Raw genomic sequence first — 57,671 nt, forward strand, 5'->3', positions numbered from 1 at the left:
CAGTATCGATTCCATTGTTGACCATCATGCGTTCATGATTGCGATGCGTTGCCGTCGTCACGCTGCCACTTCAGATTGCCAGGCGACTATGCGACATCGCGTCAGGTGGCGAGGTGCGCAGCATCATCAGATACACGTACCATGACGCTGCACGACGCATGGCGGTTGTCGCGACGCATGAGGGTCAGCAGCACCGCGCGTCGCGCCACAGAGCCAGTTCGTCCACCGATCAACGCTGAGCCTTCGGTTGCGCGCGACCCGGTTGAACCACCCATCCGTTAGTCGCATGGCGGCGCCACCGCCACGAGGCAACCAAACGATGAATAATCCGACATCGACGTATAACTCGCTGACCACGACGGCCAGAGCCGCTGGAAGTTGCCTCGCGTCACGCTGATGTCTGTCAACCAGCTGACCATTTGCTGCATCGCTACCGATCGTCAATGTCGTTGATGGCCATGATAGGTATCATCGCGTAACACCAGCACGTGAGCTGAAGCATTGGGTGCTATGTTGTGGTAAGCCATGCGGCGTTGACCTTCACGTTACCGTGGTCAGCATGCCGTCAGACGATCCACCATGCAGAGCTGTCGCAGAGTAGCGAACGTATCGCTCAGCGATAATCGCGACACGCGATGCAGCGCTGCCAGCCATGGACGATAAAAACCGTCTTCGCCGGTCAGCGTTGAGTGATGCGCCAGCGCTTTGCATGTCACCTGTTCATTCGAGCACCTTGATGCGACTTCCTTCGTTGCGTGCTGCGGAGATGCGATCAGTCAGGCCCGTCGGTACGACCAGCCATCGTCGGTACCATGACGTTGCCAGGCGATGACGCGGCATGTTGATGACGGTGTCGTCTTCTTCGGGGATCGATGAGAGTTGACCGCCAGGCCACCGCCATCGCGGCGGTGATTTCGGCTGAGCACGCACACCACCGTCAGTACGCTTCATGATCTTCTTCGGTGACGCCGCCAAGCCAGGACGGCCATGCCAATCCACGATCGGCCCACACGTTTACGCCGAACGTGTTCACCACACCTGGTGACTTCATGCCGGCATCCATCATGGCGCGATGGATGCACATAGATCGATCGCCACGTACCAGATACCTTTGATGTCGACTACCGACATTTGCCAAGCCGACGGCTCGCCACGAGACGGTGGAGGTACCAGCATCCGCGCATTGACGATCGCCATCGCGGCGCCGTGCGAGGCGCAACACGACGTGGTTGCCAGATTGCCGTCGTGTACTGCGGGCATCAGCTTGCTGATATCAGCGTTCATTGGCTTCGACATTGGTGCCGCCAGCGCGTTGTAGTGACGGCATGGAGTGACCACGGTACCGAACATACCATCAGCGATCGTTGATGGCCATGCCATGATGCATGGTGTGAGTGCCTGCGATGGACGAAGCGTTGCGGAGCTGGCTTCCAGCATTGAGTGTGCGGCGTCAGTTGAAGCCAGGTTATCCAGCATGCTCGCGTTGGCGCTGATGAAGGAGAGCGGCGATTGGCGATACCGAGCAGCGGTGGATGAGCACACTGGCATGCGCTGACTTTTGGTTCAGCAGCGTGTGACGATGCACTTCGGCTCCAGTCCCGGAGAGGATGGTAGTGGCCAGCCACATGATTGTTGCGTTGCCTTCAGGCTGAGCTACCGATGACTGATCGACGAGATGTCCTGCGCGGTAGTTGCCACCAGCACGACGTGCTCATCACGCGGCATGAGTGCATTCCGTTGACCAGGACGACTGGTTAGTCCTGAGCACGTGATACCGTTGGTTACATGAGCAAAATATCAACCTTAAGCGAGATGGTTGCAGGGCCTGGCAACAGTCAGTCAGCGCTGTCATACCATGCGCCCGTGCGCTGCGGTGCTGGTGAGTGGTCGATGCGATGCACATACGGCACCTCCTTTGAGTGATCGGTTGTGCTGAAGCCACGTGTCTTCCTGAGACGTCAGACGATTGACGTCGCCAAGTCGATACATAAAGTACCATGCAGATAATATCGTCACCACCAGACCGCATGACGTTCAATGGAATGCCTGATGCCAGATCGTCCGACTTTACGTGAGTAGCCTTCCAGCCCGGCCGAGACGCACCATACCTGTTGATGGACGTCCATGCAGCGTCAGGCCAGCTCATCGTCTGTCACGCCAGCACGGAGTTGAGAGAACGTCATTATCGTCCAGTTATGATACAGGTTGACGATGATCGTGTCGCAAAGCGTCATCCATGATGCCGAAGATAAACGTTCCATGCAAACGACCATGCGTCAGAGAATATCTCTCCAGCGATCGTCTTCCAGATCAGCCTGTACTGATAGTCCATCAGCCAGACCAGCCTAGCACATGCGTTGAGAGTAGTGGCAGTGGCGAGTGTCCGTCATCATCGTCCAAATCAGCCAGTCCAGTACCACGACCGCTGCTTACCAGATGAGGCTGACTCAGTTCAGTGTCGCGTGTCGATCGGTATCAAGTCTGCATCGATGGATGAGCAGAGCGTCAGGTGTACCGGTCCGAGAGCATTCATTATACCGTCCATGATGAAGGCAGGCCAGCGCGCGCGACCACTGATCAGTTCACGGCCAGTTGGTGCGCGTGCTGGCGTATAACGCGACAAACATCCTGTCGGTACATAGCAGGCGTCGAGCGAGCGGCATGCATATTCATCGCCCGCTGATTAACGATGCCATCCGCCGTTAGCGATGCGAGAGCAGAGTTCACGCATGTCACTGTGCAGCGACCTTAGTCCGCCTGCAAGACCACGGTCGTCGTAGCGATCGCGTTCGACCAGCCAGCTCGCGCATGCGACTGCCGTTGCCAGCCGGCAGCTGGCGATCACGTCATAACGATCGGTAATGAGATCATGCGCGCCGACGATCGTGAGCTGATCACCAGCGCCTTGGAGGTGGGCGAGCCGCTGCGTCGGACTCGGCGACCGCCGAGCGCCAGCTCAAGCGCCGCGAGACGCGCATGGTCAGCAAGGCCAACCGCCTTGAGGACATCATGGCCCAGATGGCCCAGGGCGCCGAGCAGCAGACGCTCAACATCCTGGTCAAGGCCGACGTGCAGGGTTCGGTGCAGGCGCTACGCGAGTCGCTCAGTCAGATCGGCAACGAGAACGTGAAGGTCAACGTGATCGCGGCCGGCGTCGGCGGCATCACCGAGTCCGACGCCACACTCGCCGCCGCCTCCAAGGCGCTGGTGATCGGCTTCAACGTCCGCGCCGATGCGTCGGCGCGCAAGGTGATCGATACCTCGGGCCTCGATGTCCGTTACTTCTCGATCATCTATGACGTGATCGACCAGGTGAAGCAGGCCGCTTCGGGTCTGCTGGGCAAGGAAATTCGCGAAGAGATCATCGGCATCGCGCAGGTGCGTGAAGTGTTCCGCAGCTCCAAGTTCGGCGCGGTGGCCGGTTGTATGGTCATCGAAGGCACGGTCAAGCGCAGCAAGCCGATCCGCGTGCTTCGTGACAACACCGTGGTCTTCCAGGGCGAACTGGAGTCGCTGCGCCGCTTCAAGGAACTAGTCGACGAAGTGCGCAACGGCATGGAATGCGGTATCGCCGTGAAGCAGTACAACGACGTCAAGGCCGGTGACCAGATCGAATGCTTCGAGCGTATCGAGGTGGCCCGCACGCTGTAATGGTGGATGGCCCGGGATCGGGCCGTCGCCTCCAGCGGTGGTTTTATCGGCGGGCGATGTGGATATCCACATCGCTCGCTTCGTTTTTCGGGACTTGCCATGCCGGTGTGTCCCCGTTGAAAGGAGTGCGTTATGCCTTCTCGCGATTTCAAGCGTACCGACCGTGTCGGCGCCGAGCTGCGCCGTGAACTGAGTCAGCTGGTCCACGCCGCCGTGCGCGATCACGGCCTGCCTTCAGTCAGCGTATCGGACGTGGAAGTCACTCGTGATCTGGACTGGGCCACGGTGTGGGTTACAGCTCTGCAGCCGGAGCGTTCCGTCGAAGCCATGAAGGCGCTCAAGGAGCTGGCGGTTGAATTCCGTCGTGAGCTTTCGCGCTCTATGCGTCTGCGTCGAGTGCCGGAACTTCGTTTCAAGTACGACGACTCGGTCGACAAGGGCGAGCGTATCGAAAGCCTGCTGCGGCAAGAGGCTGCGCGCACGCCAGCGTCGGACGAGGAAGGCGAAAGCTCGAAGGACTAAGGATCAGCACGTCCCCATGAAGCGTCGTATCCGTTTTCGCGACCTGCACGGCATCGTGTTGCTGGACAAGCCGTTGGGGCTGAGCTCCAACGAGGCCTTGCAGGTGGTTCGCAAAGGTATTTTCCGGGCGGAGAAGGGCGGCCACACGGGCGCACTCGATCCGCTGGCCACCGGCCTGTTGCCACTGTGCTTCGGCGAGGCCACCAAGCTTGCCGGCATGCTGCTGGGCTCGCGCAAGGCTTATCTGGCTGAGTGCAAGCTGGGTGCTACCACCAGTACGGCTGATCTCGAGGGCGAGATCGTGCTGGAACGACCAGTGCCCATGCTCTCGGACGCGGCTATTGAGGCCGCGCTGGTCAATTTGCGTGGACGCATCACCCAGGTGCCGCCGGCTTATTCGGCCATCAAGCGGGATGGTGAGCGGCTTTACGTCAAGGCGCGACGTGGCGAGGCGGTCGAGGTGCCCGCACGCGAAGTGGATGTGTATCGGCTGGATATGCTCTCCCGCTCGGACGATAGCCTGACCCTCTATGTCGAATGCGGTTCCGGCACCTACGTGCGTAGCTTGGCCGTGGACCTGGGCGAAAACCTGGGTTGCGGAGCTCACCTGACGGCCCTGCGCCGCCTGTGGGTGGAGCCGTTCAGGGAGTCGGCCATGGTGACGGTTGAGCAGCTTCAGGCGGCAGCAGAGCGGGGTGACGATGCCCTGCTGGCGTTGTTGTTGCCGGTGTCGGCCGGGCTGGAGGGCTTGCCAGCGTTGAGGTTGGATGCGGAACAGACCCTGGCCGTCTCACAGGGTCAGCAGATTCCGCTTGATCCTTCGATGAGCGGGCAGGTTGCAGTGTTCGCCGAGGACGGTCGCCTGCTGGTTCTGGGCGAGGCGGGGGGCGGAAAGCTGCACATCGTGCGGGGTTTCAATCTACCCTCGACCGTCCAGCTTCGCAGTTGACCATGACGGTCTTGTTGTCATAGGGCTCCGGTCGCTACAATACGGAGCTTGTTCCAAACTTTTCATTCATCTCAGGCGAAGCTTGCGCAACGTCATCGCGTGACGTTGCGCAAGCTTCGCACCCGTTTTTTTAGGAAGAATCACATGTCCCTTACCGCAGAACAGACCGGCAAGATCATCGCTGACTTCGGCCGCGTGCCGAACGATACGGGTTCGCCGGAAGTGCAGGTCGCCCTGCTGTCGGCTCGCATCGACCACCTCACCGGCCACTTCAAAGAGCACAAGCAGGATCACCATTCCCGCCGTGGTCTGCTGAAGCTGGTCAACCAGCGCAAGCGTCTGCTGGCGTACCTGAAGGATCGTGACCTGGCTCGTTACCAGGGCCTCATCGAGCGCCTCGGCCTCCGTCGCTAAGGTTGATGTTTTGCGTTCATCCGTGAGCGCAAAAGTCAAAAAGCGGTCATTCATGGCCGCACTTCCCAATTCAGGAAAAGACAGTGGCGAAAGTAACCAAGTCATTCCAGTTCGGTAATCACGAAGTCACACTGGAGACGGGCGAAATCGCCCGCCAGGCTTCCGGTGCCGTCATGGTCAGCATGGGCGGCACCGTCGTGCTGGTCACCGTGGTGGCCAATGCCAAGGCGAAGGAAGGTCAGGACTTCTTCCCGCTCACGGTCGATTACGTCGAGAAGTTCTACTCCGCGGGTCGTATCCCGGGTGGCTTCTTCAAGCGTGAAGGCCGTCCGACCGAGAAGGAGACGCTCACCTCGCGTCTGATCGACCGTCCGGTGCGTCCGCTCTTCCCGGAAGAGTTCAAGAACGAAGTGCAGGTCATCGCGCAGGTCGTCTCGCTGAACCCGGAAGTCGACGGTGACATCCCGGCTATGCTGGGTGCCTCCGCTGCATTGAGCCTCGCCGGTATCCCGTTCAAGGGCCCGATCGGCGCTGCCCGCGTCGGTTACGCCAACGGCAAGTACCTGCTGAACCCGACTGCCACCGAGCTAAAGACCTCCGAGCTCGATCTGGTCGTCGCCGGCACGTCGAATGCCGTGCTGATGGTGGAATCCGAAGCCAAGCTGCTGTCCGAGGAAGTGATGCTCGGCGCCGTGGTGTTCGGTCACCAGCAGCTGCAGGTGGCCGTCCGCGCCATCGCCGAGCTGGCCACCGAGGCGGCCCGTCCGTCCATGGCATGGTCCGCTCCGGCCCGCAACGAGTCGCTGATCGCCGCTCTCACCGGTGCCGTCGGCAACCAGTTGGAAACCGCCTTCCAGGTGCGTGACAAGCTGCAGCGCCGCGACGCCATCGCCGCCATCAAGAGCGACGTGCTCGCTTCTCTGGCCGCCGATGTCGAAGCCAAGGGCTGGGACAAGGCCGAGTTGTCGAAGGAATTCGCCGAGCTCGAGTACCGCACCATGCGCGACGGCGTCCTCAAGACGAAGATCCGCATCGACGGTCGCAACCTGGACGACGTTCGCCCGATCACCATCCGCGTCGGCGTGCTGCCGCGCACTCATGGTTCGGCACTGTTCACCCGCGGCGAAACCCAGGCGCTGGTCGTGACCACGCTCGGCACCACCCGCGATGCGCAGATCATCGATGCGCCGGAAGGCGAGTCGAAGGATCCGTTCCTGTTCCATTACAACTTCCCGCCGTTCTCGGTGGGCGAGGCCGGTCGCTTTGGCGCGCCGAAGCGTCGCGAAATCGGCCACGGCCGTCTCGCCAAGCGCGGCGTGCAGGCCGTCAAGCCGAGCATCGAAGAATTCCCGTACGTGGTGCGCGTGGTCTCGGAAATCACCGAGTCCAACGGTTCCTCGTCGATGGCTTCGGTGTGCGGTTCGTCGCTGGCCATGATGGATGCGGGCGTTCCGCTGAAGTCGCCGGTTGCCGGTATCGCCATGGGCCTGGTCAAGGAAGGTGGCGACTTCGTCGTGCTGTCGGACATCCTGGGTGACGAAGATCACCTCGGCGACATGGACTTCAAGGTGGCCGGTAGTGCCGATGGCATTTCTGCGCTGCAGATGGACATCAAGATCGACGGCATCACCGAAGAGATCATGAAGGTGGCGCTGGAACAGGCCAAGCGTGGTCGTCTGCACATCCTCGGCGAAATGGCCAAGGTGATCAGCACCGCCCGCACCGAGATGAGCGAGTTCGCCCCGCGCCTGCTCACCATCAAGATCCATCCGGACAAGATCCGCGAAGTGATCGGCAAGGGTGGCGCAACCATCCGTTCGATCACCGAAGAGACCGGTACCACCATCGACATCAGCGATGACGGCACCGTCATCATCGCCTCGGTCAACCGCGAAGCGGCCAACGCTGCCAAGGCGCGTATCGAGCAGATCGTCTCCGACGTCGAGCCGGGTCGCATCTACGAAGGCAAGGTTGCCAAGCTGATGGACTTCGGCGCGTTCGTGACCATCATGCCGGGCAAGGATGGCTTGGTGCACGTCTCGCAGATCTCCAGCGAGCGCGTGGAGAAGGTCTCCGACAAGCTGAAGGAAGGCGATATCGTCAAGGTCAAGGTGCTCGAAGTGGACAAGCAGGGCCGTATCCGCCTGTCCATGAAGGCCGTGACCGAGGACGAGGGCGCTGGCGCCTAAGTCGTCGCTTCAACGCTTTGACAAAGGCCCGGCGAAAGCCGGGCTTTTGTTTTTGAGGCCCGCATAACTGGCAGCTGATGCTGCGTCGCAATATCGCCGATTATTCGCTGAGGACTAATACGCTTTTTGCGTCTCCTGCAACAGGCTTTTGCTAGGATGGCTGGAGCATCATGAGGAAGCGGGCATGGCTGAGCAGGCGAATGATTTTCTGAAGGATTACCAGACGATGGCGCAGCAATCGTGGGATGCCTGGACTCGTTACCTGCAGCAACATAGCGCCCCATCAAATCCCTTCGGGGGTGGCGCGTCTCCCTTCGGTTCCTCTGGTGCTGGCGACGACTTCATGGCGCGTAGCATGGCCGCCCTCAAGGGTTACGGCGATTGGCTCCAGGGCGCAGCGAGCAGCGGCTTGGGGCAAGGTCCGGCGGCCGATTGGCAGCAATCGCTGCAGAATCTGTTTTCCAACTTGGGCGGGCAACCGTTCGCGAACGCTTTCGCTAACATCGATAGCGAGGCCGCAAAAAGTTTCGGGCAGCTGTGGCAGTCGTGGTTCCAGGCCAATCCTTCGGGCGTGCCCGGCATGAAGTTCGATGTCGAACACTTCGCTGCGTTCGGTTACACGCGTGAACGCCAGCGCCTGCAGCAGGCACTGACGACCGCCATGCAGAACTACACGGAATGGGCTGGCAAGTACCAGACCCTCATCCAGCGCGCCAATACCGAAGGCTTCGAGCGGCTGCAGGGCAAGCTCGCCGATTTGACCGATTCGTCCAAACAGATCGAATCACTCAAGGCGCTTTACGATCTGTGGGTGGACGCGGCGGAAGAGGCTTACGGGCAAATTGCCTTGTCCGAAGAATTCCGCCATGCCTATGGCGAAATGGTGAACGCACAGGGCCGCGTGCGTCAGTTGCAGCAGTCGCAGCTTGATGCGTTGTGTCGTGATCTAGGGTTGCCTACGCGCAGCGAGGTCACCGCCCTGGGCAAGCGCGTGCACGAACTGCGTCGCGAGGTGCGCGAGCAGCGTGGCACGCAGGGCAACGAAGAAATCGCCATTCTTCGTGCCGAAGTGGCGGCGCTGAAGCGGCAGCTCGCTGACAAACAGCAGCCGGCGAAGCCAGTCGAGAAGAAGATACCGTCGCGTAGCGGCAAGCGCGCAACGGATGAAGTAGTCGCCGTGCGCCGCCCCAAGGCAGCCCCGGCCGTCGCCGCCCGCAAATCCGTCGCTCGCGGCGTCAAGCGCAAGTAAGGAGTTCTCATGTATCCACCGCTTCGCCTCGACCCGGCTGCGTTGATGGGCGAGATTTCCGCTTTCCAGCGCAAGCTGACGGCGGGCATGGACAACCTCAAGCATCAGCGCGAGCCCGAGTATGCGAATACGCCGCGCGAGCTGGTGTATCGCGAGGACAAGCTGTCAGTCTGGCGCATGAAGGGGCAGGGCAGGCCGACGGCGAAAACGCCGACGCTGATCGTCTACGCGCTGGTCAATACAGTGTGGATGACGGATCTGCAGGAGGACCGCTCCATGGTCCGCAACCTGCTCGAACAGGGCGAAGACATCTACCTGCTCGACTGGGGCTATCCCGACGCAGTCGATCGCTGGCTGACCCTGGACGATTACATCAACGGTTATCTCGACCGTTGCGTGGATGCGGTGCGCAAAGCTGCGGGCGTTGACGCGATCAATCTGCTTGGCATCTGCCAAGGCGGCACGTTCTCGCTCTGCTATACCGCGACGCATGGCGAGAAGGTCAGAAACCTTATCACCATGGTGACACCGGTGGATTTCCAGACGCCGGACAACATGCTCTCGAGCTGGTCGCGGCAAATGAACGTCGACCTGTTCGTCGACACCATGGGCAATATCCCTGCCGAATTGCTCAATTGGGTTTATCTCACCTTGAAGCCGGTTCGTTTGAACCAGCAGAAATACGTGGGCCTGGTCGACATCCTCGACAATCCGAAGGAGCTGCAGAACTTCCTGCGCATGGAGCGCTGGATCTTCGATTCGCCGGATCAGGCGGGCGAAGCTTTCCGCGAGTTCATCAAGGAGTTCTACCAGCAGAACAAGCTGATCAAGGGCGAGTTGATCATCGGCGGTAAGCCGGTGGATCTCAGGCATGATCACGCAGCCCGTCCTGAATATCTTCGCCGAGCAGGATCACTTGGTTCCGCCCGATGCCTCGCGCGCGCTGGGTCGTCATGTCGGCACCACCGACTACACGCAGCTGGCCTTCAAGGGCGGGCACATCGGCATCTACGTATCGAGCCGCGCCCAGCGCGAGGTGCCGCCGGCTATCCACCAATGGCTTAGTACGCGAAACTGAGCCCTCTACGCGACCATCAGGGCAGGGGCATGGAAAAACGTCTGCATCGATCGCTCACGGACAGGAAGATCGCCGGTGTCTGCGGCGGTGTCGCCGAGTACCTTGGCTGGGATTCGACGTTGGTCCGGCTGTTGTGGGTCGTCCTTACCCTGCTGGGTGGTTCTGGCGTGCTGATCTACATCGTGTTGTGGATCGTGATGCCCGAAGGCGCCTGATCATACGGCTGGCGCATTGCTGCGCCGCCGCCTTTTCTTTCATCGCATCAACCAAAGTTGTTCTATGGACTACGACCGTTACGACCGCATCCGTGCCGTGCAATGGCAGGGTGATCATCTCCGCTTGCTAGATCAGCGCCTGCTCCCGCAGGAGGAACGCTGGATCGACTGCACCAATGCTGCCCAGGTCACGCAGGCCATCAAGGATCTCGCCGTGCGCGGCGCGCCGGCCATCGGCATTGCCGCTGCCTGGGGCGTGGCATTGGCTGCAAAGCAGGGTGAGGCGCTGGAATCGGCGCTCGCCATGCTTCGGGCAGCGCGCCCCACCGCGGTCAACCTGATGTGGGCGTTGGATCGCATGAAGGCGCGCATCGCCGCAGGCGCCGATGCCGTCGCGCTAGAGCGCGAAGCTCAGGCGATCCAGGACGAAGACCTTGCCGCTAACCGCCACATGGGTGAGCTCGGCGCGGGACTTATCGCTCCACAATCGGGCGTGCTGACCCACTGCAACACGGGCTCGCTCGCCACCGCTGGTTTTGGCACGGCGCTTGGCGTGATCCGCGCAGGCGTGGCCAGCGGCCGCATCGAGCAGGTGTATGCCGGTGAGACGCGTCCTTGGCAGCAGGGTGCACGCCTCACCATGTGGGAGCTGGTGCGCGATGGCATTCCTGTCAAGCTCATCGCCGACTCCGCAGCCTCGCACCTGATGCGTTCCGGCGAGGTGCAATGGGTGATCGTGGGGGCGGATCGCATTGCCGCGAACGGTGACACCGCCAACAAGATTGGCACCTACCAGCTCGCCATCGCGGCACGCCACCACGGCGTGAAGTTTATGGTCGTAGCGCCATCGTCCACAGTCGATATGGCAACGGCGTCGGGGGCAGACATCGAGATTGAGCTGCGTGACCCGGCGGAACTGCTGGCGGTGGCGGGTCGCCGAGTCGTGGTGGAGGGCGCAGAAGCCTGGAATCCTGTGTTTGATGTGACGCCTGCTGAGCTGATCGATGCGATCGTCACCGAGCGCGGCGTCATCGAGCGCCCGACCGCACAGGCCATGCAAGCCCTGTTTGGTTCATGAAGCTCTCGCGACAGTTCTTTCTCTTCATGATCGGCGGCGTGATCGGCTTCGTGGTCGACGCTGGCATCGCGCAGGCATTGGTCACGTGGGGCGACTGGAGTGCGTACTACTCGCGTCTGGTCTCCATTCCGTTGGCTGCCACGGTCACGTGGTGGTGGAACCGCCGGCAGACGTTTGCCAGCCATGAAAGCGGGCGGGGACTGTTCTCCGAGTGGCTGCACTGGATGGCGCTGATGGGCGTGGGAGCGGTGGTGAATTACGGCACCTACGTCGTTCTGTTGATCGTGTTTCCGACGCTTCACCGGTGGCCCGCCATCGCCACGGCCGGGGGCTCTGTCGTCGCCGCAGTGTTCAATTTTTCGACAGCCCGCCTGATGCTTTTCAAGGACGCCAAAACGTCCGCGTAAACCATTGATTGATATGGTGAAAATTCTGTGAATCCCACGCCAGACGTGGTACACTTCACAGGTTGTTTCCAGGCTGCCCGCGCCTACGCTTCAGGGGAGCGCGCAGGGGCCGTTTTTCTTAGATCAGGGAAGCCGATTGATGGCAGAACTCGCCAAAGAAGTCATTCGCGTCAACATCGAAGACGAGATGCGTCAGAGCTACCTCGATTACGCCATGAGCGTGATCGTGGGACGCGCCCTTCCAGATGTTCGCGATGGCTTGAAGCCAGTGCATCGCCGCGTTCTGTTCGCCATGAACGAACTCGGCAATGCATGGAACAAGCCCTATAAGAAATCTGCCCGCGTGGTCGGTGACGTCATCGGTAAATACCACCCGCACGGCGATTCGTCCGTTTACGACGCCATCGTGCGCATGGCGCAGCCGTTCTCGCTGCGCTACATGCTGGTCGATGGTCAGGGTAACTTCGGTTCGGTTGACGGCGATAACGCCGCCGCCATGCGATACACCGAAGTGCGCATGTCGCGCCTCACGCAGGAACTGCTCGCCGACATCGACAAAGACACCGTCGACTTCGGCCCCAACTACGACGAAAGCGAACACGAACCGCTGGTGCTGCCCACCCGCGTGCCGAACCTGTTGATCAACGGTTCGGCAGGTATTGCGGTGGGCATGGCCACCAACGTGCCGCCGCACAACCTCACTGAAGTTGTGTCAGCCGTCATTGCCCTGATCGACGAACCGTCGCTGTCGATCGAAGACTTGATGCACTACATCCCTGGTCCGGATTTCCCGACCGCGGGCATCATCAACGGCTCGTCGGGCATCATCGAGGCGTATCGCACCGGTCGCGGTCGCATCTTGGTGCGTGCGCGCACCGAGATCGAAACTGAGTCGAACGGGCGCGAGACGATCCTCGTCCACGAGCTGCCATATCAGGTGAACAAGGCTCGCCTGATCGAAAAGATCGCCGAGCTGGTCAAGGAAAAGAAGCTCGAAGGCATCAGCGAACTGCGCGATGAGTCCGACAAGGACGGCATGCGCGTGGTCATCGAAATCCGTCGCGACTCGATGGCCGATGTGGTGTTGAACAACCTGTTCCAGCAGACGCAGTTGCAGGTGACGTTCGGCATCAACATGGTCGCCCTGTTGGACGGCCAGCCGCGTCTGTTGAACCTCAAGGACATCCTCGAGGCATTCATCCGTCATCGCCGCGAAGTGGTGACGCGCCGTACCATCTTCGATCTGCGCAAGGCTCGTGCTCGCGCGCACATCCTAGAGGGCCTTACGGTCGCGCTCGCCAACATCGACGAGATGATCGAGCTGATCCGCACTTCGCCGTCGCCGCAGGAAGCACGTGAGCGCATGCTCGCCCGCAAGTGGGCACCGGGCATGGTGTCCGCGCTGCTCGCTGCGTCCGGTGCCGAAGCGTCGCGTCCGGAAGACATGGATCCGCGTGATGGCCTGAAGGCCGACGGTTACCAGCTGTCCGAAGTGCAGGCTCAGGAAATCCTGCAGATGCGCCTGCATCGCCTTACTGGCCTGGAGCAGGACAAGCTGTCGGACGAATATCGCCAGGTGCTCGAGACCATTCGTGGCCTCATCGAGATTCTGGAAGATCCAGCACGTCTGCTCTCTGTGATCCGCGATGAGTTGATTGCAGTGAAGGACGAGTTTGGCGATGAGCGTCGCACCGAGATCCAGCACTCGCAGGAAGATCTCAACGTTCTCGACTTGATCGCACCGGAAGACGTTGTGGTCACGCTGTCGCACACCGGTTACGTGAAGCGCCAGCCGGCCAGCACGTATCGTGCGCAGCGTCGTGGCGGCAAGGGCCGTTCGGCCTCCGCGCTGAAGGACGAGGATTTCGTCGAACAGCTGTGGGTGGTCAACACCCATGACACGCTGCTCACTTTCACCAGCACCGGTCGTGTCTACTGGCTCAACGTGTACCAGATGCCGGAATCGGGCCCCAACGCACGTGGCAAGCCGATGGTGAACCTGCTGCCGCTGGGCCAGGGCGAGAAGGTGCAGGCTGTGCTGCCGGTGCGCGAATACACCGAAGACCAGTTTGTGTTTTTCGCCACCAAGCAGGGCACGGTGAAGAAGACGCCGCTGACCGAATTCGCCTTCCAGTTGCAGAAGGGCAAGATCGCCATCAACCTCGACGAGGGCGATGCGCTGGTCAACGTCGCGCTAACCGACGGCAACAGTGATGTGCTGTTGTTCGCATCGAATGGCAAGACGGTGCGCTTCGATGAGTCGGAAGTGCGTTCGATGGGCCGTACGGCCACCGGCGTGCGTGGCATGAAGCTGGCTGAAGGAGCCGAAGTGGTTTCGCTGATCGTGGCGGCCGAGGGCGACATCCTCACCGCGACTCAGCGTGGCTACGGCAAGCGCACCATGCTCGACGAGTTCCCGAAGAAGGGGCGTGGCACGCAAGGCGTCATCGGCATCCAGTGCTCTGAGCGCAATGGCACGCTGGTCGCTGCGATTCAAGCCAACGAAGCCCACGAGCTGATGCTGATCTCCGACCAGGGCACGCTGGTACGTACCCGCGTGGCCGAAGTCTCGCAGCTCAGCCGCAACACGCAGGGCGTGACGCTGATTCGCCTGCCGTCTGACGAGAAGCTAGTGAGCGTGGTCCGTCTCGATGCGGAGGTGGAGAACGGTGAAGGCGAGGGCGAAGAGGGCCCGGTCGACACTGCTCCGGACACGCCCGCCAACGGCGATTGATCGCCCGTCATCGGTACTGAAAGAAACCCGGCACAGGCCGGGTTTCTTTTTGCCCCAAGTCAGCCGGGCGTGACCTCGACGGCGTCGACGCGAGAGCTGTAGAACGCCAGATGGTCCTTGATGGCAACAACCGCATCGTAGGGATGTTCATACGTCCATACGGCATTTGTGCCGCGCTCGCCGGCCGACGGAATGCTGTAGTACGAGCAATCGCCCTTGTAGGGGCAGTAGGTGTGGTGGTCCGTACGTTCCAGCAGGGCCATGTCCACATCCTTGCGCGGTATGTAGTGCACCACGGGATAGGACGCTTCCTTCAGGCTCAGCGAGGCGCGGGTGTCGGCCACCACGCTCCCGGCGACACGCACAACGATGTGGTCGGTACTCGGCGTTACTGTGATCGGATGGTCGGGTCCAGGAATACGCTGCTCTTTTGTACTCATGTCGATGACTCCCGTTGCCGTATGTCCGGAGCGCGGACGCTACGCTATGCCGTGGCAAGGAACGGTGGAGAGGGACTCTTTCATGGTGTGAAGCCAACGGTTTGCCATAGCGGTGCGGGCTCGTACACGGCGCCGCCGGCGATGGTCTTGTCCACCTTGCGGGTGTTGTGGATGTCAGCGAGCGGATCGCCGTCGAGCAACACCATGTCGGCGCGCTTGCCGACGGTGATCGTGCCAAGCTCTTTGTCCAGCCCCATGAAGCGTGCGGGCACACTCGTCGCAGCCTGTAGTGCCTCCATCGGAGTGAAGCCCGCCTGCACATAGATCTCCAGCTCTCGGTGGAGCGAGTACCCGGGAATGGCCTGGTCCGTGCCTGCCACGATTTGCAGGCCCTGCCGATGCAGTTCACGCAGCACGGTGAACATGTCCTTGTAATACTCGCTTGCCCGGGCCGCGCGCTCTGGGGGGAACCCCGGGGGCGTCTAGCGCCGTCGCAAGCGACGGCGGCAAATGCGTCACGCCGGGCTCAAGGCTGGACAACGGCGTGGTGCCGGGGTGCATCCAGATTTCGTACAGCGCGATCGTGTCGTCGAACACGGTGTGGTGCTGCTTATAGAGGGCCAACTCATCGGTTACCTTGGCGTTGCTCAGATCCAGTGGCGGCAGCGGTTTGTCTGGTGCCACGTCGATGAAGCCACGCGTGACGAAATCGATGTGATTGATGCTGTCGTAGCCCGCCTTGACCACTTCCGGCGCGGTCATGCCGAAGGGCACATGGCCGGTGACCGTCATGCCGAGTCGATGCGTTTCTGCCGCAATGACTGGCACCAGTTCGGGCTTCATGCTGCTGTAGATCTTGATCTGGCGGGCGCCCACCTGTTTGTAGCGCTGCACAACGGCGATAGCCTCGGCGGGCGTATCTGCCGTGACGGCACCCAGCGTCTTGGGGCCCGTGCTGTCCACCAGGCCGGCGATGAGAATCCGCGGGCCGATGCCGTGCCCCAGGTCCAGTGCGTCACGCACGGACGTGATGAAGTCGAACTCGTTGCCGCAGTCGCGCACCGTGGTGACGCCTGATGCGAGATATACCGGACCCCATTCCACCTGCTCGTAGTGAGCATGCATGTCCCACAGGCCGGGGATGAGGAATTTGCCCGACCCGTCGAGCACGCTGTACCCCGTGAGGGACGCGGGTGTCTGCTTCTGGTCAGGCAAGATGCGTGCGATGACGCCATCATCCACGAGCACCGTGGCATCTCGGCGTGGCGGGGCGCCCGTGCCGTCGATCAAGGTGACATGGGTAATCGCCAATCGTTTTGCCGGAGGTCTGCGCGCGTTGGCGCCCAAGCGCGCGAGCGATGCGAGACTGTCGTTGGCGGCGCGCTGGATGAAGGCGCCGAGGGCGGGCTCATACGATTGGCGCACGGCCTCGAAGTGGTCTTCTTCCGCGTCGCGGGTGACCAGCGCGATGAGCTTGCCGTCGTCGTCCATCCACAGCGTTTCCGAGCCCCATGCCAGGCCAGTCACTTCATAGCCGTGCAAGGTCGTGGAACGCCCCGCCACGTTGACTTGCAGGTCCGTCGTGGGCGTCACATGGATGGGCTCGCCGGGCGGTGCGTCGATGCGTGCTGGCTTGCCCTTGGCCAGCCAGAACCGCATCAGCATCTGCTGCATGGCCACTGGCGAATAGCCGTCCATCAGAAAGGTGTGCTCGTTCGCGGCGAACGTCTTGTGTTCATCGCCGCGTTTAAGCCCGATCTGTTGCTGCGTGGAGTTGAGCGTGAACTCGTCGTGCAATTCCGAGAAGCGCGAGGATTTTCCATCGGTCTTCAGCGACAGAGGATGGGCATCGTCCTTCGCCTGATAGACGGTCTTCAGCGGCACGGCGGTGCCACGATCGGTGAACTTGAAATCGGAAGTGAGTGTTAGTTGTCCGGCGTCGCGATGGATCGCGTAGCGCTCCTCGCCAATGGCTCGGGCGAACTTGTGCAGGACGAAAGTACCCTGTTCATCGGGTACCGCAACTTGTGCGTGGGAGGCCTGCACAAGAAACAGTGGGGCGAGAAGACCAAGGGAGCGGAGGGACGCTTGCTGCATAGGAACTCCACGGCATGAAAGGCGGTTGGAGCACGACAACGTGAAGCGAACGAACGGTGACTGGCAGGAAAGGCGGTGCGTGACGTCGGATGATGCGCGGTGGCGCATCATCCCGTCAGGCCCATTAGTTGGGGATCTGTTCCAGCATGGCTTCAGCCATCGAGACGCGGAACTCGCCCGGTGCTTCGACCTGCAATTGCTTCACTACGCCGTTCTCGGCGTACAGCGCAAAGCGCCTGGCGCGTAGGCCCATGCCGTAGTTGCTGCCATCCAGGTCCAGTCCCAAGGCCTTGGTGAAGTTGCCGTTGCCGTCCGCGAGCATCAGCAGTTCCGGCGGAACGTTCTGGGAAGCCGCCCAAGCCTGCATGACGTAGGCATCGTTCACTGCCAGGCACATCACGTCGACGCCGCGCTCCTTGAACTGGACAAACTGCTGCACGTAGCCCGGCAGGTGTCGGTTGGAGCAGGTGGGGGTGAAGGCACCAGGCACCGCGAACAGCACCACCTTCCGGTTTGCGAAAAGGGCGCCGGTCTGGGCCTGCTCGATGCCGTTGCCAACGACGCGGATTTCGACGTCGGGCAGGGTGTCGCCGACCTGGATGCTCATGGAAGTCGTGCCTGTGAGGTAGGAGAGCAGCGATCCTAGCGCCAGTGGTGGTCATTGTCGCCTTGAATCACGCGGTTTTCGCACCCATTTGGCTGACCATAGAGAGGGTGGCAACGCGTTGCCACGCATCACCGATACAAGTCGGGCGACCTTAACGACAGGCAGGTGGGGCACCATGATTCCCGCCTCGCCAGTACGGGCGGGGAGATTGCCGGGGAGTGGCTGTGGAATTCAAAGACTATTACGACATTCTTGGCGTCAAGCCGGAGGCCAGCGAGACCGAAATTAAGTCCGCTTACCGCAAGCTAGCCAAGAAATACCATCCTGACCGCAACAAAGAGGCGGGTGCGGAGGAGAAATTCAAGGCAATCAACGAAGCCAACGAAGTGCTTCGCGATACCGAAAAGCGCCGCTCGTACGATGAACTACGCGCCGGCGGTTACCGCGGCGGCGAACAGTTCCGGCCACCGCCGGGCTGGGGACAGGGTCACGGTCACGATTTCGGCGGCGATGGCGGCGGCGACTTCAGCGATTTCTTCGAGAGCCTGTTTGGGCGTGGCGCGGCCCCCGGTCATCGTGGGCCGCCGCGTGCGCGCCGTGGCGGCGACGTGCACGCACACGTACAGATCGACCTGCAGACGGCTTTCGATGGTGGTAAGACCCGCCTGGCTCTGCAGGACGGCAGCGGCGGCGAGCGCGTGCTGGAGGTAAAGATTCCGGCCGGCATCCAGCCGGGCCAGGTCATCCGCCTGGCAGGGCAGGGCCATAGCGGCTCAGGCGGTGCGCCCAACGGCGATCTACTGCTGGAAGTGGGCATCCGTGACGATGCGCGTTTCCGCCTGGACGGTCGCAACGTGTTGCACGTGCTGCCCATCGCGCCGTGGGAAGCCGCTCTGGGCGCGACGCTGCCAGTGCCGACGCTTGCTGGCGCGGTGGATCTGCGCATTCCGGCGGGCTCGCAATCGGGCCGCAAGCTTCGCCTGAAGGGGCGCGGGCTGCCGGGGGCGCATCCGGGTGATCAGCTGGTAGAGCTGTCCATCCGTGCACCACTGGCAGATACCGATGGCCAGAAGAAAGCCTACGAGGCCCTGCGCGAGCAGTTCGGCGACTACGATCCTCGCCGCTGAGCGAACGCATGCAACGAAAAACGGCGCCAAACGGCGCCGTTTTTCGTTGCAATGAAACTGCGCCTCAAACGGGCAGCAATTCCTTCAGTGTGGTGACCAGCTCATCTTCCCGGATCGGCTTGGTGACGTAGGCCTTCGCGCCCTGGCGCAGGCCCCACACCTTGTCGGTTTCCTGGTCTTTCGTTGTCACCAGCACGACCGGAATGTGCTGCGTGTCCGGGTCTTTGCTGATGGTGCGGGTCGCCTGGAAACCGTTGAGGTTCGGCATAACCACGTCCATCAGGATCAGGTCGGGGCGTTCGCGCCTCGCCGCTTCGACACCGGCAGCGCCATCCTCGGCGGTCAGCGCTTCATGCCCGAGCTTTTCGACGATGCGCTTGATGCCCAACAGCTGAGACGGCGAATCGTCGACGATCAGGATGCGTGCCATAAGGTGGAGTTCCCCTTGTTGTTTCGTTGGATTCTATGACGTGGCCGCGATGCTTCCAAGTTGAGCGAACGCTCAGCTTGCGCCACCTATACGTACCACGGTACGACCAAACGATTCACCGGCCAACATGCGCGAAAACACGTCAGGCAATTGCTCCATGGTGACTTCGCGGGTGGCGATGCGCTCAAGATGTTGCGGCTTCCAGTCCCCGGAGAGGCGCTCCCACACCCGGTCGCGGATGTCGCGGGCGGTGCCTGAGGACGCGATGCCGAGCAGGCTGGCGCCACGGATGATGAAAGGCATGACCGTGGTTTCCAGGCCGATGCCACCTGCATTGCCGCAGATAGCGACATTGCCGTAGGGCGCAACGAGTGGCAGCAGCCCGGCCAGCATGGCGCCGCCAACGTTATCCAGCGCACCGCCAAAGCGCGCTGAATCCATCGGTTTGCCGCTGAAGGAGAGCTGGTGGCGGTCGATGCATTCGGCCGCGCCCAGGTCGCGCAGGAAGTCGAAGTGCGAGGCCTTGCCGCTGATGGCGTGCACGGCATAGCCGGCGCGCGTGAAGATGTCGATAGCCAGCATGCCCACGCCGCCGGTAGCGCCCGTCACCGCAATGGGGCCATGGGCAGGCGTTTGACGATTGTCTTCCATGCGCAGCAGTGCGAGCGCGGCCGTAAAGCCGGCCGTACCGATGACCATGCCGTCGCGCAGGCTCAACCCCTTGGGCAGGCGGATGGTCCAGGCCGAGGGCAGTCGTACGTACTCGCCGTAGCCGCCGTCGCGCGTTTCGGACAAGCCGCTGCCTGTGCACAGCACGGCATCACCTTCCTTGTAGGCCGGATCGGTGGAGGCCACGACAGTGCCAGCGACGTCGATGCCGCCGTTGAGCGGGTACTGGCGGAGGATCTTGCCTTTACCGGTTCCGGCGAGCGCGTCTTTGTAGTTAACGGAGGAATAGGCGACCTGGACCAGTACTTCGCCGGGGCTCAGTGCGTCCGCGTCGATAGTTTCCAGCGCGCCGCGATAGCCGGCGTCGTCGTTATGGATGCGGAAAGCGCGAAAGGCGCTCGGTGTACTCATGGCCAATCTCTTTATCGTTGCGCGTGAAACCGACGGATCAGGCTTCGACGCTGCTGCGGTCGATCCATTTGGGCATGTAGGAGCCTTGGTAGTGCTCCATCCAGTCGAACAGCTGCTGCATGTCCTGACCAAACCATACACTCTCGCGTTGCTCAGGGCGCACGAAACGTTCCGCCACCATGTGATCCATCATGGCGCTCAACTGCGCGTAGTAGCCGCGCACGTCCAGGAAGGCGCAGGGGTAGCGGTGCAACCCGAGTTGCGCCCAGGTAAGCATCTCGAACATCTCGTCCATGGTGCCAAAGCCGCCGGGGAGGGCGACGAAAGCATCTGACAATTCGAACATGCGGGTCTTGCGCTGGTGCATGGTTTCCACGACTACCAGCTCGGTCAGGCCGGCGTGTGCCACTTCCAGGTCCACTAGCTGACGCGGGATCACGCCGATCACCTTGCCGCCGCCAGCAACAACCGCATCGGCCACCGTACCCATCAGGCCGACCTTGCCGCCGCCATAGACCAGGGCGATGCCGCGCCGCGCCATTTCGGCGCCAAAGGCACGCGCCTGCTCGACGTATTCGGGATGGCCGCCGCTGCTGGAGCCGCAATAGACGCAAAGGGAAGTGGGTTGGGGCATGGGACCGACTTGAGCAGGAAGAAAATGTTCGCCATCCCGGTTTTGGCTGGACAACGTCCAGTTGGGTGACGTGATAGGGGATGCCGAAAAACGAACGGCCCGCTCATGTTGCCACGAGCGGGCCGGGGATTCCGTGTCGCCGACCATGCAAGGTCGGCGCGGCGTCCTTAGTTGCCCTTGTGGATGGCGCGCTTGTCCACCGACAGAGCGGCTTCGTGCACGGCTTCCGACAGCGTCGGGTGAGCGTGGACGATGCGGGCCAGGTCTTCGGAGGAGCCCTTGAACTCCATCGCGACCACGCACTCGGCGATCAGCTCGGACACGCCCGGGCCAACCATGTGCACACCCAGGATACGGTCGGTTTCCGCATGGGCAATCATCTTCACCTGACCGATGGCTTCGTTCATGGCCACGGCGCGGCCGATGGCCGCGAACGGGAAGGTGCCGACCTTGTAGGGGACGCCTTCTTCCTTCAGCTGCTTCTCGGTCTTGCCTGCCCACGCGATTTCCGGCTCGGTGTAAATCACCCACGGCACGGTATCGAGGTTGATGTGGCCCGCCTTGCCGGCGATCCACTCGGCCACGGCCACGCCTTCCTCGGAACCCTTGTGCGCCAGCATCGGGCCGCGCACAGCGTCGCCGATGGCCCACACGCCGTTCACGCCGGTGTGGTTGTGTTCGTCGACCACGATGCGACCGCGCTCGTCCAGCTTCACGCCGGTGTCGTTGGCCAGCAGACCGTCGGTGTAGGCGCGGCGACCCACGGCGACCAGCAGCTTGTCGACCACCAGGTCATGCGGGCCGTCCTTGTCCTCATAGGTCAGGGCGACTTCGTTGCCCTTCACTTCGGCCTTGGTCAGCTTGGCGCTGAGCTTGATGTTCAAGCCCATCTTGGCGAATTCCTTCGCGGCGATCTTGGCGATGTCGGTATCGGCCACGCTGAGGAAATCCGGCAGCGCTTCCAGCACGGTCACGTCCGAGCCCAGGCGCTTCCACACGCTGCCAAGTTCCAGACCGATCACGCCAGCGCCGATCACGCCCAGACGCTTCGGCACATCGGTGAAGTCCAGCGCGCCGGCATTGTCGACGATGAACTTGTTGTCGAACTTCGCGAACGGCAGCTCGATCGGCACCGAGCCGGACGCGAGGATCACATTGGTAGCGCTGATGGTCTGCTTGGAACCATCGTTGCCGGTGATCTCGACCTCATTGTCCTTGAGCAGCTTGCCGGTACCGAAGAACGCGGTGACCTTGTTGGCCTTGAACAGCTGACCGATGCCGCCGGTGAACTGCTTGACGATCTTGTCCTTGCGGCCAATGAACGTATTCAGGTCCACCTTGGCGCCGTCCACCGTAATGCCGTGCACCGGCAGATTGTGGGCGATGTTGTAGAACTGCTTGGACGAATCCAACAGCGCCTTGGACGGGATGCAACCCACGTTGAGGCAAGTGCCGCCAAGCGCCTGCTTGCCGTCCTTGCCGACAAAGGCGTCGATGCAGGCGGTCTTCAGGCCCAGCTGCGCGGCGCGGATCGCGGCCACATAGCCGGCGGGGCCGGCGCCGATGACGATGACGTCGAATTTTTCGCTCATGGTTTTTCCTTAGCTGTGGCGCGCTGGGGAAGCACGTCACTTATGAAGCGGGATATGTGTGCGGCGAGCGTGGATTCAACATCAACGCTCGCCGCCAGAGCTCCGTGCCTGATTTTGCTTCTTGGTCAGAGACCAAGAAGCATGCGCTGCGGGTTCTCGAGCTGGTTCTTGATATCGACCAGGAACAGCACCGCGTCCTTGCCATCGATGATGCGATGGTCATAGGACAGCGCCAGATACATCATCGGGGCGGCGATCACCTGACCGTTCTCGACGATGGCGCGCTCCTTGATGGCGTGCATGCCCAGGATGGCACTCTGCGGCGGGTTCACGATCGGGGTCGACAGCAGCGAACCGAAGGTGCCGCCGTTGGTGATGGTGAACGTACCGCCCTGCAGGTCGTCCAGGCCCAGCTTGCCGTCACGCGCCTTCTTGGCGTAATCGACGATGCCACGCTCGACGTCGGCAAAGCTCATGTCCTGCACGTCACGCAGCACCGGGGTCACCAGACCCTTGTCGGTGGACACGGCGATCGAGATGTCCTGATAGCCGTGATAGACGACGTCGTTACCGTCGACCGAAGCATTGACCAGCGGGTGACGCTTCAGCGCTTCGGCGGCGGCCTTCACGAAGAAGCTCATGAAGCCGAGCTTCACGCCGTTGGCCTTCTCGAACGACTCACCCAGCGCTTTGCGCATCTTCACCACTTCGGCCAAGTTCACTTCGTTGAACGAGGTAAGCATGGCGATGGAGTTCTTCGACTGCATCAGGCGCTCGGCGATGCGGGCGCGCATGCGGGTCATCGGCACGCGCTCTTCCGGACGCGAACCCGGAGTCGGCTTGGCGGCCGGCGCAGCGGCTGCCGGAGCGGCGCCACCCTTGCCAACGTTGAGCAGGTCTTCCTTGGTCACGCGGCCATCGCGGCCGGTGCCGGCAACCTTGGATGCGTCGATGTTCTGCTCGGTGGCCACACGCAGTCCGGCCGGGGACAGGTCGGCGTTGCCAGCCTTGGTGGCAGCCGGAGCAGCAGCGGCCGGAGCCGGCGCAGCTGCAGCTGCAGCGGCGGCAGCCGGCGCAGCGGCCACGGCGCCTTCCTCGATCACTGCGATGACCTGCTGGCTGGTCACGGTATCGCCGGACTGGAACTTGATTTCCTTCAGCACGCCGTCAACCGGCGAGGGCACTTCGAGCACGACCTTGTCGGTTTCGAGGTCGACCAGGTTTTCGTCGCGCTTGACCGCTTCACCGGCCTTCTTATGCCACGTGGCGATGGTGGCGTCGGAGACGGACTCGGGCAGGACGGGAACTTTGACTTCGATAGACATGGAGATTCCTTGAGTTAGTGCGTCCATCCCTGAACGCTAAAGTCAAAAAGCGGCCATCCGTGGCCGCACTATTCAGGATTTCTTATTCAGCCGCGTGGTCGGTGCCAATCGGCGCGACCAGAGCCTGCTCGACGAGTGCCGCCTGTTCGGCGACATGGGTATTCAGATGACCGGCAGCCGGCGCCGGCGAACGCGCGCGACCGGCGTACGACAGGCTCTGCTTGCTGCTGATGCAAGCCTGCAGGTGATGACGGATCTGGAACCACGCGCCCTGGTTCATCGGCTCTTCCTGGCACCAGATCACTTCCTTGGCGGAAGGATACTTTTCCAGTTCGGCCGTGACCTGCGGACGCGGGAACGGGTACAGCTGTTCCACGCGCACGACAGCGACGTCGTTGAGACCACGCTTCTCGGCGTCTTCCAGCAGGTCGTAGTACACCTTGCCCGAGCACAACACCACGCGCTTGACCTTCTTGGCGGCGACGTCGCGATGCTCCGGGATCACCAGTTGGAAGCTGCCGGTAGCCAGTTCGTCCAGCGTCGACACCGCCAGCTTGTGGCGCAGCAACGACTTGGGCGTCATCACGATCAGCGGCTTGCGGGTCGGGCGGACCATCTGGCGGCGGATCATGTGGAACGCCTGGGCCGGCGTGGTCGGTACGCAGACCTGCATGTTGTCCAGCGCGCACAACTGCAGGAAGCGCTCCAGACGGGCAGAGGAGTGCTCCGGGCCCTGGCCTTCGTAGCCGTGGGGCAGGAACAGCGCCAAGCCGCACAAGCGGTTCCACTTGGCTTCGCCCGAGCTGATGAACTGGTCGATCACCACCTGCGCGCCATTGGCGAAGTCGCCGAACTGACCTTCCCAGATGTGCAGGGTGAAGGGGTCCGTGGTGGCGCTGCCGTATTCGAACGCCATGACCGCTTCCTCGCTAAGCAGCGAGTCGATCACTTCCACGTCGGCGCCGGAACGCACGTCCGCCAGCGGCATATAGGTGTAGCCGGTCTTCTGGTCATGCAGCACGGCATGACGATGGAAGAACGTACCGCGACCCACGTCCTGACCCACGATGCGCAGGTTGTAGTTCTCGTCGACCAGCGTGGCGTAGGCGAGGTTCTCGGCGAAGCCCCAGTCACCGGCCTGTTCGCCGGCGGCCATCTTGGCGCGATCGTCGTAGATCTTGGCCACACGCGACTGCAGCGTCATGTCCTTCGGCACCACCAGGATCTGGTTGGCCAGTTCGATCAGGCGCTGCTTAGCGACGCTGGTGGGGGTCTCGGTGGACAGCTTGCCGCCGATGAACTTGTCCCAGTCAACCTCGATGTCCTTGATGAGCGCCGTGGTCAGCTCGGTCATCGGCTCACCGGCCTCAAGGCGGGAGCGGTAGTCCTCGAACATCTTCTGGCCGTCGCCGTCGGCGATCACGCCCTGCTTGACCAGCTCCTGCGCGTACAGGTCGCGGGTGGTCGGGCGCTTACGGATGATCTGATACATCACCGGCTGGGTGGCTGCCGGTTCGTCGGCTTCGTTATGGCCATGGCGGCGGTAGCACACCAGATCGATCACGACGTCCTTGCGGAACTGCTTGCGGAAGTCGTAGGCAAGGCGGGTGGCCTGGATCACCGCTTCCGGGTCGTCGCCGTTCACGTGGAACACCGGTGCATTGACCATCTTGGCCAGGTCGGTGCAGTACAGCGTGGAGCGGGCGTCCTGCGGGTTGGAGGTCGTAAAGCCCACCTGGTTGTTCACCACGATGTGCAGGCTGCCGCCGATCTTGAAACCGCGGGCCTGGGACATGTTGAACAGTTCCATGTTCACACCCTGGCCGGCCAGCGCCGCATCGCCGTGCACGATCACAGCCATCGACTGCTTGCGCTCGGTATCCCGGCGGCGGATCTGGCGCGAATGCACCGAACCGGCCACTACCGGGTTGACGATCTCCAGGTGCGACGGGTTGAACGCCAGCGCCACGTGCGTGCCGCCGTTCGGCGTCTTGACGTCGGCGGAGAAGCCCATGTGGTACTTCACGTCACCCGAGTGCGCCGGGTCATCCGGATGATCCCACTTGCCCTCGAACTCGTTGAACAGGGTGCGCGGCGGCTTGCCCAGGATGTTGACCAGCATGTTCAGGCGGCCGCGGTGGGCCATGCCGATCACCACTTCCTTGATGCCGTTGTCGCCCGCGGCGCGGACCACGTCGTCCACCATCGGGATCAGGCTGTCGCCGCCTTCCAGCGAGAAGCGCTTCTGGCCGACGTACTTGGTGTGCAGGTAGCGTTCCAGGCCCTCGGCGGCAGTCAACTCGGCGAGGATGCGCTTCTTGGCCGTGGCATCGAGGCTGGCGCTGCCGTTGGCCTGTTCCAGGCGGGTGTAGATCCAGTTGCGCTGCTCATGGTTGCTGATGTGCATGAACTCGACGCCGAGGGTGTGGGTGTACACCTTCTTCAGTCGAGCCAGCAGATCGCGCAGCTTCATGCGCTGGCCGCCGCCGGCGAAATTGCCGCAGTCGAACTCGGTATCCAGGTCGGCGTCGGACAGACCGTGGAACGAGGGCTCCAGGTCTGGGGCCGGCAGCTTCTCGGCCAGGCCGAGCGGGTCGAGGTCCGAGGCCAGATGGCCGCGCGAACGGTAGGCGGTAAGGATGCGCAGCACGCCAGCCTGCTTGCGGGCGTGGGCGTCGTCCACCGGGCCGGCGCCGGCGGCGCCGTTACGGCGCTGCTTTTGCGCGGCCTCTATACGCGCAATGGCCGCAGAGTGGGGCACGTCCCCCGACTCGCGGCCTTTGAAAGTCTCGAAGTATTTGCTCCACGTGGCATCGACCGACGAAGGGTCTGCCAACCACGATTCATAGAGCTGTTCAACATAATCGGCGTTGCCGCCGGCGAGTTGGGAGGATTCGAAAAACTCGCGGATCAGATTAGTGCTCACGTCACCACCGGTGAGGAAGGGAGGCTTACAGCGCTCTGGCCGGGGTTGGCCAGATGGCTGGGAAAAATCCCGTTAATTATAGCCTTGGGCTGCTGCGACGCGGCAACCCAAAAGACTCACTTCAGATGGGGTCGAAGGTAGATATTTCGAGTTTCCGGGTACCGACCATCGTCGTAGGTCGCGGTTTTGTACGGCGAAACACAAGGGTTTGCCGCGACGCGCCTGGGCTGTGGCCAGCCTGACGCCCGTTCAGCCTGTGGCAGAGATCGAGCTAGAGATCGAGGGGCTGCCACGCCGTCGCGCGAGCGGATCGTTCCCAAACGTCGTTGAAATGCTGCATCAGCGGCGCCTGCGCGGCGCGGTCGGCCAGCGATGCCCGGCCGTCGGCGCGCCGCGCGTCGGGCTGAAACAGGTAACCGCCCTGATCGGTGAGCAGGTAGGACGAGGCATACGCCAGGTCGAGCTCTTCCAGTGGCACGCGCACCAGCACCATGCTGGGCAACCGCTGGGCGAGGGCGACCAGGCGATGGCCCTCGCGTAGGGCATCGGCGGGAGCGTGCAGGATCAGGCGAATCTCCGCGCCGCGACCCGAGGTGGCGAGGCGCCGTAGTTCGGCCAGTTCGGCCGGGCTGCCATAGATGTCATCGGACAGCGTCGGTTGGTAAATGGCGATGCGCCGCCGGGCTTCCGCCAGAAGTCGAAGGCGGGCGGCGGCCAGCTCGGTACGGTCGCCTGCCGGCAGGGATGACTTCGCCGGCGCGTTGCCGGTCTCCGTCGCGTCCGTGCCGGCAGCGCCCTCGCTCATCGGCGGCGCGGTTTGTGGACGACCAGGTGGCCTTCATTGACCAGGAGGAGCAGTACGGCCAACTCGGCATCCGCGATCGATTTGCCAGGCGCCAGTTCGCGGGCATCGCACAACCGCTCGGCCAGCTCCGCCGCGGCCGGATAAGCGTGGCCGTTGACGAACAGGGTGGCCCCACGCTTGCCTCGAGCCCAGGCCATGCGGGCCCAGGGGTGGCGCAGTAGGTGGGCGCCGCCGTCCAGTTGCTTGCGCAGGGCTGCCTCGGTCAGTTCCTTCTCCGGGGCCACCGGTACTTGCGCATTGCGGTAGCGGGTGATGAAGCGGCCGAACCAGTCGGTCAGCGTGGTGTCGTCCAGCGAAGCCGCGAACGGCAGCGCCCCACGCAGACGGGCCAGCGCGGCGCGGTCGATCTCGCCGGCAGACTTGGTTGGCGCCAGGTCCGGGTCCGTATAGCGGAGTTCGTCGGGCAGGCGTTCGGCAAGGTAGTCCGCCAGATCGCCAGTCAGTTCGGCCTGAGAAGGCGCGCGCATGCCCACTGAAATAGTCAGGCAGGGGCCGCCAAAGGCGGTGCCATCGTGTGGCACGCCGGGTGGCAGATACAGCATGTCGCCGGGTTCGAGCATCCATTCGTGGTCAGGCTCGAACACCTTCAGCTGCTTGAGCTCGACGTCAGGGCGGAAGTCCTTGGGCGCGTCAGGGTTGGTGTCGATCGCCCAGTGGCGCTGACCAAGGCCTTGCAGCAGGAACACGTCGTACTGGTCCACGTGCGGACCGACGCCGCCACCCGGCTCGGCGTACGAGACCATGATGTCATCCATGCGCCAGCTGGGCAGGAAACGGAAGTCTTCCAGCAGGGCAGCCACGTCGGCATCCCACTTGTCCACGTCCTGCACCAGCAGGGTCCAGTTCTTGTTGGGGGTGCTGGCGAAGTCTTTCTCGGTCAGCGGCCCGGACTTCACCTTCCAGCGGTCGCGGCTCTCGTCATGGATGATCAGGCGCGACAGCGCGGTCTCTTCCAGCGCCAGCCCGGCCAGCTCGTCCGGCTCGATAGGCGAGACGAAATCGGGGAACGCCTGCCGGATCAGCAACGGGCGTTTCTGCCAGTAATCGCGCAGAAACTGGGCGGGGCTCATGCCCAGCGGCTGCTTGGCGCTGCCGCGGACTTCGATGGGGAGGGCGGATGCTTTGGTCATCCCGCCATTCTAAGCGAAGGCGATGACGACCCTGTTGATCACCGTCAGTGCGACATCAAGGTATGCGCGATGTTATTGATGCCAATGGCCAGTACCGCCAGTGCGGCGAGGATGGTCGCCACGCGTGGCGGCATCCGGCGCGCCAGCACGGCGCTGAGCGGGGCCGCCAGCACGCCGCCGACGATCAGCCCGACGACGGAGGCACCGTGCGGAATGCCGACCTGCACGAAGAAGCTGATGCTGGCCACCGCACTCACCAGGCACTTGGCCAGGTGCACCGTGCCGATCACCATACGGGGCCTTACTCCGCGCCCCACCAGCGTCGTTACGGTCAGCGCACTCCAGCCGCCGCCGGCCACAGCATCGGCAAAACCGGCCACCAGTCCCAACGGTCGGCTAATGGCCGGCGTGTCGTCATGCAGGTGCTGGCGGCGCAGCGGGCGAAACAGCAGAAACAGGCCCATGCCGATCAGGTAGGGCGTCAACGCCAGCTTCATCCAGGTCGCAGGGACATGGCTGACTACGTAGGCGCCGATGGTGGCGCCGATGGCGCCCGGGATCACCAGCGCCCAGAAAAGCTTCTTGAGCACATTGCCGGCCATCAGATGGCTGATGCCCGAGGCGCCGCAAGTCAGCGTTTCCGCGTAGTGCACGCTGGCGCTGGCCATGGCGGGCGGGATGCCCAGGGCCAGCAGCATGGCTGCCGACGTCACGCCATAGGCCATGCCCAGCGCGCCGTCGACGAGCTGAGCCAGCGCGCCGATGGCGGCGGAGATGAGGAAATCCGTGGGCATGGACCTGAATGTGATCGGGAGGTGATCAGTGTACGGGCTGCCCGCACCCCAGGGGAAATAAGCCGCCGGACATAACGTTATGACAACACTTCCTTTCACATGACAAGAAGTGATGACTACTTTGGCTATCCAGATGTATGGACGTCCAAAGGTGGACAGTGAACGCCGTCGTTGCAACGCAAACCGGGCTGGCTTCCCTCGACGGCGACAAGCTGTCCGCACTGGAACGACTGGCTACGGGGCTCGGCCCTGCTGAGCTTTATTGGATCGCCGCATGGAGCGCCGCGCGCGCTGAGCAAGTGCAACGCGGCGTCGTGCCAGTGCCCACAGCCAAGGTAGGCAGTGAACGACTCACTATTCTTTACGGCAGCCAGACTGGGCAGGCAAAGCGCCTCGCTACGCAGCTCAGCGCACGGGCTGAAGCGGCCGGGCTCGCCGTTCGGCTGGTGCGAGCCGACGGCTATGCGCAGCGCGATCTCGCTAAGGAAACGCATCTCGTCGTGGTGATCAGCACCCAGGGTGACGCCGAGCCACCGGATGATGCGCGAGGGCTTGTCGAATTCATCCTGGGCAAGCGGGCACCGCGATTGCCCGGCCTGCAGTACGCCGTGCTCGGGTTGGGCGATTCGAGCTACCCGCATTTTTGTGCCATCGGTCGCCAGCTTGACGTTCGGCTAGCCGAGCTGGGCGCCTCGCGATTTGCACCGCTTGGCGAAGCCGACGTCGATATCGACGCCATCGCCACGCCTTGGACCGAACAAGCGCTCGACAAGGCGCGACAGGTACTTGGCACGGTGCAACCCCTGGTGCGCGTGGCGAACCTGCAGCCGGTGCCTTCACGCCTCCGCCACACGCGCGAACATCCCTATACGGCTTCGGTGCTCGACAACCAGGTCATCGTGGCCCGTGATGCGGGGCGGGATATTCGGCACGTCGAACTGTCGCTGGAAGGTTCGGGCTTGAGCTATGAGCCCGGGGACGCCATTGGCGTGTGGCCGGAGAACCCGCCTACCCTGGTGGACCAATGGCTGACGCTGTTGAAGCTCGACGGCGAACAGCCTGTCTACCATGGCGGCAAGGAACTGCCTCTTCGACGCTGGCTATCGCACGAACGCGAACTCACACGCCTGAGTCGCCCGCTGATCGCCGCCGTGGCCGATGCCAGTGGCGACGAGAAACTGGCTGGCCTGCTTCGACCGGATCGCTCAGCGAGCTTGGCCGCGTTGCTGGCCGACGAGCAACCCATCGACCTATGGCGCCGTTACCCCGCCGAGTGGTCGGCGGACGAACTGGTGGCAGCACTACGCCCGCAGACGCCGCGGCTTTACTCGATCGCCTCCAGCCAAAAAACGGTCGGCGATGAAGTGCACCTGACGGTTGCCGTGGTGGATTACGAGGCCTATGGCGAGCGCCATTGGGGCGCCGCTTCCTCGTTTATAGCCGCTGCCAGCGACGACCAGCGCGTGCCAGTCTTCATCGAGGAAAACGAGCGTTTCCGTCTACCGAAAGACAGTGGTCGCGACATCATCATGATTGGGCCCGGCACAGGCGTCGCACCGTTCCGTGCCTTCGTGCAGGAACGTCGCGAAATCGCCGCAAGCGGACGCAACTGGATCTTCTTCGGCAATCGCAACTTTACCCACGACTTTCTCTATCAGATCGAATGGCAGACGGCGCTGCGTGACGGGTCGTTGGATCGGCTTGATCTCGCGTTCTCACGCGACGGTGCCGCCAAGGTTTATGTGCAGCAGCGCATCCGCGAGCAAGGCCACGACTTGTATGCCTGGCTGCAGGAGGGCGCGCATCTGTACGTGTGCGGTGATGCCAATCACATGGCGAAGGACGTGCACGCCGCGTTGATCGACGTAGCCGTGAGCCACGGCGGCCAATCGCCAGAGCAGGCGAGGGAGTGGCTGTCCGACCTTTTGCAACAGGGCCGTTACGCCCGCGACGTGTACTGACATGACGACACCGCTTTCCGACTTCGAACACATCAAGGCCGCTAGTCGCCAGTTGCGCGGCACCATCGCCGAGGGTTTGCGCGACCCGGTGACCAACGCCATCAGCGACGACGACAACAAGCTGCTCAAGTTCCACGGTAGCTACCAGCAGGACGATCGTGACGTGCGCGAAGAGCGTCGCAAGCAGAAACTGGAGCCTGCGTACTCCTTCATGCTGCGCGCCCGCTTGCCGTCCGGCGTGGTGACGCCTGCGCAATGGTTGGTGTTCGATCGACTTGCCCGTGAGCACGCCAACGGCACGCTGCGCATCACCACGCGCCAGACCTTTCAGTGGCACGGCATCATCAAACAGCGCCTCAAGACCACCATCGCCGCCATCCATGATGCATTGGCCACCACCATTGCTGCCTGCGGTGACGTCGTGCGCAATGTGGTGAGCACGCCTAATCCGGTCGAGTCGTCTGCGCATGCGTTGGCCTATGCGTGGGCGACGCGTCTCTCCGAAGAGCTGTCGCCACGCACGCATGCCTATCACGAGATCTGGCTCGACGGCGAGCCGCTGGTCGGTGAGCCGAAGGATGAAGAGCCGCTGTACGGCCGCACCTATTTGCCGCGCAAGTTCAAGATCGGCCTCGCGATTCCACCACTCAACGACATCGATGTGTTTGCGCAGGATCTAGGCCTTATCGCCATTATCGAACAGGGCGAGTTGAAAGGCTTCAACGTCGCTATCGGTGGCGGCATGGGCGCGACGCACGGCGATCCCAGCACCTACCCACGGCTGGCGAGTGTCATCGGCTTCGTCACGCCGGACCAACTCCTGGCCGTCGCCGAAACCATCGTGGCGGTGCAGCGGGATTGGGGCAACCGCAGCGAGCGTAAACACGCGCGGCTGAAGTACACACTCGACCATCGCGGCCTGGATACATTCAAGGCTGAGCTGGAGCAGCGCCTGGGCTTTGCGCTGGAGCCGGAGCGCGCTTATCGCTTCGATCACAACGGTGATCGCTACGGCTGGATCGAAGGTGAGGATGGCCGTTGGCATCTGACCTTGCAGATCGAGTCCGGTCGCCTTGCCGATGTCGGCGAGCGGCGCTGGCTCAGCGGACTGCGCAAATTGGCTGAGGTGCATCAAGGCGATTTTCGCCTCACCTGCAACCAGAACGTGATCATCGCCAATGTGGCTGCTGATGATCGCGGGCAGATCGATGCCATCGTGGCGGCGCATAGGCTTGACAGCTATCGCACGGACAGCGGCATCCGCCGGCACGCTGTGGCCTGCGTGGCGCTGCCGACCTGCGGTCTTGCCATGGCGGAAAGCGAACGCTACCTGCCGGCGTTGCTTCCCCAGTTGGAAGCCTTGCTGGATGCCCACGGCTTGCGCGATGCGCCGATCCTGTTGCGCCTCTCGGGCTGCCCCAATGGCTGCTCGCGTCCGTACCTGGGTGAGATCGCATTGGTCGGACGCGGGCCAGGGCGCTACGACTTGCGATTGGGTGCGGATTTTCGTGGGCAGCGCCTCAATCAGGTCTATCGGGAAAACGTGGACGAGGCAGCGATTCTGGAAGCGCTGAGGCCACTGTTTGCGAGCTATGCGGCGGAGCGAAGCGACCAGGAACGGTTCGGCGATTTCTTGATACGCACCGGCGTGCTTGGAGTGAATACGCGAAGGATTCCTGCGGAGGTGGTGGCATGAACCAGGCGCTGCTCGAGGATGCGCAGCACGACGCCCGAGCACTAGGCGAACTCAATACATGGCTGGGTACGCTGGACGCAGAGCAACGGGTGCTCTGGGCTCTCGCCTATGCGCCGGGAACCCACGTCCTTTCGTCCAGCTTCGGCGCGCAAGCGGCCGTGTCGCTGCACCTGCTGACGCGTCAGCGGCCGGACCTTCCCGTGGTGCTGATCGATACGGGCTACCTGTTTCCGGAAACCTATCACTTCATCGACGAACTGCAGCAACGCCTTTCATTGAACCTGAAGGTCTTCAGCGCCGCCGAAAGTCCGGCGTGGTTGGAGGCCAGGGAAGGGCGCCTGTGGGAGCAGGGCGTAGCGGGTATCGATCGCTACAACCAACTGCGCAAGGTAGAGCCCATGCAGCGCGCCCTGCGGGAACTCGGCGCCGGCTCATGGTTTGCCGGACTGCGCCGCAGTCAGGCACGCACACGGGCTGCGATTCCGTTCGCGGAGCGCCGCGATGGTCGCTGGAAATTCCATCCCATTGCGGACTGGAATGATCGCGACGTGGGCATGTACTTGCGCAAGTACGGCCTGCCTTACCACCCCCTGTGGGACCAGGGTTACATCTCCATCGGTGACGTACACACCACGCATCGCTGGGAACCCGGGACCGATGTCGACGCCACCCGTTTCTTCGGCCTGAAGCGCGAATGCGGACTTCACGGCCTGGTTTGACCGAACACCACAAGAATCGATCCGGCGCACAACGCCGGCCGCCGCCCCGACCGATCAAAGACCCATACCATGAGCCAGAGCGCCCTAGCCCAGTCCGATGTTGCTGCCTTTCACGAAGAACCGCCTTCGCTGATTCCGCCCCATGGCGGCGTGCTGAAGGAGTTGTACCTGCCGGCTGATGAAGCTGCTGCGCTCAAACAGCGCAGCGCAGGTTTGCCGGGTGTGGATCTGGATACACGGCAACTGTGCGACCTGGAACTGCTGCTTAGCGGCGCTTTTTCACCACTGGAAGGATTCCTCACCCAACGCGATTACGACCGGGTGGTCGAGGAGTACCGGCTGGCGGATGGCACGCTGTGGCCGATCCCGATCACGCTCGATGTCACGGAAGCGTTTGCCGAACGACTCGCGCCGGGCAGCGAAGTTGCGCTGCGCGATACGCAGGGCGTGCCGCTAGCCGTGCTCGAAGTTCAGGACATCTACCGGCCGGATCGCACTGATGAAGCGCTGAAAGTGTTCGGCACTACCGATCGCGCGCATCCGGGCGTGGCCGAACTGCTGGATCGCTATCGCCCCGTCAATCTCGGTGGTCGCGTGCGCGGTATCCAGGCGCCGTCGCACTATGATTTCGCCACCTTGCGCGACACGCCGCGCAGCCTGCGCGACTGGTTTAAGGCGCAAGGCTGGCATCGCATCGTTGCCTTCCAGACGCGCAACCCCATGCACCGCGCCCATCGCGAGTTGACCTTGCGCGCAGCGCAGCAAGTAGGCGCGAAACTGCTAGTACAGCCTTCAGTCGGTCGCACCAAGCCCGGCGACATCGACCACTACACACGCGTGCGTTGCTACCAAGCCCTACTGCCGCAGTACCCAGCAAACAGCGCGCACCTTTCGTTGCTTCCGTTAGCCATGCGCATGGGTGGTCCGCGCGAGGCGCTGTGGCACGCCATCATTCGGAAGAACTACGGCGCAAGCCATTTCATCGTCGGGCGTGATCACGCCGGCCCTGGCAACGATTCCAACGGTAAGCCGTTCTACGGTCCCTTCGACGCGCAGCACTTGCTGGAGCGGCACCAGGACGAACTGGGCATCCGGATCGTGCCATTCCCGGCGATGGTCTACGTCGCCAACCGTGATACCTATCTACCGTCGAACGAAGTGTTGCCAGACGACGAAGTACGCGACATCTCCGGTACGCAACTCCGTCGTCACCTGCATGAAGGCAGCGAGATCCCTTCGTGGTTCTCGTTCCCCGAAGTAGTGAAGATCCTGCGCGAGCGCCATCCTGTGCAGGCATCGCGCGGCTTCGCGCTGTTTTTCACGGGGCTCTCAGGCGCAGGCAAGTCGACCATCGCGCAGGCTGTGGTGGCGCAATTGCTGGAGCGCACCAGTCGCGCTGTGACCGTGCTCGATGGTGACGAAGTGCGGAAGCATCTGTCGCGTGGACTGGGGTTCTCGCGGGATGATCGTAACGCCAACGTGACGCGCATCGGCTATGTGGCCAGTGAGATCGTGCGACACGGTGGCGTCGCCGTGTGCGCGCCGATCGCGCCCTATGCTGATGCGCGCGCCGACGCACGCACGTTGGTGGAGGCGCATGGCGACTTTATTGAGATCCATGTGGCGACGACGCTGGATGTGTGCGAGGCGCGGGATCGCAAGGGGCTCTATGCGCAGGCGCGTGCGGGAGCGATTACGCATTTCACGGGGATCAGTGATCCGTATGAGGTGCCGGTGCATCCGGAGCTGCGGATTGATGGGAATGCGGGGGATCCGGTGGTGTTGGCGGGGCATATTCTTGAGTTGTTGGGGGCTCGGGGATTGCTTCGCGGCTGATTTGTTCGCGCGCTTTTGCTCCCTCTCTCCTTTGGGGAGAGGGCTGGGGTGAGCCCCGAAAAGGGGGTAAAGGTCGGGTGCTCGCCATATCGTTTTGATGAAACCGTCATCCCTGCGAAGGCAGGGATCCAGTGACTTTGCGTTTGGTTGTCGCGCTACGGCGATCTGGCCGCCTACGCAGCGGGCGTTTCGATCGTCTGCCGACGACGCGAAGCTAGTCCCGTGGGACGCTCGAGTCACTTTTCTTTGTTGGCCCAAAGAAAAATAACCCAAAGAAATGGCCTGACAGACCAACGCTCGCAGCATGTCGATGGGATAAGCTCGAACGGGTGAGGAAGGTTGCTGCTTGGCCACCTTCGCCTCTACACAGCGGGTACTTCGGCGCGCTTCGCAACGCGCCGATGCGGAGAGGACTTAAAGCAGGCTTCGCTACGCTTCCCGACCGCTGGGGAGAACTCGCAGCATTACGGCATCGTCCGTCTGCCTTGGCTTTCTGCACTAGAGGCAGGAGCAACGCAACCTGCCGCGACGCGATGTGCGGCGAAGCTGCACGAGCCGTCGGCTCGTCGCTTTTGACCGTCGGGCCCCCTGTGCGGCGGTGAGGGGTGGACGAAAAGGCCCGCAGGGGGGATCGGTATGGATGCCGATTCCTTTTCGCCAGGGCAGGAAGCCCTGTCGAAAAGCCCGGCCGTCCCTCACGAACTGGCCGGCTTCACCGGCCAGCGCCAAGTGGGGGTGCCCTTTCTTCGGGTTACTTTTCTTGGGCAAGCAAAGAAAAGTGACTCGGCCTCCGGTAGGAGGTCGAAAGCCCGCCGCAGGTGAGCCAGGTCGCGGCAAAGCGACAACCAAGCCACATCGCTACTGGATCCCGGCCTGCGCCGGGATGACGATACAAACGGTGAGGTTAGATTGACCCCTCACCCCAACCCTCTCCCCAAAGGGGCGAGGGAGCAAGAACTAAGGCGCTATTGCGCCTCCACCAACGGCTCCGCCACCTTCAACGGCACCTGCCTCTCCCGCCAATGCGGCACCCCCCGGCCACTGCGACGTCCCCGTGCCCCCCCGAAGTCAACGCGCGACTCACCGCACGCCGCTCCAGATGCGGCGCAAACACACTGATGAAATCCAGCGCATATTCACGCAACACGCTTTCCCGGCGCAGCACAATCCAAGTAGTGCAGGCGGCGAACAGGTTGTCGGCGCCGAGTTCGCGCAGATCGGTGTCGTGGTTGGGTTGATAGGCCATCTCGGCGAGCACGCCGATGCCAAGTCCTTCGCGTACGTAGGTCTTGATCAGGTCAGCGTCGCTAGCCGTCATCACGATCTGTGGGTCGAGCCCCGCACTCTGGAAAGCGCGGATGAGGGAAGACTCCGGTTTCAGTGAGGAGTCGTAGCTGATCAGTGGATGCGCCGCGAGCTGTTCCAGTGTCGGCGGTTGTTTCTGGCGCGCCAGTGGATGGTTCTTCGGCACCACCACCGTGCGGTTCCAGCGATAGGCGGGCAGGGCGATACCGTTGGGCGGCGGCGCGCCAGCGGCGGTGCTGACGATGGCCAGATCCACCTGGCCGCTGTCGAGCAGCGATATCACGTCTGAATCGCTCACCGGCTGCAGGTGGACGCTTACTTGCGGGTAGCTGCGGCTGAGTGCCGCTACGGACGAAGGCAGCGCAAAGCGCGCCTGAGTGTGGGTGGTGGCGATACGCAGCGTGCCGCGCGATTCGTTGCGCAGGTTGGCGGCGATGGAGCGAATGTTGGCCGCCTCCGCCAGGATGATGCGCGCGCGTTCCAACACGTGGGTACCCGCATGCGTAATCGCGTGCAGGCTGCGTCCCTTGCGATGGAACAACTGGAAGCCAAGTTCGTCTTCGAGCTGGCGAAGCAGCTTGCTCAGGCCCGGCTGGGTGGCATGCACCCGCTCGGCTGCGAGGGTGATGTTCAGGCCGGCATCAGCGATGGCGACGAGGTAGCGAAGTTGCGTCAGCGTCATTGTTCGGGTTCCACAGGCAATCGAGGGAGATGTGGCTCGGTGTCGCGCTGCGGATACATCGCGCAGGCCTGCACACCGGCGCCTTGCGTTTGCAGGCGGTCGGGGTGGTGTCCAGCAGGTGGCGATGAAAGTCCATGAAGTACCGTAACGGAGTGTTCTCAATTAGACGTCTATACATCTGTTGCTGCTATGCGTCAATACTTTGTGAGGCTAGCAACGGGTCTCGTCTTATAACGACCCGGCATATCGGGCCACCCAGAAATCATTTGTACAGCCGGTTCAGCCTGCCTAGCGTGGATGGTCAACTGCCCCATCTCACGGAGCCCGAGGCTGGATGAAGCTCTACCCGCTGTTTGCCGATCTGTCCGGCCGCCAGGTACTGGTGGTGGGCGGCGGTGTGGTCGGGGAGCGGAAGGCGGCCTCGTTGCTGGAAGCCGGCGCGCGGGTTGCGGTGGGGGCGCCCGACCTCACCCCCGCGCTGCTCGGCTGGGTGAGCGAAGGGCGCGTGCAATGGCTACGTGGCCTGTTCGAAGACGCTTGGCTCGACGACGCATGGCTCGTTGTGGCCGCTACGCCTGATCCGGCCCTGCACGAGCGCATTGCAGCCTTGGCGGATGCCCGCCGCGTGTTCATCAACGTCGTCGACGATGCGGAACAATCGAGCTTCCACGTGCCGGCTGTAATCGATCGCGCTCCCGTCACTATCGCCATTTCCAGCGGCGGACATGCCCCCATGCTCGCGCGCCTGTTGCGTGAGCGCCTCGAAGTGCTGATCGATCCGGTGGTGGGCTCCCTCGCCACGTTGCTGGGACAAATGCGCCAGCGTATTCGAGCACGCCTGCCGGACATCGCCTTGCGTCGGCGCTTCTACGAGCGTCTGTTGCACGGCCCGGTGCAGAGCCTGCTACGTCGTGGACAGTGGGCGCTGGCTGAGGCATCGGCTGAGCGGTTGCTCGACGCCACTGAGGCGAAATCCCTGGGTTCCGTGGTGTTGGTGGGAGCCGGCCCGGGGGATCCAGGGCTGCTTACCTTGCGCGGTTTGCGTGCCTTGAACGAGGCGGATGTGATCCTGCACGACCGCTTGGTGAGCGTGGAAGTACTGGCACTGGCGCGTCGTGACGCTGAACGTATCGAAGTGGCTAAGCAAGCGGGTAACCATCACGCCACGCAGGCTCAGATCCATGCATTGATGTTGCAACATGCCGCTGCCGGGCGGCGCGTGGTGCGCCTGAAGGGCGGCGATCCGTTTGTGTTCGGACGTGGCGGCGAGGAGCTGGAGTTCCTGCGCAGCCACGCTATTCCTTATGAGGTGGTGCCGGGCATCACGGCGGCACTCGCCTGCGCCGCGTACGCGGGTGTCCCGCTGACGCATCGTGAGCACGCGCAATCGGTGCGCCTGGTTACGGCGCACTGCCAGAACTCCATCGATACGCTCGACTGGCCGGCCCTGGCGCAGGAGCGCCAGACGTTGGCGGTCTACATGGGCACCAGCGAGTTGCCCGTGATCCGGCAGAAGCTGCTCGACCATGGCCGCGCGGCGGGCACGCCGTTTGCGCTGGTCGAGAATGGGTCGCGACCGGAGCAGCGAGTGGTCACGGGCACGTTGGCCGATCTGGTCGAGCAGGCGAGCATGCATGACGTCAGGTCGCCAGCGCTACTGATCATTGGTGAGGTGGCCAGCCTGGCGTCCACGCTGTCATGGTTTGGCAGCCCGCCCGAGGGCACCCTGCTCGCGCCGGCTCCGTCGTCGTCGTCCAGGGCGGCTGCGGCTTGACACAACCTTGCCCTTCACGGGCGCACCATCGCGTTCTCTGATTTTTCATCCATGCCGAGCTCCGGAGCCATTCCATGATTTACGACAGCATCCTCGACACCATCGGCAACACGCCCGTTGTGCGTATCCATCGCCTGGCGCCGAAGCACGTGACGCTGTACGCCAAGATGGAGGCATTCAACCCGGCCGGCTCGGTCAAGGACCGCTTGGCGTACGCCATCATCATCGACGCCGAGCAGCGCGGCGTGCTCAAGCCCGGCCAGACCGTGGTGGAGGCGACATCGGGCAACACCGGCGTTGCGCTGGCTGCCGTGTGCGCGGCGCGAGGCTACCCGTTCGTGGCGGTAATGACGGAGACCTTCTCCATCGAGCGTCGCAAGCTGATGCGCGCCTATGGTGCCAAGGTCGTGCTGACGCCTGCGGCAGAGCGAGGTAGCGGCATGGTGCGCAGGGCGAAGGAACTGGCAGAGAAACACGGCTGGTTCCTGGCAAGCCAGTTTGAAAACCCGGCCAACCCCGCCTATCACCGCAATACGACGGCACCGGAAATTCTGCGCGATTTCGCCGGCAAGCGACTGGATTACTTTGTCACCGGTTGGGGCACCGGCGGCACGCTCACTGGCGTGGGCGAGGTGCTGAAAGTGGCACGTCCCGAAGTGAAGATTATTGCCAGCGAACCTGCGGGCGCGGCCCTGCTGTCGGGCAAGGAATGGCAGCCGCACAAGATCCAGGGCTGGACGCCGGATTTCATTCCGGCCGTGCTCAATCGCAACATAGCGGACAAGATCCTGCCTATCGATGACGTGGTGGCACGCGATACCTCGCGTGACCTGGCACAAAAGGAAGGCATCTTCGTCGGCATCTCGGCCGGCGCCACTTTGGCCGCGGCATTGCAGGTGGCGAAGGATGCACCGGAGGGTTCCGTGTTGCTGGCGATGTTGCCCGATACGGGTGAGCGGTATTTGTCGACGTTCTTGTTCGAGGGCGTCAACGAGGGGTCCGACGAGGTCGAGTAATGGAGTAAGACTCCACTGTTCTGCTCCCTCTCCCTCCGGGGAGAGGGTTGGGGTGAGGTCAACCTGGCCCCACTCTTTCAACCAGGTCGTCATCCCGTTGCAAATCGGGACCCGGTTTCGATGGTTAGCGAACTCAACGAGCAGCTCTGCGCCGACTCGCTTCCCATTCGTCCAACAACTTCCTCCCCACGCCCGCCAATGCATCGATGGCCGGCAACAACTCCCGTCCCAGTGGCGTCAGCGAGTACTCCGCGGAGGGTGGCGACGTATCCAGCACACGGCGCATCACCAGTCCGCGTGATTCGAGTTCGCGCAACCGCGCACTCAGCACGCGTGCGGAAATGCGCGGTATGTCGTGGCGTAATTCGCCGAAGCGACGGGGTTCGCCGCTCAGTTGCCAGATGACGTTGGGTGCCCAGGCGCCGCGCAGCAGGCCGAGTACTTCGCTGAGCGGGCAACCGGGCGGTGGGGCGACTTTGCTTTTGCGGAGGGGCAGGCCCATGAGGGTGATCCAGTTGGAATAATCCGGTAACCCGGCGGTTACCGCATTTTAGGGGTTACGTACGGTTAGATGGTATCCAATAGTAACCATGGTGGCCTAGCATCCACGGTCTGCGCGAGCACTAGCCGCGCCGACCCTGTCCCCTCATGGAGAGAACCATCATGAAGCTCTATTACGCTGCGGGCGCCTGCTCGCTGTCGCCGCATATCGTCGCGCTGGAAGCGGGTATTCCGGTGGAACTGGAAAAGGTGGACAACAAGGCCAAGCGCACCGCGAGTGGCGAGGACTTCCTGCAGATCAACCCCAAGGGCTACGTGCCAGCGCTGAAACTCGACAGCGGCGAGCTGCTGACCGAAGGCCCGGCCATCGTGCAGTACCTGGCGGACCTGAAGCCTGAGAGCGGCCTGGCACCCGCCAACGGCACGACCGCGCGATACCGCTTGCAGGAAGTGCTCGGCTACATCAACTCCGAACTGCACAAGACTTATTCGCCGCTGTTCAAGCCCGACACACCGGATGCCGTGCGCGAGGAGCGCACGGCTTACCTGCACAAGCGCTACGCCTTGCTTGACCAGCATCTGGCCAAGCACGAGTGGTTGGTCGGCGATCACTTCACCGCGGCGGATGCGTACCTGTTCACCGTCACCAACTGGGCGCAACACGTGAACTTCGATCTGTCGGATCTCCCGGCAATCCTTGCGTTCCAGAAGCGTGTGGCCGCACGGCCGAGCGTGCAGGCTGCGCTGAAGGCAGAAGGTTTGCTCAAGGCGGCTTGATATCAATGTGAAGATGCCCGGTCTGTGGCCGGGCATCTGTACGGAATCAATCGTCGACGCCGAGTTTGCGCTGATTGGAAAGCCGAGGCTGCTCCTTCGTAAGCCGCTTTTGCTTCGGTTGCTCAGGGGTGTCCCACGGCGGGCCGCTGTCGCTGATCACCAGATCCTGCCTTCTTGAACCAAAGTGCTTGCGGACTTGACTCATCCAGTACGTGGGAATGAGGACGAGCGTAGAGGCAAAGGTCACCAGTGAGAACAAGAACAAATCGGGCTCATCGGCAAGCGTGACGATCCTGGCTGGCCTACCGAACAGGATGCGCTGCTCGGTGATGGCAATGAACGTCCAGTAGCACTCAAAGCACCATATGGGGACGAGGAACAGGCTGGCGATGATGAATCGTGTGCGTTGCCAGCGCATGGCAAAGACCGCGGAGGTCTCGCAGAGCTGAGCCCAGCGCGCGCCGAAGGAAAGACCCACCGCGCCAACGAGCGCCATGCCCAGCGTGGCGCCTGAAAGGAAGGCGATGAACACCATGATGATCCACACGGCACCATCACCCAGTCCCGTCCTGAGTGCATGGATGGAGACCATTAGCACCGGCGCGGAGACGCATGCCCAGGCCCAGCAGTATCGTGCCTGCCGATAGCGAAACGAACTGAGCCGTTCGTATAGCTCTCTTTGTGGTCCGAAGTGCATGAAGAGGCTCCTTCCTCCTGATGCGTAGAATGGCGCCGGCCCATGGGGCCGGCGCGTGTGGATCAGATGTCCTTGGCCAACGGCTCGGCCAGGCCGATGTAACCGCCCGGCGTCAGGTCGAGCAGGCGCTGTTTGGCGTCGGCCGGAAGGTCCAGGCCGGTGATGAAGGTGCGCATGGAATCCTTGGTGATGCCCTGGCCACGCGTAAGTGCCTTGAGCTGCTCATACGGTTCCGGCAGGCCGTAGCGGCGCATCACTGTCTGCACGGCTTCTGCCAGCACTTCCCAGCTGTTGTCGAGGTCGTCGGCAAGGCGATCGGCGTTGACCGTGAGTTTGCCCAAGCCCTTCTTCAGCGATTCCAGCGCCACCATCGTGTGGCCGAACGCAGTGCCCAACGCGCGCAGCACGGTGGAGTCGGTCAGGTCGCGCTGCCAGCGGCTGATCGGCAGCTTTTCCGCGAAATGGCCGAGCAGGGCGTTGGCGAGGCCGAAGTTGCCTTCGGCATTTTCGAAGTCGATCGGGTTGACCTTGTGCGGCATCGTCGAGGAGCCCACTTCGCCGGCCTTCAGCGACTGCTTGAAGTAACCCAGCGAGATGTAACCCCAGATGTCGCGGGCCAGATCGATCAGGATGATGTTGGCGCGACGCACCACATCGCAGTACTCGGCCACGCCATCATGCGGTTCGATCTGAGTGGTGTACGCGTTGTAATCCAGGCCCAGACTTTCCACGAAGCGCTGGGAAAAACCGCGCCAGTCCAGCTCCGGGTAGGTGATGGCGTGCGCGTTGTAGTTGCCCACCGCGCCGTTGATCTTGCCGGGAATTTCCACCGCCGAGAGCTGCTTGCGCTGGCGCTCCAAGCGAGCCACTACGTTAGCCAGTTCCTTGCCCAGCGTGCTCGGCGAAGCCGTCTGGCCATGCGTGCGCGAGAGCATCGGCAGGCCGGCGTTGGCGTGCGCGAGCTCGCGCAGCTTGGCGATGATGCCGTCGATGGCCGGCAGTAGCACCTGGTCACGCGCGTCGCGCAGCATCAATGCGTAGGACAGGTTGTTGATGTCTTCGCTGGTGCAGGCGAAGTGCACGAACTCCTTGGCCTGCGCCAGCGAGGTATCGTTGCCGATGCGTTCCTTGATGAAGTACTCCACCGCTTTCACGTCGTGATTGGTGGTCGCCTCGATGGTCTTGATGCGCGCGCCGTCGTCCACGCTGAAATCCACCGAGATGCCCTTGAGCTTCGCCACCTGATCCGCAGTGAACGGCGGCAGCTCGGCGATGCCATTGTCCGCACCCAGCGCCAGCAGCCACTCGATCTCCACGTGCACGCGGCGGTGCATGAGTCCGAACTCGCTGAAGATCGGGCGCAGCGTTTCGACCTTGCTGGCGTAACGGCCGTCCAGCGGCGACAGGGCGGTCAGGGCATGGGAGGACATTCGGGGTGTTCCGGAGGCGGGAAAGGGGAGATTTTACAACAGGGGCGGGGAGGGGCGGATTCGGGTTTTTTGCGGGGGCGCTTCCGCCTTGTCTCCCTTGTGCGGCATGGGTGGCCGGGACTCTCACTCCTTCTCCTCATTGAGGAGAGGGTTTGCGGGAGCAACCCGACCTGTTGCGATGCGATGTGTAGCGGAGCTACACGAGCCGTCTGCTTTCGCTTTTGATCTTCAGGTCCCCTGTGCGGCGGTGAGGGGTGGACGACAAGGCCCGCAGGGGAGTCGGCAAGGATGCCGATTCCTTTTCGCCGGGGCAGGAGCCCCGTCGAAAAGCCCGGACACCCCTCACGGACTGGCCGTCTTCACCGGCCAGCGCCAACCGGGGTGCCCTTTCTTTGGGTTACTTTTCTTTACTCCGGGCATCCTGCCCTCCGCCCTTCGGGCCGGCTTCGCCGTTCGCACGCGCTCCTGCGCGTGCGTGGGCATGCAAAGAAAAGTGACTCGGCCTCCGGTAGGAGGTCGAAACGCCCGCCGCGTGGGCGGCCAGGTCGACGAAACGCGACAACCGAGCGCTACCGCTACTGGATCCCTGCCTTCGCAGGGATGACGGCTAAAGATGAAACAGTGAGGCGAGCACCCACCCCTCACCCCAACCCTCTCCCCGGAGGGGATAGGGAGCAAACCACACCGGTCCCCCTTGGCGACTCCCTAACACGCCCCGACCTATATTCCCCAAATCCCCCCCGAGGAATCGCAAGGACATGAGCCAGTTCCGCATCGAACACGACAGCATGGGTGAACTCAAAGTGCCGTCCAAAGCCCTCTACGGCGCTCAGACACAACGCGCCGTCGACAACTTCCCCATCTCCGGCTTGCACATGCCGCGCGCCTTCATCCGCGCGCTTGGCCTGATCAAGGCCGCCGCGGCGGACGCGAATTTCCTGCTGGGATATCTGAAGAAGAACCAGGCGCATGCCATCCGTAAGGCGGCGTTGGCCGTTGCCGAGGGTGAGTACGACGACCAGTTCCCTATCGATGTGTTCCAGACGGGTTCGGGCACCAGTACCAACATGAATGCCAATGAGGTGATCGCCCACCTCGCCAGCCGGGCTGGCGGCAAGGTGCATCCCAACGATCACGTCAATTACGGGCAGAGTTCCAACGACGTTATTCCCACGGCCATTCATGTCAGCGCCACGCTCACCACTAGCGAGCAGTTGCTGCCTGCGCTCAAGCACCTCAAGCGCAGCATCGAGCGTCGTGCACGTGAACTTCGCAACGTGCCCAAGACGGGGCGCACGCACTTGATGGATGCCATGCCGGTGACGTTTGGCCAGGAGCTTTCGGGCTGGGCCGCGCAGATAGGCACCGCCATCGAGCGCATCGAAGACAGCTTGAAGCGCATGCGCCGCTTGCCGCTGGGTGGTACCGCCGTGGGTACCGGCATCAATGCCGATCCTAAGTTCGGCGCCTCGGTGGCGCGCGAGTTGAAGAAGCTCACGGGCGTACGTTTCGACTCCGCGGAGAATTTCTTCGAGGGGATGGCTGCGCAGGACGCCGCCGTTGAGCTCTCAGGCCAGCTCAAGACCCTCGCTGTGGCCCTGATGAAGATCGCTAACGATTTGCGTTGGATGAACTCGGGTCCGCTCGCGGGCCTGGGTGAGATCGAGTTGCCGGCGCTGCAGCCGGGTTCGTCGATCATGCCGGGCAAGGTGAATCCAGTGATTCCCGAAGCTACCGCCATGGTTGCCGCGCAGGTGATTGGCAACGACGCCGCCATCACCATCGCGGGTCAGTCGGGCAACTTCCAGCTTAACGTGATGCTGCCGTTGATCGCGCACAACCTGCTGCAGTCGATCGACATCCTGTCCAACGTCAGTGTGCTGCTGGCCGACAAGGCCATCGCCGGTTTCAAGGTGAACACCGCGCGCGTGAAGGAAGCGCTGGACAAGAACCCGATCCTCGTCACCGCGCTCAATCCGGTGATTGGTTATGAGAAGGGTGCGGCGACGGCCAAGCAGGCTTACAAGGAAAAGCGTCCGATCATGGACGTGGCGTTGGAAACCACTGGCTTGTCGAAGAGTGAACTGCAGAAGCTGCTGGATCCGATGGCGCTCACGCGTGGTGGCATTCACAGCGGAGGCGGTGGCGGCGGCTGATCTCCCGCCGCGCTGCTTTTGTGTAGGAGTGCGGTCTGTGCGCTCCTACCGTGGTGTCAGTGCTTGAGGCTCTTGCGACAACCTTCGACGTTGCGGTCGCTCAACGCCTGTCCATAGGGCTTGAACGCGTCCAGTTGGCCGGCGAGTTCGTCCTGCGCCGATTTCATGTCGGCCAGGTCGTCGCAGATCTTCGCAGCGGCCTGCTGCACATTCTGCGCGGCGGCCTCGGCCTTCTGGCGCGTTTCCTCGGCGCTGTCGGCGCCCGTGAGCTTGCCGGCCACAGCGCCCAGTGCCTTGGTGGCTGTTTCCGCGCCTGCCTTGCCGGTGGCGATGGCGTCGTCGTGCATCTTGAGCGCGGTGCCGTTGTAACGCTGCAGGAGTGTGTGTTGCGCGTCGTTCACGGTAACCGCCTTGCCATCGACGACCAGTTGGCCTTGCCGATCCACAGTGGCGGTGGGAGCGCCGGACACCTTGATGGTGACGACACCGTCGTGCAGCGTGATGTTGTTGCTGATTACATCAGTGCTCGCGCCGAACACCTGCACGTCATGGCCCGAATCACTGCATGCGGCGGTCAGGAGCGCTACGGTGAGTACGCAGGGCAGGTAGCGAAAAGACATGGCGGCGTTCCTGTGTGGTTAGGTTCGAAAGTCTGCGCGCGGCAGGGTCGGTTGAAAAGCTTACCCGCCGGCACTCCGCATCCTTGCGATACGTGTCGGCGGGATAAGGCCATCAGCTGCAATCACGTATACGGTGGAACTCGATGCGTGCCGGCCTTCAACGTCATTCCGAGAATACGGCTACGCCCGGCTTGCCGTTCTCATCCGTGTCCTTGCCGCAGTCGTCGACGTCTTTCTGCGTCATCGTGGCATAGGGTTGGAACGCGGGCAGAGCGGTGGCCAATTTTTGCTGGGAGGCCAGCACGTCCGGCATGTGATGGCACAGCTGGATGGCCGCCGCGCGGATCTTGTCGGTCTGCGGCTTCATGCTGGCCTCGATCTCCTTGTCGCTCCTGCCAAGAAGTGCGCCGACGATAGCCTTCTTCGCCATGCCGACACCCATGTTGGCGCTGCTCGCGCCGATGTCCATGCCGGCCAAGGCGATGCCGATGATTTGCTGGCGGTAGTCCACCAGCAAGGCGTGCTGCTCGGGAGTGGCATCGACAGGCTTGCCAGCGATCACCAGATTGCCCTGTGGGGTGATGACAGCCTTGGGAAGAGTGTCGCTGCCATTGTGAGGATGCTCGCCATCGTGAGGCTCTTTACCGATGTGGATGCTGGTGACGTCAATGTCCTGCGTAACCAGTTCCTGCTTGGCCTGTTCAATACCCTTCTGGATCTCCGCACCGATAGCCGATGGCGACGTTTGCTCCTGCACTTCCTTCGCGGCCTGAGCGGTGTCGCTGTTGCCGTCGTGGCCTGACTGGCTGCAGGCCGCCAGCGGCAACAGTAGGGTCATGGCGATGATGCTGCCGGCGATTATGTTGGTCTTCATCGTATGTCTCCCCTGCGAATGCGGTTGAACGTCAACTGTCGTCGCGTACCCGGCGGAACCAGATGGCGCCGGCGATCAGCACTGCACCCGTCAACACACCGATCCACAGGTTGGGCGAGGCAAGCAGGCCGTAGGTGTGGTCGGGTGAGAGGACGCCTAGCGGATTGTTGTCGCCGAGATCGTTCATGCCTTGCAGGCCGTGCTTGTCGAACACCAGGCTGGAGCCCGGGAACACACTGAGCAGGACGCGCTGCACGACGTTGCCCCAGAACCAGGCGGTGGGCAGGTTGAACAACCCCATGATGCCGAACCAGCTGACCAGCAGACCGAGCACCACCGGCACCGCCACTGCCCACAGGAAGGGCTTGCTGCGTGCACCGGACGAGCAGAGCATCAACCAGCCGATGGCAGGCATGGCCCACAGCGCGTACAGCGGGATGTTGCTTACCAGCGACACGATGGCGCGTATCGGATGGGAGAGCGTGAGCAACTGCCACGCGTTGACGCCGTGGAACGACAGCACGATGGCGAACAGGATCAGCTGCAGCAGGCCGCAAGCGATGCTCACTACCACCGCGATGACTGGCGCGACCAGGGCTGCACTAGCCACCTTGGAAAGCACTGTGCTGGTGTTGGAGACGGGCAGGGACTTCCAGAACAGCACGCTGCGGTCGCGGCGATCGTCATAGAGCGAGCCGAGGCAGTAGAACAGCACCACGATGCCCATGACGATGCCGATCATGCCCATCGAAGAGATCATGGCCACGTCGGCTGCTGCGCCGACTTGTGCCAGGTCGCCGGCATCCGCGTTGCGCATCATCATGCCGATGTCGTTGCCGCCGATCTGCATGCCGTGGCGGGCGCTCATCACTTCCGCGGTGATGATGGCCATCACGTTGAGGATCAGGAAGACGCCACCGGTCACCACGGGCGCCCACAGAAAGCCGCCACGGTGTTCCCAGAACTCGCGCTTCACGAGCCAGTAGAAGGTTTTCATGCGTAGGTCCCCTTCATGGTGGCGACAAACAGGTCGCTGACGGTCGGTCGGCGCACTTCGCCCATGCGTTCCAGCGTGGCACGGTCGGCGCCGTCGAACAGGAAGATGCTCTTGCCGAATACCTGTCGCTCATCCAGCGGCTTCATGTTGCGTGCGGTGGCGGCCTGGTCGGCGCTCACCATCACCTCGACGAATCGTTCGCCCACGGTATCCATATCGGTATCCAGCACGATCTTGCCGTCGCGGATGAACATCAGGTCGGTGAGGATGTGTTCGATCTCCTCGACCTGGTGCGTGGTCACGATGATCGTTTTGTTCTCGTCGAAGTAGTCTTCCAGCAGGCTCTGGTAGAACTGCTTGCGGTAAAGAATATCCAGGCCCAGCGTAGGCTCGTCCAACACCAGCAGGCGAGCGTCGATGGCCATCACCAGGGCGAGGTGCAACTGCACGATCATGCCCTTGGACATCTGCTTTACGCGCTGGTTGGGCGTCAGTTTGGTGCGTGCCAGGAAGGCCTCGCACTTGGCCCGGTTGAAGCGTGGGTGCACGTTGGCTACGAAATCGATCGCCTCGCGTACCCGGATCCAGCGCGGCAGCACCGCCACGTCGGCGATAAAGCACACCTGTTCCATCAGCTTGTCGCGCTGGGTGCGTGGATCAAAGCCCAGCACGTTCAACTCGCCTTTGAAATCGGTCAGGCCGAGGATGGCCTTCAGCGCGGTGGTCTTGCCGGCACCATTGGGGCCGATCAGCCCCACGATGCGGCCGGACTCGATGCGGAAGCTGACGTCGTTCAGCGCAAGCGAGTTCTTGTAGGCCTTGTTAAGGCCGCTAGCCGTCACGACCGCGTTCATGATTGGCTCCCTTCCGGACCGGCCGGGCTTTCCGGCGCCTCACGCATGAGCGTTTTCAGGTCCAGCCCGAGGCGCTGCAGTCGGGCAAAGAGCGCAGGCCATTCCTCGCGCAGGAACCGCTCGCGCTCAGACTTGAGCAGCGCTTCCCTGGCTCCATCGATGACAAACATGCCCAAGCCCCTCCTTTTTTCAACCAGTTGATCATCGACCAGTTCCTGATACGCCTTTGACACGGTGAGCGGATTGATTTGGAAATCCGCAGCAACCTGGCGTACTGACGGCAGCGGGTCGCCCTCGTTCAAGGCGCCGTCCAGAATCATCGCCACTACGCGTTCACGGAGCTGGCGGTAGATCGGGACGCTGTCGTTCCAGGTGATGGTCATACGGTTATTCCTTGCTGATACGGCCGAACTTGCTGCTGCCAAACGAATAGTAGGGCATGGCCAGCTCGCTCCCGAGCACCGCCTTGGAGGCGGCCACCGGCGACAGCAGCGGGGAGACGGTCAGGGTAGCCATGCCGGCGTCGGCCAGCAGAGCGGCGGCGCGCATGTCTTCAGCCGTCGGGCGGACATCGACCGGGGCCAGGTTGATGACCTTGACGCCGTTGATCTCGCTGACCGGGAGACTCTTGACGTTGGAGTGGATGGCGGCCAGGCCTACTGTAGTGAACAGGGCGGCGGCGGTCAGGGCTAGCAGGTTATTCGCTTTCATGGCGGCACTCCTTTAGTGACCTCGTGGACCGGTGTTGTAGTGAACTATAACACCACATCTGAAGACGTCAATGGGTAGGTTCTAAATTCGCAACATGACTGATGGCCTATAAGCCTGAACGGGGTCCGGGCGCGGCCTGGGCCCGGAAGCTGGCGCTTATGGTCCCGAGAAGGGCGAGGCGACGGCAGGGCCGCCCATCAGCCATCGCAGGTGACAGGCATCACCTCACGCCGGCTCCGCGATGCGCGTGATTCAATGGCGCACCACCGCGCAGAGGGAACGTTTCATGGATGCAGGACTGGCCGGCCACGTTGTCGTTGTCACCGGAGCGAGCAAGGGCATCGGCCTAGCCTGTGCCATGGCCTTCGCGCGCGAGGGTGCGAAAGTGATCGGCGTATCGCGCAATCTGGCGCACCTGCATGCCGCGCAACACGACTTGCAGCGCGAAGGCCTGCATATGGAAGTCGCAGCGGCGGATCTGAGCGAAAGCGTCGCCGCGCAGATGGTGGCGGAGTACATCGAGAACGAGTTCGGGCCCATCGACGTGCTGGTGAACTGCGCCGGCGCGGCACGGCGCACGCCGGTCGCCGATCTGCACGCTGATGCGCTGCGCGACACCATGCAAGCGAAATACTTCACCTACATGCACATGATCGATCCGGTGATCCGGCACATGGCAGCGCGTGGCCAGGGCAGCATCGTGAATGTGGTCGGGCAGGGCGGCCGGCAGGCCAATCCGTTGCATATCGGCGGCGGTGCCGCGAACGCGGCGCTGATGCTCGCCTCGGTGGGTTATGCCAACGCCTATGCGGCCAAGGGCGTGCGGGTGAACGTGATCAATCCCGGCATTACCCGTACCGGGCGCGTGCAGGAAGGGCTGGATGCCGCCTCGCGGGCGAGTGGGCGCGCCACCGACGATCTACTTGCCGAGCAACTGACGGAGATCCCCATGGGGCGCATGGCCGAGCCACGCGAGATCGCAAACGTCGCCGTGTTCCTGGCTTCGCCGTTGGCCAGTTACGTCACGGGTGCGGTCATCCCGATGGATGGCGGCAAGACCAGCGTCATCTGAGCCCGGTACGGCATCGTATTTCCCTGCGTCACGCTGACGGCATCGTGTTTGCCGAAAACGTACATGCCTATGTTGTTCACGTTCCTTTTATGCCGTTTTCTTTAATCGTTTCCTGCGAGCGACGATGTTTGTTGCGCTGATGTGTGAAGTCGGCTCATGGCTGCACTTCACACATCGAGCATCCATCTCGCCATGTCTCCGTTGACTCGGTATGTGTCGACCAGGATGTGCGGGAACGTCATCGTTGGAAGGGGCATGAACGTGGAAGCGCTGCGGCGGCGTGCTTGATGCAATAGCGTTGCGCCAGGAGTTTCTGCGGATCGTGTGGCTTCGTTGGCAAAGGCAGGAACGCAGGACCGGGTTGGTTTTGTTGGTTGGCCCGTGTCGTGGCGTTCCGTCACTGACCCAAGGGACATTCCATGCGGCCATTACGCCATGTTCGGTTGGGTTTATTGCTACTGGGCTGTTGCATGGTGCTCGGCGCCTATGCGCTGGCGCCCGATAGTCCGGTCCAGCCCGCATCCGCGGCATCCACGGCTGCGCCGCAGGCGCTGGATGCCACGGCGACGCACACAGCACCGGTCGGTGTGCCGCGCGATCTGACGCTGAAGCAGATGGGCGGCTACGGCGCCATCAAGCTGCGTGGCCAGGATCCCAACGGCACGTTGAACGTTGCCGTGCGCAATGACGAAGTGGTGACGGGCGCGAAGCTGCACCTGGTCTACACCTACTCGCCATCGCTGATCTATTCGCTGTCCCACCTGAAGGTGTTTCTCAACGGCGAGGTGGTTGCCACGTTGCCGATGGATAAGGAGACGGCCGGGCAAACGGTTACACGCGATGTCGATCTCGATCCGCGCCTGTTCACCGATTTCAATCGCATCGGCGTGCAGATGATCGCGCACTACACGCTCGATCACTGCGAAGACCCGTACCACTCTTCCTTGTGGACCGACATCAGCCCTGACACATCGCTGACCCTGACCACATCGCAGATCAGTTTGCCCAACAGTCTTGCGTTGCTGCCGGCTCCGTTCTTCGATCGCCGCGACAACCGGACGCTGGTGGTGCCGTTCGTGCTGCCCGCGCATGCCGACGTGCCGACGTTGCGTGCGGCCGGCGTGGTGTCGTCCTGGTTTGGCGCGTTGGCGGGCTGGCGCGGCGCACGTTTCCCGGTGGCGCAGACACCGCCTGCCGATGCGCATGCCATTGCGTTCGCGCTGCCCAATGCCATGCCCGAGGGCGTGAAGCTCGACGAGATCAAGGGCCCCACGGTGATCGTGATGGCCAACCCGGCCAGCCCACCGGAGTCGGGCCGCAAACTGCTGGTGCTGGCAGGCCGCGACACCAAGGAACTGCAGGAAGCGGCCAACGCGCTGGTGCTTGGCCAGGTCGGTATGTCAGGCGATCAGGCCATTGTGAAGTCAGTAGACCTTGGCCCGGAGCGCCGCCCGTACGATGCCCCCAACTGGGCGCCGGTGGATCGGCAGGTCACCTTCAAGGAACTGGTGACCGATCCCTCGCAACTGGAAGCCACCGGGTTCAATCCACCGCCGATCCGTGTGGACATGCGCCTGCCGCCGGACTTGTTCGCGTGGGCGCGTCACAGCGTGCCGCTGAACGTGCGTTACCGCTATACCGCGCCCTCCAGCTACAACGACTCGGTGCTCAATATCGGTGTGAACGATCAACTGTTGCGCTCGGTGCGCTTGCGGCCGGCGGACCCGTCGGGCGTCGAGCGTCAGTTCAACGTGCCGCTGCTGTCGGGATCGGAGGCGCGCGGCTCGGAAGAAATCCGCGTGCCGTCGTTGCGCATTGGTGCCTCCAACCAGTTCCAGTTTCAGTTCCACATGGATTCGCAGAAGACCGGCTTGTGCGTCTCCGCCGCCACCGACAGTGCACGCGCGGCGGTCGATCCGGATTCGAGCGTCGACTTCAGCCAGTTCGTGCACTACACGGCCATGCCGAACCTGACGTTCTTCGCCACCAGCGGCTTCCCGTTCACGCGCATGGCGGATCTCGCCGACACCGCCATCGTCATACCGGATACGCCCGACGCGCGCGAAGTGGAAACCATGCTTGCCATGCTCGGCCAGATGGGGCGTTGGAGTGGCCTGCCGGCCCTGCGTGTTTCGCTGGTGCCTGCCAGCGCCGTGGATTCGATGCGCAATCGCGATCTGCTCGTCATTGGCACCGGTACGGCCGGCGAGCTGATGGCGAAGTGGGGCAAGGGGCTGCCCATGCTGATCGAGCGCAGCGAGAACGACCTGGCCTTGCGTGAGCCGAGTGATCGCGGGCAGGTCAGCGGCGCAGTGGGGCGTGCGGCCATGAGCGTCAACGGGCCCACCGCGGCGTTCGTGGCGTTCCAGTCACCGTATACCAAGGGCAAGAGCGTGGTGGCGCTGGCGGCCAACTCGTCGGATCGCCTGAGCGATTTGCTGGACGTGCTTGGCGACGACGCCAAGGTGGGCGAGGTACGTGGCGACCTTACCGTGGTGCGGCAGAAGATCGTCGTGGGGCTTACCGTGGGCGACACCTACTACGTTGGCCACCTGCCATGGTACGCGTGGTTGTGGGTGCATATTTCCAGGTACCCGGCACTGATGGCGCTTGCGGGCATCCTGGCGGGTCTGTTCGTGGCCTTGACGGTGTTCTGGGCCTTGAGCCGGCTTGCCGCGCATCGCCTCGAAAGGTGAGCCATGCGACGCATCGGGATGTCACTGTTGCACGCGCTGCTGGTCGCTGCTGCGATGTTCGCATCCGGTAGCGCGCTGGCCACGGCGTGCGCGTGGCCCGACTGGGACCACTTCAAGCAGAACACCATGAGTGCGGATGGCCGCGTGATCGATGCGAGCACGCCCGAGCAGGTCACCGTGTCCGAAGGGCAGGCATATGCACTGTTCTTCGCCTTGGTCGCCAATGATCGACCGACGTTCGACCGCTTGCTCAACTGGACGCAGAACAACCTGGCGCAGGGCGACCTCACCAAGCACTTGCCCGCATGGCAGTGGGGGCGTCACAGCGCGAAGGAAGGTGACCAGTCATCCGCGCCCACATGGGGCGTGCTCGATAGCAACCCGGCGTCCGATGCGGATATCTGGATCGCCTATACCCTGCTCGAAGCAGGGCGCGTGTGGCGTGAGCGTAGCTACACCGCGTTGGGTACGGTGTTGGCCCGAACCATCGTGGCGCAGGAAACCGCCGTACTACAGGGGCTCGGACGCACTGTGCTGCCCGGGCCCGTGGGCTTTCATCCGAAGGACGATGTGTGGCGGCTCAACCCCAGCTATGTACCGCTGCAAGTCATGCAGCACATGGCGGGCGCGTTGCCGGAGCAGCCGGAATGGAAGGCCATGCTCGACAGTTCGGCGAAGCTGGTTGCCGACACCGCGCCGCACGGATTCTCGCCGGACTGGGTGCTATACCAGCGCGACAAGGGCTTCGGTCCCGACACAGCCACCAAAGCCGAGAGCGCATACAACGCGATTCGCGTCTACTTGTGGGCAGGTATGCTCGCCACCGATGCGCCGGGACGCCAGGCCGCGCTTGATGCATTCAAGCCGTTGGCGGACTACGTTGCCGCGCATGGCGCGCCGCCAGAGCGCGTGGACACGCAGACCGGTGCGGTAGTGGGAAACAACGACGGCAATGCCGGTTTCTCGGCGGCCGTAGCGCCGTATCTCGCCGCGTTGGGGCGTAACGACTTGGCCTTGGCGCAGGTGCAACGCACGCGGTCCCTCGCGGCGCAATCACCATTGGGTTACTACAGCCAAGTGCTGGCACTGTTTGGCCTTGGCTATCTGGACGGCCTGTATCACTTCGATGCAGGCGGCGCCGTCGTTCCTGCCTGGATGTCGACGTGTCCCGCGGCGCACTGAGCGACATCTTCTCGCCAGCCATCGTGCTGCTGGTGGCCAGCAGCGTGATGCCCGTGCTGGTCATTGCACAGGTGAGCAACACCGCGCTCAGTCCGCAGATGAAGCAACTGCTGGACTCGGCGCGTGTATGGCAATCCAAGAACCGCCCGGACATGGCGCGCGGCATCGTGGAGAAGGCACTGCTTATCGATCCCACGCAGCCCGATGCGCTGGGCCTGATGGGGCAGATCGAGCTGACATCGAATCGACAGGCCGATGCCGGCAAGGTGCTTCAGCAGTTGCAAAAGCTCTATCCCAGTCATCCGGCGACGCTGCAACTGGCCGACGAGTACCGCCTCGCTACGCGCGACAAGACCGCGCTTGCCGAGGCCCGGCTGGATGCGCGTACCGGTAAACCGGATGAGGCATGGCGCAAGATGCAGGCACTGTTTCCCCGTGGCGCGCCCAGTGGTGCCTATGCCGGCGACTACTATCGCGCGATGTCGTCCGCGGGGCAGCGCGATCGCGCCCTCAACGAACTGCGTGAGCGGGTGCGCCAGAACCCGGACGATCTTGGCCTAGCCCTGGTGCTGGCCGACATGCTCACCGATCGCGGGAGCTCGCGCCTGGAAGGTCTGGACATCATCTACCGTGTCTACCAACGCCCCGATGCCAACCGACCGCAGGCGCTGGAACTGTGGCGACGCGCGCTCAACAGCGCGGGTGCCGACGATCCTGCGTATTACGTGTGGTATCAGCGTTACCTCAAGGAAGTGCCCGACGACACGAGTGCCAAGTCGGCGCTCGCCGCGTTGGCGAAGAAAGGCGGCGCGACTTATGTGCCGCCACCACCGGGGACAGCAACTGCCAGCGCGGCATCCTCCAGCCGTTCGTCGTCCGGGCCATCGCCCACGGCGCGACAAGGCGCGGCACTGGGCGAGCAAGGTCTGGCCAAGATGCGCGATGGCCGTCACGACGAAGCCTATGCGCTGTTTGCACGCGCACTGAAACTCGACCCCGACAACACCGGCAAATGGCGCGGGCTGATGGCCACGGCCAAATTCTGGGGCACCTTGGCGAAGGCGCGTGCCGCCAACGACCAGGGCCATCCCGAGCAGGGCGAGGCGTTGGCCCGCGATGCGCTGAGGCAACAACCGAACGAGGCCAATGCGAAAAAGGTGCTGGCAACCTCGCTGATGGCGCAGAAGAAATGGTCGGAAGCCGAAGCCATCCTGCGCCCCATGGTGGAAGCGAAACAACCGGACGTCGATGCGCTGGAACTGCTCGCCAAGCTGATGATCGCCACGCATCGTACCGACGAGCTGACGCCGCTCATCACGCAGGCCGAGCGGCAATACAAAGGGTCCAGCGACGCGATGGTGAAACTTCGCGTGCAGCTGCTTTCCATCGAGGCGGACCAACTGATTGCGGAAGGAAAGAGCGGTGCGGCCGTATTGCGGCTGGAAGATGCCGTGACCCTGACGCCGCAGGATGCATGGCTGCGTTACACGCTGGCACGTCAATATCGCGATCTGGGCCTTCCCGCGCTGGGGCGCTCCGTGATGCAGGACGGTCTGCGCGACTCCACGTCACCGGACATGCGCTACGCCACGGCCCTCTATCTGAACTCATTGGACGACATCGACACGGCCAGCAGTGTGCTGGCGCAGGTGCCGGACGGCCAGCGCACCGACGGCATGCGCGAACTCGCGGTCAACCTCAAGGCCCAGCGCGATCTGCGCGAGGTGAGGCAACTGGAAGCTCAAGGACGGCAGCCGGAGGCGCGGGCCTTGCTGGACCGCATCGCGCTCGATGTGCATGACGACCCGCAGATGCTGGCCAGCGTGGGGCGCGAATGGATATCGCTGGGTGATCCGGACAAGGGCCTGAAGCTGGTGCGCGATTGGCTGGATACACATCCAAACGACCCAGCCATCGGCGTGCGCCTGCGCTACGGTGAACTGCTTGCCGCGGCCAATCGCGATGATCAACTGCCTGGCTGGATCGCAGATGCGCGCGCTCGTTCCGGTGTCACTGCAGACCAGCAGGCGCAATTCGACGACCAATTGTTGCGATTGTCGCTGCGCACCGCGGGTCGGCAGATCGATGCCCGCGATCTCGCGGGTGCCACACACACACTAGATGCGGTGCCTGAGCCCGGCAAAAAGGACAAGCGCTGGTTGTTGGCCCAGGCCGACCTGCGCGAGGCGCATCGCGACTATCGCGGCGCGGAAGCATCCGCACGCGAAGTACTGATCGACCATCCGGGCGATCCCGATGCGCGCTTGACGATCGCGCGCATGGAGGAACGCATGGGGCACCGCAGGGCCGCGCAGGACATCATCGACCAGGTGTTGGCCGATACACCGCCGGACGATGTTGATACACGCCTCGCGGTTGCCCGGCGCTACACGGCCATCGGGCGAAACACGCAGGCGCGCGACGTGGTCGATCCCTTGCGGCAGCTGTATCCGGATCGCTCCGACGTCACCATGCAGGCCGGCCGCGTGGCCCAATCGCAGGGGCACTACAACGATGCCGCGCAGCTCTACCGCAGCGCGTTGACACAAGAGCAGAGCGAGGGCGACACCCCGAGTCCGGTC

The 57,671-nt window shown here is 62.9% G+C and carries 47 protein-coding genes and 2 pseudogenes (1 of these 49 running past the window's edge); 24 read left to right on the forward strand and 25 right to left on the reverse strand.

Features of this window, described 5'->3' with window-relative positions; all coding sequences use genetic code 11:
- Positions 1-720: 720 nt before the first annotated feature.
- A complete protein-coding gene (locus DYST_RS00005; protein WP_239949057.1) occupies positions 721-951 on the reverse strand; it encodes a hypothetical protein in 231 nt (76 codons plus the stop codon).
- A gap of 111 nt (positions 952-1,062) precedes the next feature.
- Positions 1,063-1,476 (reverse strand): hypothetical protein, encoded by a 414-nt coding sequence (locus DYST_RS00010; protein ID WP_239949059.1) that lies wholly within the window; start codon positions 1,474-1,476, stop codon positions 1,063-1,065.
- A gap of 1,470 nt (positions 1,477-2,946) precedes the next feature.
- Between DYST_RS00010 and DYST_RS00015 the strand changes: the two are divergent.
- The 11 genes and pseudogenes from DYST_RS00015 to gyrA form a co-directional block, all read left to right on the forward strand.
- A pseudogene (locus DYST_RS00015) lies at positions 2,947-3,651 on the forward strand (translation initiation factor IF-2); the annotation flags it as partial.
- 132 nt (positions 3,652-3,783) lie between these two features.
- Positions 3,784-4,173 (forward strand): 30S ribosome-binding factor RbfA, encoded by a 390-nt coding sequence (gene rbfA, locus DYST_RS00020; protein ID WP_102304158.1) that lies wholly within the window; start codon positions 3,784-3,786, stop codon positions 4,171-4,173.
- Positions 4,174-4,189: 16 nt separating this feature from the next.
- Positions 4,190-5,122 carry a tRNA pseudouridine(55) synthase TruB gene (gene truB, locus DYST_RS00025; RefSeq protein ID WP_239949061.1) on the forward strand — a complete coding sequence of 311 codons (933 nt, stop codon included), beginning with the start codon at positions 4,190-4,192 and terminating at the stop codon, positions 5,120-5,122.
- Positions 5,123-5,266: 144 nt separating this feature from the next.
- Complete coding sequence (gene rpsO, locus DYST_RS00030) at positions 5,267-5,536, forward strand: 30S ribosomal protein S15 (protein WP_102304155.1); 270 nt, start codon at positions 5,267-5,269, stop codon at positions 5,534-5,536.
- 83 nt (positions 5,537-5,619) lie between these two features.
- Positions 5,620-7,725, forward strand: a complete 2,106-nt coding sequence (gene pnp / locus DYST_RS00035) for a polyribonucleotide nucleotidyltransferase (RefSeq protein WP_102304154.1) — start codon at positions 5,620-5,622, stop codon at positions 7,723-7,725.
- Between the two features lie 184 nt (positions 7,726-7,909).
- On the forward strand, positions 7,910-8,974 hold the full coding sequence (locus tag DYST_RS00040) for a poly(R)-hydroxyalkanoic acid synthase subunit PhaE (RefSeq protein WP_239949063.1): 1,065 nt from the start codon (positions 7,910-7,912) through the stop codon (positions 8,972-8,974).
- Positions 8,975-8,983: 9 nt separating this feature from the next.
- Positions 8,984-10,052, forward strand: a pseudogene (gene phaC, locus DYST_RS00045) (class III poly(R)-hydroxyalkanoic acid synthase subunit PhaC).
- Between the two features lie 29 nt (positions 10,053-10,081).
- On the forward strand, positions 10,082-10,267 hold the full coding sequence (locus DYST_RS00050; protein ID WP_102304149.1) for a PspC domain-containing protein: 186 nt from the start codon (positions 10,082-10,084) through the stop codon (positions 10,265-10,267).
- A gap of 46 nt (positions 10,268-10,313) precedes the next feature.
- On the forward strand, positions 10,314-11,345 hold the full coding sequence (gene mtnA / locus DYST_RS00055) for an S-methyl-5-thioribose-1-phosphate isomerase (RefSeq protein WP_239952194.1): 1,032 nt from the start codon (positions 10,314-10,316) through the stop codon (positions 11,343-11,345).
- Positions 11,342-11,752, forward strand: coding sequence for a GtrA family protein (locus tag DYST_RS00060; RefSeq protein WP_239949065.1), 411 nt, complete (start codon positions 11,342-11,344; stop codon positions 11,750-11,752). Before mtnA ends, DYST_RS00060 begins: the two co-directional genes overlap by 4 nt.
- Before the next feature lie 139 nt (positions 11,753-11,891).
- Positions 11,892-14,486 (forward strand): DNA gyrase subunit A, encoded by a 2,595-nt coding sequence (gene gyrA, locus DYST_RS00065; RefSeq protein WP_239949067.1) that lies wholly within the window; start codon positions 11,892-11,894, stop codon positions 14,484-14,486.
- A 59-nt stretch (positions 14,487-14,545) separates the two neighbouring features.
- Here gyrA and DYST_RS00070 read toward each other — a convergent pair whose 3' ends face one another.
- From DYST_RS00070 to DYST_RS00085, 4 genes are all read right to left on the reverse strand, one after another.
- Entirely contained in the window at positions 14,546-14,926 is a 381-nt protein-coding gene (locus DYST_RS00070) for a DUF427 domain-containing protein (RefSeq protein ID WP_239949069.1), read from the reverse strand.
- An 80-nt stretch (positions 14,927-15,006) separates the two neighbouring features.
- Positions 15,007-15,342, reverse strand: coding sequence for an amidohydrolase family protein (locus DYST_RS00075; RefSeq protein ID WP_239949071.1), 336 nt, complete (start codon positions 15,340-15,342; stop codon positions 15,007-15,009).
- A complete protein-coding gene (locus tag DYST_RS00080; RefSeq protein WP_239949079.1) occupies positions 15,332-17,023 on the reverse strand; it encodes an amidohydrolase family protein in 1,692 nt (563 codons plus the stop codon). The genes DYST_RS00075 and DYST_RS00080 overlap by 11 nt, the downstream gene beginning before the upstream one ends.
- A gap of 124 nt (positions 17,024-17,147) precedes the next feature.
- Positions 17,148-17,630 (reverse strand): peroxiredoxin, encoded by a 483-nt coding sequence (locus tag DYST_RS00085; RefSeq protein ID WP_102304142.1) that lies wholly within the window; start codon positions 17,628-17,630, stop codon positions 17,148-17,150.
- 224 nt (positions 17,631-17,854) lie between these two features.
- On the opposite strand from DYST_RS00085, the gene DYST_RS00090 reads away from it, so the two are divergent.
- Entirely contained in the window at positions 17,855-18,757 is a 903-nt protein-coding gene (locus DYST_RS00090; RefSeq protein WP_102304141.1) for a DnaJ C-terminal domain-containing protein, read from the forward strand.
- A gap of 64 nt (positions 18,758-18,821) precedes the next feature.
- Here DYST_RS00090 and pilH read toward each other — a convergent pair whose 3' ends face one another.
- The 9 genes from pilH to DYST_RS00135 all read right to left on the reverse strand — a co-directional run bounded on the left by pilH (position 18,822) and on the right by DYST_RS00135 (position 29,533).
- Complete coding sequence (pilH, locus tag DYST_RS00095) at positions 18,822-19,187, reverse strand: twitching motility response regulator PilH (protein ID WP_102304140.1); 366 nt, start codon at positions 19,185-19,187, stop codon at positions 18,822-18,824.
- Between the two features lie 72 nt (positions 19,188-19,259).
- Positions 19,260-20,267: an oxidoreductase gene (locus DYST_RS00100; RefSeq protein WP_102304139.1), complete on the reverse strand. Its 1,008-nt coding sequence runs from the start codon at positions 20,265-20,267 to the stop codon at positions 19,260-19,262.
- A 37-nt stretch (positions 20,268-20,304) separates the two neighbouring features.
- Positions 20,305-20,901 (reverse strand): TIGR00730 family Rossman fold protein, encoded by a 597-nt coding sequence (locus DYST_RS00105; protein ID WP_102304138.1) that lies wholly within the window; start codon positions 20,899-20,901, stop codon positions 20,305-20,307.
- Between the two features lie 167 nt (positions 20,902-21,068).
- Positions 21,069-22,493 carry a dihydrolipoyl dehydrogenase gene (lpdA, locus tag DYST_RS00110; RefSeq protein WP_239949081.1) on the reverse strand — a complete coding sequence of 475 codons (1,425 nt, stop codon included), beginning with the start codon at positions 22,491-22,493 and terminating at the stop codon, positions 21,069-21,071.
- A gap of 125 nt (positions 22,494-22,618) precedes the next feature.
- On the reverse strand, positions 22,619-23,818 hold the full coding sequence (odhB, locus tag DYST_RS00115; protein ID WP_239949083.1) for a 2-oxoglutarate dehydrogenase complex dihydrolipoyllysine-residue succinyltransferase: 1,200 nt from the start codon (positions 23,816-23,818) through the stop codon (positions 22,619-22,621).
- A gap of 82 nt (positions 23,819-23,900) precedes the next feature.
- Complete coding sequence (locus DYST_RS00120) at positions 23,901-26,744, reverse strand: 2-oxoglutarate dehydrogenase E1 component (protein ID WP_239949085.1); 2,844 nt, start codon at positions 26,742-26,744, stop codon at positions 23,901-23,903.
- 271 nt (positions 26,745-27,015) lie between these two features.
- On the reverse strand, positions 27,016-27,549 hold the full coding sequence (locus tag DYST_RS00125) for a hypothetical protein (RefSeq protein WP_239949092.1): 534 nt from the start codon (positions 27,547-27,549) through the stop codon (positions 27,016-27,018).
- Positions 27,546-28,739 (reverse strand): cupin domain-containing protein, encoded by a 1,194-nt coding sequence (locus DYST_RS00130; protein ID WP_239949094.1) that lies wholly within the window; start codon positions 28,737-28,739, stop codon positions 27,546-27,548. The genes DYST_RS00125 and DYST_RS00130 overlap by 4 nt, the downstream gene beginning before the upstream one ends.
- 44 nt (positions 28,740-28,783) lie before the next feature.
- The gene (locus tag DYST_RS00135) at positions 28,784-29,533 is read right to left on the reverse strand and encodes a sulfite exporter TauE/SafE family protein (protein ID WP_239949096.1); all 750 of its coding nucleotides are present in this window, start codon (positions 29,531-29,533) and stop codon (positions 28,784-28,786) included.
- A 137-nt stretch (positions 29,534-29,670) separates the two neighbouring features.
- Between DYST_RS00135 and DYST_RS00140 the strand changes: the two genes are divergently transcribed.
- The 4 genes from DYST_RS00140 (at position 29,671) to DYST_RS00155 (ending at position 35,745) form a co-directional block, all read left to right on the forward strand.
- Entirely contained in the window at positions 29,671-31,494 is a 1,824-nt protein-coding gene (locus tag DYST_RS00140) for an assimilatory sulfite reductase (NADPH) flavoprotein subunit (protein ID WP_428993942.1), read from the forward strand.
- Position 31,495: 1 nt separating this feature from the next.
- A complete protein-coding gene (gene cysI / locus DYST_RS00145) occupies positions 31,496-33,190 on the forward strand; it encodes an assimilatory sulfite reductase (NADPH) hemoprotein subunit (RefSeq protein ID WP_239949100.1) in 1,695 nt (564 codons plus the stop codon).
- Complete coding sequence (locus tag DYST_RS00150; RefSeq protein ID WP_102305013.1) at positions 33,187-33,909, forward strand: phosphoadenylyl-sulfate reductase; 723 nt, start codon at positions 33,187-33,189, stop codon at positions 33,907-33,909. The genes cysI and DYST_RS00150 overlap by 4 nt, the downstream gene beginning before the upstream one ends.
- 69 nt (positions 33,910-33,978) lie before the next feature.
- Complete coding sequence (locus DYST_RS00155) at positions 33,979-35,745, forward strand: bifunctional sulfate adenylyltransferase/adenylylsulfate kinase (protein ID WP_239949101.1); 1,767 nt, start codon at positions 33,979-33,981, stop codon at positions 35,743-35,745.
- A gap of 997 nt (positions 35,746-36,742) precedes the next feature.
- Here DYST_RS00155 and DYST_RS00160 read toward each other — a convergent pair.
- Positions 36,743-37,732: a LysR substrate-binding domain-containing protein gene (locus DYST_RS00160; RefSeq protein ID WP_239949103.1), complete on the reverse strand. Its 990-nt coding sequence runs from the start codon at positions 37,730-37,732 to the stop codon at positions 36,743-36,745.
- Positions 37,733-38,066: 334 nt separating this feature from the next.
- On the opposite strand from DYST_RS00160, the gene cysG reads away from it, so the two are divergent.
- Positions 38,067-39,506 (forward strand): siroheme synthase CysG, encoded by a 1,440-nt coding sequence (cysG, locus tag DYST_RS00165; protein ID WP_239949105.1) that lies wholly within the window; start codon positions 38,067-38,069, stop codon positions 39,504-39,506.
- 74 nt (positions 39,507-39,580) lie between these two features.
- Positions 39,581-40,522, forward strand: coding sequence for a cysteine synthase A (gene cysK / locus DYST_RS00170; protein ID WP_239949107.1), 942 nt, complete (start codon positions 39,581-39,583; stop codon positions 40,520-40,522).
- 133 nt (positions 40,523-40,655) lie between these two features.
- Here cysK and DYST_RS00175 read toward each other — a convergent pair whose 3' ends face one another.
- Positions 40,656-41,024, reverse strand: a complete 369-nt coding sequence (locus DYST_RS00175; RefSeq protein WP_102305018.1) for a winged helix-turn-helix transcriptional regulator — start codon at positions 41,022-41,024, stop codon at positions 40,656-40,658.
- A 161-nt stretch (positions 41,025-41,185) separates the two neighbouring features.
- Between DYST_RS00175 and gstA the strand changes: the two genes are divergently transcribed.
- Positions 41,186-41,800 (forward strand): glutathione transferase GstA, encoded by a 615-nt coding sequence (gene gstA, locus DYST_RS00180; RefSeq protein WP_239949109.1) that lies wholly within the window; start codon positions 41,186-41,188, stop codon positions 41,798-41,800.
- A gap of 46 nt (positions 41,801-41,846) precedes the next feature.
- Here the strand turns inward: gstA and DYST_RS00185 are convergent, their stop codons facing one another.
- Positions 41,847-42,335: a hypothetical protein gene (locus DYST_RS00185; RefSeq protein ID WP_239949111.1), complete on the reverse strand. Its 489-nt coding sequence runs from the start codon at positions 42,333-42,335 to the stop codon at positions 41,847-41,849.
- Between the two features lie 224 nt (positions 42,336-42,559).
- Positions 42,560-43,927: an adenylosuccinate lyase gene (purB, locus tag DYST_RS00190; RefSeq protein ID WP_239949113.1), complete on the reverse strand. Its 1,368-nt coding sequence runs from the start codon at positions 43,925-43,927 to the stop codon at positions 42,560-42,562.
- A gap of 758 nt (positions 43,928-44,685) precedes the next feature.
- Between purB and DYST_RS00195 the strand changes: the two genes are divergently transcribed.
- Complete coding sequence (locus DYST_RS00195; protein WP_239949115.1) at positions 44,686-46,083, forward strand: class II fumarate hydratase; 1,398 nt, start codon at positions 44,686-44,688, stop codon at positions 46,081-46,083.
- A 56-nt stretch (positions 46,084-46,139) separates the two neighbouring features.
- Here DYST_RS00195 and DYST_RS00200 read toward each other — a convergent pair whose 3' ends face one another.
- The 6 genes from DYST_RS00200 to DYST_RS00225 form a co-directional block, all read right to left on the reverse strand.
- Positions 46,140-46,703, reverse strand: coding sequence for a DUF2884 family protein (locus DYST_RS00200; RefSeq protein ID WP_239949117.1), 564 nt, complete (start codon positions 46,701-46,703; stop codon positions 46,140-46,142).
- 163 nt (positions 46,704-46,866) lie between these two features.
- Positions 46,867-47,577 carry a YggN family protein gene (locus DYST_RS00205; protein ID WP_239949118.1) on the reverse strand — a complete coding sequence of 237 codons (711 nt, stop codon included), beginning with the start codon at positions 47,575-47,577 and terminating at the stop codon, positions 46,867-46,869.
- A 31-nt stretch (positions 47,578-47,608) separates the two neighbouring features.
- Complete coding sequence (locus DYST_RS00210; RefSeq protein ID WP_239949120.1) at positions 47,609-48,574, reverse strand: hypothetical protein; 966 nt, start codon at positions 48,572-48,574, stop codon at positions 47,609-47,611.
- Positions 48,571-49,428 (reverse strand): ABC transporter ATP-binding protein, encoded by an 858-nt coding sequence (locus tag DYST_RS00215; protein ID WP_239949122.1) that lies wholly within the window; start codon positions 49,426-49,428, stop codon positions 48,571-48,573. Before DYST_RS00215 ends, DYST_RS00210 begins: the two co-directional genes overlap by 4 nt.
- Positions 49,425-49,811: a GntR family transcriptional regulator gene (locus tag DYST_RS00220; protein WP_199040181.1), complete on the reverse strand. Its 387-nt coding sequence runs from the start codon at positions 49,809-49,811 to the stop codon at positions 49,425-49,427. Before DYST_RS00220 ends, DYST_RS00215 begins: the two co-directional genes overlap by 4 nt.
- A 4-nt stretch (positions 49,812-49,815) precedes the next feature.
- Positions 49,816-50,139: a hypothetical protein gene (locus DYST_RS00225; protein WP_102305028.1), complete on the reverse strand. Its 324-nt coding sequence runs from the start codon at positions 50,137-50,139 to the stop codon at positions 49,816-49,818.
- Between the two features lie 286 nt (positions 50,140-50,425).
- On the opposite strand from DYST_RS00225, the gene DYST_RS00230 reads away from it, so the two are divergent.
- From DYST_RS00230 to DYST_RS00245, 4 genes are all read left to right on the forward strand, one after another.
- Positions 50,426-51,211: an SDR family NAD(P)-dependent oxidoreductase gene (locus DYST_RS00230; RefSeq protein WP_239949124.1), complete on the forward strand. Its 786-nt coding sequence runs from the start codon at positions 50,426-50,428 to the stop codon at positions 51,209-51,211.
- Between the two features lie 419 nt (positions 51,212-51,630).
- A complete protein-coding gene (gene bcsB / locus DYST_RS00235; RefSeq protein ID WP_239949125.1) occupies positions 51,631-53,907 on the forward strand; it encodes a cellulose biosynthesis cyclic di-GMP-binding regulatory protein BcsB in 2,277 nt (758 codons plus the stop codon).
- 3 nt (positions 53,908-53,910) lie between these two features.
- Positions 53,911-55,089: a cellulose synthase complex periplasmic endoglucanase BcsZ gene (bcsZ, locus tag DYST_RS00240; RefSeq protein ID WP_239949127.1), complete on the forward strand. Its 1,179-nt coding sequence runs from the start codon at positions 53,911-53,913 to the stop codon at positions 55,087-55,089.
- Positions 55,071-57,671: the 5' portion of a cellulose biosynthesis protein BcsC gene (locus tag DYST_RS00245; RefSeq protein ID WP_239949129.1), read on the forward strand. 1,203 nt of this gene lie beyond the right edge of the window; the window shows 2,601 of its 3,804 coding nt (coding positions 1-2,601); its start codon is at positions 55,071-55,073; its stop codon lies off the right edge, out of view. The genes bcsZ and DYST_RS00245 overlap by 19 nt, the downstream gene beginning before the upstream one ends.

The organism is Dyella terrae (genome assembly GCF_022394535.1).
Classification (GTDB): Bacteria; Pseudomonadota; Gammaproteobacteria; order Xanthomonadales; family Rhodanobacteraceae; genus Dyella.

Excerpts from the sequence above, each read along its gene's own strand:
- DYST_RS00175 (WP_102305018.1), bottom strand. The coding sequence starts at position 41,024 with ATGGGCCTGCCCCTCCGCAAAAGCAAAGTCGCCCCACCGCCCGGTTGC.
- DYST_RS00150 (WP_102305013.1), top strand. The coding sequence starts at position 33,187 with ATGAACCAGGCGCTGCTCGAGGATGCGCAGCACGACGCCCGAGCACTA.
- DYST_RS00160 (WP_239949103.1), bottom strand. The coding sequence starts at position 37,732 with ATGACGCTGACGCAACTTCGCTACCTCGTCGCCATCGCTGATGCCGGC.
- purB (WP_239949113.1), bottom strand. The coding sequence starts at position 43,927 with ATGTCCTCCCATGCCCTGACCGCCCTGTCGCCGCTGGACGGCCGTTAC.
- DYST_RS00215 (WP_239949122.1), bottom strand. The coding sequence starts at position 49,428 with ATGAACGCGGTCGTGACGGCTAGCGGCCTTAACAAGGCCTACAAGAAC.
- DYST_RS00060 (WP_239949065.1), top strand. The coding sequence starts at position 11,342 with ATGAAGCTCTCGCGACAGTTCTTTCTCTTCATGATCGGCGGCGTGATC.
- gyrA (WP_239949067.1), top strand. The coding sequence starts at position 11,892 with ATGGCAGAACTCGCCAAAGAAGTCATTCGCGTCAACATCGAAGACGAG.
- truB (WP_239949061.1), top strand. The coding sequence starts at position 4,190 with ATGAAGCGTCGTATCCGTTTTCGCGACCTGCACGGCATCGTGTTGCTG.
- DYST_RS00185 (WP_239949111.1), bottom strand. The coding sequence starts at position 42,335 with ATGGTGTTCATCGCCTTCCTTTCAGGCGCCACGCTGGGCATGGCGCTC.
- pilH (WP_102304140.1), bottom strand. The coding sequence starts at position 19,187 with ATGGCACGCATCCTGATCGTCGACGATTCGCCGTCTCAGCTGTTGGGC.
- DYST_RS00005 (WP_239949057.1), bottom strand. The coding sequence starts at position 951 with ATGAAGCGTACTGACGGTGGTGTGCGTGCTCAGCCGAAATCACCGCCG.
- DYST_RS00130 (WP_239949094.1), bottom strand. The coding sequence starts at position 28,739 with ATGACCAAAGCATCCGCCCTCCCCATCGAAGTCCGCGGCAGCGCCAAG.
- DYST_RS00085 (WP_102304142.1), bottom strand. The coding sequence starts at position 17,630 with ATGAGCATCCAGGTCGGCGACACCCTGCCCGACGTCGAAATCCGCGTC.
- cysG (WP_239949105.1), top strand. The coding sequence starts at position 38,067 with ATGAAGCTCTACCCGCTGTTTGCCGATCTGTCCGGCCGCCAGGTACTG.
- cysK (WP_239949107.1), top strand. The coding sequence starts at position 39,581 with ATGATTTACGACAGCATCCTCGACACCATCGGCAACACGCCCGTTGTG.
- DYST_RS00140 (WP_428993942.1), top strand. The coding sequence starts at position 29,671 with ATGGACGTCCAAAGGTGGACAGTGAACGCCGTCGTTGCAACGCAAACC.
- DYST_RS00100 (WP_102304139.1), bottom strand. The coding sequence starts at position 20,267 with ATGAGTACACCGAGCGCCTTTCGCGCTTTCCGCATCCATAACGACGAC.
- DYST_RS00125 (WP_239949092.1), bottom strand. The coding sequence starts at position 27,549 with ATGAGCGAGGGCGCTGCCGGCACGGACGCGACGGAGACCGGCAACGCG.
- DYST_RS00050 (WP_102304149.1), top strand. The coding sequence starts at position 10,082 with ATGGAAAAACGTCTGCATCGATCGCTCACGGACAGGAAGATCGCCGGT.
- DYST_RS00010 (WP_239949059.1), bottom strand. The coding sequence starts at position 1,476 with ATGCTGGATAACCTGGCTTCAACTGACGCCGCACACTCAATGCTGGAA.
- DYST_RS00205 (WP_239949118.1), bottom strand. The coding sequence starts at position 47,577 with ATGAAGACCAACATAATCGCCGGCAGCATCATCGCCATGACCCTACTG.
- DYST_RS00230 (WP_239949124.1), top strand. The coding sequence starts at position 50,426 with ATGGATGCAGGACTGGCCGGCCACGTTGTCGTTGTCACCGGAGCGAGC.
- DYST_RS00220 (WP_199040181.1), bottom strand. The coding sequence starts at position 49,811 with ATGACCATCACCTGGAACGACAGCGTCCCGATCTACCGCCAGCTCCGT.
- DYST_RS00080 (WP_239949079.1), bottom strand. The coding sequence starts at position 17,023 with ATGCAGCAAGCGTCCCTCCGCTCCCTTGGTCTTCTCGCCCCACTGTTT.
- odhB (WP_239949083.1), bottom strand. The coding sequence starts at position 23,818 with ATGTCTATCGAAGTCAAAGTTCCCGTCCTGCCCGAGTCCGTCTCCGAC.
- DYST_RS00200 (WP_239949117.1), bottom strand. The coding sequence starts at position 46,703 with ATGTCTTTTCGCTACCTGCCCTGCGTACTCACCGTAGCGCTCCTGACC.
- gstA (WP_239949109.1), top strand. The coding sequence starts at position 41,186 with ATGAAGCTCTATTACGCTGCGGGCGCCTGCTCGCTGTCGCCGCATATC.
- bcsB (WP_239949125.1), top strand. The coding sequence starts at position 51,631 with ATGCGGCCATTACGCCATGTTCGGTTGGGTTTATTGCTACTGGGCTGT.
- bcsZ (WP_239949127.1), top strand. The coding sequence starts at position 53,911 with ATGCGACGCATCGGGATGTCACTGTTGCACGCGCTGCTGGTCGCTGCT.
- DYST_RS00135 (WP_239949096.1), bottom strand. The coding sequence starts at position 29,533 with ATGCCCACGGATTTCCTCATCTCCGCCGCCATCGGCGCGCTGGCTCAG.
- DYST_RS00225 (WP_102305028.1), bottom strand. The coding sequence starts at position 50,139 with ATGAAAGCGAATAACCTGCTAGCCCTGACCGCCGCCGCCCTGTTCACT.
- cysI (WP_239949100.1), top strand. The coding sequence starts at position 31,496 with ATGACGACACCGCTTTCCGACTTCGAACACATCAAGGCCGCTAGTCGC.
- lpdA (WP_239949081.1), bottom strand. The coding sequence starts at position 22,493 with ATGAGCGAAAAATTCGACGTCATCGTCATCGGCGCCGGCCCCGCCGGC.
- DYST_RS00105 (WP_102304138.1), bottom strand. The coding sequence starts at position 20,901 with ATGCCCCAACCCACTTCCCTTTGCGTCTATTGCGGCTCCAGCAGCGGC.
- DYST_RS00210 (WP_239949120.1), bottom strand. The coding sequence starts at position 48,574 with ATGAAAACCTTCTACTGGCTCGTGAAGCGCGAGTTCTGGGAACACCGT.
- DYST_RS00195 (WP_239949115.1), top strand. The coding sequence starts at position 44,686 with ATGAGCCAGTTCCGCATCGAACACGACAGCATGGGTGAACTCAAAGTG.
- DYST_RS00155 (WP_239949101.1), top strand. The coding sequence starts at position 33,979 with ATGAGCCAGAGCGCCCTAGCCCAGTCCGATGTTGCTGCCTTTCACGAA.
- rbfA (WP_102304158.1), top strand. The coding sequence starts at position 3,784 with ATGCCTTCTCGCGATTTCAAGCGTACCGACCGTGTCGGCGCCGAGCTG.
- DYST_RS00040 (WP_239949063.1), top strand. The coding sequence starts at position 7,910 with ATGGCTGAGCAGGCGAATGATTTTCTGAAGGATTACCAGACGATGGCG.
- DYST_RS00070 (WP_239949069.1), bottom strand. The coding sequence starts at position 14,926 with ATGAGTACAAAAGAGCAGCGTATTCCTGGACCCGACCATCCGATCACA.
- rpsO (WP_102304155.1), top strand. The coding sequence starts at position 5,267 with ATGTCCCTTACCGCAGAACAGACCGGCAAGATCATCGCTGACTTCGGC.